Source organism: Phenylobacterium composti DSM 19425, assembly GCF_059568645.1.
In genome coordinates, this window is record NZ_JCANTT010000018.1 from 114,498 (window position 1) to 170,288 (window position 55,791).

The 55,791-nt window shown below is 70.4% G+C and carries 51 protein-coding genes (2 of these 51 running past the window's edge); 27 read left to right on the forward strand and 24 right to left on the reverse strand.

What is annotated here, in order from left to right:
• From BO64_RS14275 to BO64_RS14290, 4 genes are all read right to left on the reverse strand, one after another.
• Positions 1 to 71, reverse strand: partial view of an N-acetylmuramoyl-L-alanine amidase gene (locus tag BO64_RS14275; RefSeq protein ID WP_496403977.1) — the start only. The gene continues 652 nt to the left of window position 1, outside the view; 71 of the gene's 723 nt are visible here — the first part of the coding sequence; the start codon lies at positions 69 to 71; its stop codon lies off the left edge, out of view.
• Complete coding sequence (locus tag BO64_RS14280) at positions 68 to 961, reverse strand: DMT family transporter (RefSeq protein WP_496403978.1); 894 nt, start codon at positions 959 to 961, stop codon at positions 68 to 70. Before BO64_RS14280 ends, BO64_RS14275 begins: the two co-directional genes overlap by 4 nt.
• 236 nt (positions 962 to 1,197) lie before the next feature.
• Positions 1,198 to 2,340 (reverse strand): acyl-CoA dehydrogenase family protein, encoded by a 1,143-nt coding sequence (locus BO64_RS14285; RefSeq protein ID WP_496403979.1) that lies wholly within the window; start codon positions 2,338 to 2,340, stop codon positions 1,198 to 1,200.
• Positions 2,341 to 2,399: 59 nt separating this feature from the next.
• Positions 2,400 to 3,605: an acyl-CoA dehydrogenase family protein gene (locus tag BO64_RS14290; protein ID WP_496403980.1), complete on the reverse strand. Its 1,206-nt coding sequence runs from the start codon at positions 3,603 to 3,605 to the stop codon at positions 2,400 to 2,402.
• A 223-nt stretch (positions 3,606 to 3,828) separates the two neighbouring features.
• On the opposite strand from BO64_RS14290, the gene BO64_RS14295 reads away from it, so the two are divergent.
• Positions 3,829 to 4,560, forward strand: a complete 732-nt coding sequence (locus BO64_RS14295; protein ID WP_496403981.1) for an endonuclease/exonuclease/phosphatase family protein — start codon at positions 3,829 to 3,831, stop codon at positions 4,558 to 4,560.
• Here BO64_RS14295 and BO64_RS14300 read toward each other — a convergent pair.
• Together BO64_RS14300 and BO64_RS14305 are read right to left on the reverse strand one after the other, a co-directional pair.
• A complete protein-coding gene (locus BO64_RS14300; protein ID WP_496403982.1) occupies positions 4,557 to 6,029 on the reverse strand; it encodes a phospholipase D-like domain-containing protein in 1,473 nt (490 codons plus the stop codon). The genes BO64_RS14295 and BO64_RS14300 overlap by 4 nt on opposite strands.
• Positions 6,030 to 6,184: 155 nt before the next feature.
• The gene (locus BO64_RS14305; RefSeq protein ID WP_496403983.1) at positions 6,185 to 6,526 is read right to left on the reverse strand and encodes a hypothetical protein; all 342 of its coding nucleotides are present in this window, start codon (positions 6,524 to 6,526) and stop codon (positions 6,185 to 6,187) included.
• A 171-nt stretch (positions 6,527 to 6,697) separates the two neighbouring features.
• Here BO64_RS14305 and BO64_RS14310 point away from each other — a divergent pair, with 171 nt between their 5' ends.
• The 3 genes from BO64_RS14310 (at position 6,698) to BO64_RS14320 (ending at position 7,946) form a co-directional block, all read left to right on the forward strand.
• Positions 6,698 to 7,123 carry a PaaI family thioesterase gene (locus BO64_RS14310; RefSeq protein WP_496403984.1) on the forward strand — a complete coding sequence of 142 codons (426 nt, stop codon included), beginning with the start codon at positions 6,698 to 6,700 and terminating at the stop codon, positions 7,121 to 7,123.
• The gene (locus BO64_RS14315; RefSeq protein ID WP_496403985.1) at positions 7,120 to 7,326 is read left to right on the forward strand and encodes a DUF1289 domain-containing protein; all 207 of its coding nucleotides are present in this window, start codon (positions 7,120 to 7,122) and stop codon (positions 7,324 to 7,326) included. Before BO64_RS14310 ends, BO64_RS14315 begins: the two co-directional genes overlap by 4 nt.
• A 131-nt stretch (positions 7,327 to 7,457) precedes the next feature.
• A complete protein-coding gene (locus BO64_RS14320; RefSeq protein ID WP_496404030.1) occupies positions 7,458 to 7,946 on the forward strand; it encodes a TIGR02281 family clan AA aspartic protease in 489 nt (162 codons plus the stop codon).
• Here the strand turns inward: BO64_RS14320 and dusA are convergent.
• Both dusA and BO64_RS14330 read right to left on the reverse strand, forming a co-directional pair.
• A complete protein-coding gene (gene dusA, locus BO64_RS14325; RefSeq protein WP_496403986.1) occupies positions 7,890 to 8,915 on the reverse strand; it encodes a tRNA dihydrouridine(20/20a) synthase DusA in 1,026 nt (341 codons plus the stop codon). The genes BO64_RS14320 and dusA overlap by 57 nt on opposite strands.
• A 639-nt stretch (positions 8,916 to 9,554) precedes the next feature.
• Complete coding sequence (locus BO64_RS14330) at positions 9,555 to 11,675, reverse strand: EAL domain-containing protein (protein ID WP_496403987.1); 2,121 nt, start codon at positions 11,673 to 11,675, stop codon at positions 9,555 to 9,557.
• Between the two features lie 259 nt (positions 11,676 to 11,934).
• Here BO64_RS14330 and BO64_RS14335 point away from each other — a divergent pair, with 259 nt between their 5' ends.
• Positions 11,935 to 12,174 carry a DUF1153 domain-containing protein gene (locus BO64_RS14335; RefSeq protein WP_496403988.1) on the forward strand — a complete coding sequence of 80 codons (240 nt, stop codon included), beginning with the start codon at positions 11,935 to 11,937 and terminating at the stop codon, positions 12,172 to 12,174.
• Positions 12,175 to 12,256: 82 nt separating this feature from the next.
• Here the strand turns inward: BO64_RS14335 and BO64_RS14340 are convergent, their stop codons facing one another.
• Entirely contained in the window at positions 12,257 to 12,919 is a 663-nt protein-coding gene (locus BO64_RS14340) for an outer membrane protein (RefSeq protein WP_496403989.1), read from the reverse strand.
• A gap of 133 nt (positions 12,920 to 13,052) precedes the next feature.
• On the opposite strand from BO64_RS14340, the gene BO64_RS14345 reads away from it, so the two are divergent.
• A complete protein-coding gene (locus tag BO64_RS14345; RefSeq protein WP_496403990.1) occupies positions 13,053 to 14,816 on the forward strand; it encodes a DUF6065 family protein in 1,764 nt (587 codons plus the stop codon).
• A gap of 3 nt (positions 14,817 to 14,819) precedes the next feature.
• On the opposite strand, the gene BO64_RS14350 is transcribed toward BO64_RS14345, so the two are convergent.
• A complete protein-coding gene (locus BO64_RS14350; protein WP_496403991.1) occupies positions 14,820 to 15,593 on the reverse strand; it encodes a helix-turn-helix domain-containing protein in 774 nt (257 codons plus the stop codon).
• 387 nt (positions 15,594 to 15,980) lie between these two features.
• On the opposite strand from BO64_RS14350, the gene cpaB reads away from it, so the two are divergent.
• From cpaB to BO64_RS14405, 11 genes are all read left to right on the forward strand, one after another.
• Complete coding sequence (cpaB, locus tag BO64_RS14355) at positions 15,981 to 16,856, forward strand: Flp pilus assembly protein CpaB (RefSeq protein WP_496403992.1); 876 nt, start codon at positions 15,981 to 15,983, stop codon at positions 16,854 to 16,856.
• On the forward strand, positions 16,853 to 18,178 hold the full coding sequence (locus BO64_RS14360) for a type II and III secretion system protein family protein (RefSeq protein ID WP_496403993.1): 1,326 nt from the start codon (positions 16,853 to 16,855) through the stop codon (positions 18,176 to 18,178). The genes cpaB and BO64_RS14360 overlap by 4 nt, the downstream gene beginning before the upstream one ends.
• 7 nt (positions 18,179 to 18,185) lie before the next feature.
• Positions 18,186 to 19,370, forward strand: coding sequence for a CpaE/TadZ family protein (locus tag BO64_RS14365; RefSeq protein WP_496403994.1), 1,185 nt, complete (start codon positions 18,186 to 18,188; stop codon positions 19,368 to 19,370).
• Positions 19,367 to 20,686, forward strand: a complete 1,320-nt coding sequence (locus BO64_RS14370) for a TadA family conjugal transfer-associated ATPase (protein WP_496403995.1) — start codon at positions 19,367 to 19,369, stop codon at positions 20,684 to 20,686. Before BO64_RS14365 ends, BO64_RS14370 begins: the two co-directional genes overlap by 4 nt.
• Positions 20,683 to 21,609 (forward strand): type II secretion system F family protein, encoded by a 927-nt coding sequence (locus BO64_RS14375; protein ID WP_496403996.1) that lies wholly within the window; start codon positions 20,683 to 20,685, stop codon positions 21,607 to 21,609. The genes BO64_RS14370 and BO64_RS14375 overlap by 4 nt, the downstream gene beginning before the upstream one ends.
• The gene (locus BO64_RS14380; RefSeq protein WP_496403997.1) at positions 21,609 to 22,526 is read left to right on the forward strand and encodes a type II secretion system F family protein; all 918 of its coding nucleotides are present in this window, start codon (positions 21,609 to 21,611) and stop codon (positions 22,524 to 22,526) included. Before BO64_RS14375 ends, BO64_RS14380 begins: the two co-directional genes overlap by 1 nt.
• 22 nt (positions 22,527 to 22,548) lie before the next feature.
• On the forward strand, positions 22,549 to 22,791 hold the full coding sequence (locus BO64_RS14385) for a hypothetical protein (protein WP_496403998.1): 243 nt from the start codon (positions 22,549 to 22,551) through the stop codon (positions 22,789 to 22,791).
• Positions 22,788 to 24,590 (forward strand): pilus assembly protein TadG-related protein, encoded by a 1,803-nt coding sequence (locus tag BO64_RS14390; protein WP_496403999.1) that lies wholly within the window; start codon positions 22,788 to 22,790, stop codon positions 24,588 to 24,590. The genes BO64_RS14385 and BO64_RS14390 overlap by 4 nt, the downstream gene beginning before the upstream one ends.
• A 67-nt stretch (positions 24,591 to 24,657) precedes the next feature.
• Positions 24,658 to 24,840 (forward strand): Flp family type IVb pilin, encoded by a 183-nt coding sequence (locus tag BO64_RS14395; RefSeq protein ID WP_496404000.1) that lies wholly within the window; start codon positions 24,658 to 24,660, stop codon positions 24,838 to 24,840.
• A gap of 35 nt (positions 24,841 to 24,875) precedes the next feature.
• Entirely contained in the window at positions 24,876 to 25,340 is a 465-nt protein-coding gene (locus tag BO64_RS14400; RefSeq protein WP_496404001.1) for a TadE/TadG family type IV pilus assembly protein, read from the forward strand.
• The gene (locus BO64_RS14405; RefSeq protein WP_496404002.1) at positions 25,337 to 25,807 is read left to right on the forward strand and encodes a prepilin peptidase; all 471 of its coding nucleotides are present in this window, start codon (positions 25,337 to 25,339) and stop codon (positions 25,805 to 25,807) included. The genes BO64_RS14400 and BO64_RS14405 overlap by 4 nt, the downstream gene beginning before the upstream one ends.
• On the opposite strand, the gene BO64_RS14410 is transcribed toward BO64_RS14405, so the two are convergent.
• From BO64_RS14410 to BO64_RS14420, 3 genes are all read right to left on the reverse strand, one after another.
• Positions 25,780 to 26,463 (reverse strand): tetratricopeptide repeat protein, encoded by a 684-nt coding sequence (locus tag BO64_RS14410; RefSeq protein ID WP_496404003.1) that lies wholly within the window; start codon positions 26,461 to 26,463, stop codon positions 25,780 to 25,782. The two genes, BO64_RS14405 and BO64_RS14410, sit on opposite strands and share 28 nt — an antisense overlap.
• Before the next feature lie 49 nt (positions 26,464 to 26,512).
• Positions 26,513 to 28,210: a ShlB/FhaC/HecB family hemolysin secretion/activation protein gene (locus BO64_RS14415; protein ID WP_496404004.1), complete on the reverse strand. Its 1,698-nt coding sequence runs from the start codon at positions 28,208 to 28,210 to the stop codon at positions 26,513 to 26,515.
• A gap of 73 nt (positions 28,211 to 28,283) precedes the next feature.
• Positions 28,284 to 30,098 (reverse strand): hypothetical protein, encoded by a 1,815-nt coding sequence (locus BO64_RS14420; RefSeq protein WP_496404005.1) that lies wholly within the window; start codon positions 30,096 to 30,098, stop codon positions 28,284 to 28,286.
• Between the two features lie 805 nt (positions 30,099 to 30,903).
• On the opposite strand from BO64_RS14420, the gene BO64_RS14425 reads away from it, so the two are divergent.
• Positions 30,904 to 31,779 carry a hypothetical protein gene (locus BO64_RS14425; protein WP_496404006.1) on the forward strand — a complete coding sequence of 292 codons (876 nt, stop codon included), beginning with the start codon at positions 30,904 to 30,906 and terminating at the stop codon, positions 31,777 to 31,779.
• Between the two features lie 139 nt (positions 31,780 to 31,918).
• Positions 31,919 to 33,130, forward strand: a complete 1,212-nt coding sequence (locus BO64_RS14430; RefSeq protein WP_496404007.1) for a CaiB/BaiF CoA transferase family protein — start codon at positions 31,919 to 31,921, stop codon at positions 33,128 to 33,130.
• Here the strand turns inward: BO64_RS14430 and BO64_RS14435 are convergent.
• Positions 33,127 to 33,477 carry a c-type cytochrome gene (locus BO64_RS14435; RefSeq protein WP_496404008.1) on the reverse strand — a complete coding sequence of 117 codons (351 nt, stop codon included), beginning with the start codon at positions 33,475 to 33,477 and terminating at the stop codon, positions 33,127 to 33,129. The genes BO64_RS14430 and BO64_RS14435 overlap by 4 nt on opposite strands.
• A gap of 384 nt (positions 33,478 to 33,861) precedes the next feature.
• On the opposite strand from BO64_RS14435, the gene BO64_RS14440 reads away from it, so the two are divergent.
• From BO64_RS14440 to BO64_RS14455, 4 genes are all read left to right on the forward strand, one after another.
• On the forward strand, positions 33,862 to 35,709 hold the full coding sequence (locus BO64_RS14440; protein ID WP_496404009.1) for an acyltransferase family protein: 1,848 nt from the start codon (positions 33,862 to 33,864) through the stop codon (positions 35,707 to 35,709).
• A 146-nt stretch (positions 35,710 to 35,855) separates the two neighbouring features.
• The gene (gene mdoH / locus BO64_RS14445) at positions 35,856 to 37,739 is read left to right on the forward strand and encodes a glucans biosynthesis glucosyltransferase MdoH (protein WP_496404010.1); all 1,884 of its coding nucleotides are present in this window, start codon (positions 35,856 to 35,858) and stop codon (positions 37,737 to 37,739) included.
• A 129-nt stretch (positions 37,740 to 37,868) separates the two neighbouring features.
• Positions 37,869 to 38,255 carry a YbaN family protein gene (locus BO64_RS14450; protein ID WP_496404011.1) on the forward strand — a complete coding sequence of 129 codons (387 nt, stop codon included), beginning with the start codon at positions 37,869 to 37,871 and terminating at the stop codon, positions 38,253 to 38,255.
• Between the two features lie 114 nt (positions 38,256 to 38,369).
• Positions 38,370 to 39,707 (forward strand): dicarboxylate/amino acid:cation symporter, encoded by a 1,338-nt coding sequence (locus BO64_RS14455; protein WP_496404012.1) that lies wholly within the window; start codon positions 38,370 to 38,372, stop codon positions 39,705 to 39,707.
• On the opposite strand, the gene BO64_RS14460 is transcribed toward BO64_RS14455, so the two are convergent.
• The 3 genes from BO64_RS14460 to BO64_RS14470 all read right to left on the reverse strand — a co-directional run bounded on the left by BO64_RS14460 (position 39,704) and on the right by BO64_RS14470 (position 43,102).
• Positions 39,704 to 41,029 (reverse strand): FAD/NAD(P)-binding protein, encoded by a 1,326-nt coding sequence (locus BO64_RS14460; protein WP_496404013.1) that lies wholly within the window; start codon positions 41,027 to 41,029, stop codon positions 39,704 to 39,706. The two genes, BO64_RS14455 and BO64_RS14460, sit on opposite strands and share 4 nt — an antisense overlap.
• Before the next feature lie 110 nt (positions 41,030 to 41,139).
• The gene (locus BO64_RS14465; protein ID WP_496404014.1) at positions 41,140 to 42,186 is read right to left on the reverse strand and encodes a LacI family DNA-binding transcriptional regulator; all 1,047 of its coding nucleotides are present in this window, start codon (positions 42,184 to 42,186) and stop codon (positions 41,140 to 41,142) included.
• A 112-nt stretch (positions 42,187 to 42,298) separates the two neighbouring features.
• On the reverse strand, positions 42,299 to 43,102 hold the full coding sequence (locus BO64_RS14470; protein ID WP_496404015.1) for a potassium channel family protein: 804 nt from the start codon (positions 43,100 to 43,102) through the stop codon (positions 42,299 to 42,301).
• Positions 43,103 to 43,197: 95 nt separating this feature from the next.
• Here BO64_RS14470 and BO64_RS14475 point away from each other — a divergent pair, with 95 nt between their 5' ends.
• Both BO64_RS14475 and BO64_RS14480 read left to right on the forward strand, forming a co-directional pair.
• Positions 43,198 to 43,386 carry a DUF3008 family protein gene (locus BO64_RS14475; protein WP_496404016.1) on the forward strand — a complete coding sequence of 63 codons (189 nt, stop codon included), beginning with the start codon at positions 43,198 to 43,200 and terminating at the stop codon, positions 43,384 to 43,386.
• A gap of 105 nt (positions 43,387 to 43,491) precedes the next feature.
• A complete protein-coding gene (locus BO64_RS14480) occupies positions 43,492 to 44,973 on the forward strand; it encodes an amidase (RefSeq protein ID WP_496404017.1) in 1,482 nt (493 codons plus the stop codon).
• Here BO64_RS14480 and BO64_RS14485 read toward each other — a convergent pair.
• Positions 44,970 to 46,055, reverse strand: a complete 1,086-nt coding sequence (locus tag BO64_RS14485; protein WP_496404018.1) for an acyl-CoA dehydrogenase family protein — start codon at positions 46,053 to 46,055, stop codon at positions 44,970 to 44,972. The two genes, BO64_RS14480 and BO64_RS14485, sit on opposite strands and share 4 nt — an antisense overlap.
• Positions 46,056 to 46,059: 4 nt before the next feature.
• Complete coding sequence (locus BO64_RS14490) at positions 46,060 to 47,226, reverse strand: acyl-CoA dehydrogenase family protein (protein WP_496404019.1); 1,167 nt, start codon at positions 47,224 to 47,226, stop codon at positions 46,060 to 46,062.
• A 107-nt stretch (positions 47,227 to 47,333) separates the two neighbouring features.
• Here BO64_RS14490 and BO64_RS14495 point away from each other — a divergent pair, with 107 nt between their 5' ends.
• Entirely contained in the window at positions 47,334 to 48,698 is a 1,365-nt protein-coding gene (locus BO64_RS14495) for a PQQ-dependent sugar dehydrogenase (RefSeq protein WP_496404020.1), read from the forward strand.
• Here the strand turns inward: BO64_RS14495 and BO64_RS14500 are convergent.
• From BO64_RS14500 to BO64_RS14520, 5 genes are all read right to left on the reverse strand, one after another.
• Positions 48,685 to 49,056, reverse strand: a complete 372-nt coding sequence (locus tag BO64_RS14500) for a VOC family protein (RefSeq protein WP_496404021.1) — start codon at positions 49,054 to 49,056, stop codon at positions 48,685 to 48,687. The two genes, BO64_RS14495 and BO64_RS14500, sit on opposite strands and share 14 nt — an antisense overlap.
• 94 nt (positions 49,057 to 49,150) lie before the next feature.
• Positions 49,151 to 51,700, reverse strand: a complete 2,550-nt coding sequence (locus tag BO64_RS14505; RefSeq protein WP_496404022.1) for a TonB-dependent receptor — start codon at positions 51,698 to 51,700, stop codon at positions 49,151 to 49,153.
• A 93-nt stretch (positions 51,701 to 51,793) separates the two neighbouring features.
• Positions 51,794 to 52,474 carry an SDR family NAD(P)-dependent oxidoreductase gene (locus BO64_RS14510; protein ID WP_496404023.1) on the reverse strand — a complete coding sequence of 227 codons (681 nt, stop codon included), beginning with the start codon at positions 52,472 to 52,474 and terminating at the stop codon, positions 51,794 to 51,796.
• An 18-nt stretch (positions 52,475 to 52,492) separates the two neighbouring features.
• Complete coding sequence (locus BO64_RS14515) at positions 52,493 to 53,665, reverse strand: acetyl-CoA C-acetyltransferase (protein WP_496404024.1); 1,173 nt, start codon at positions 53,663 to 53,665, stop codon at positions 52,493 to 52,495.
• Between the two features lie 84 nt (positions 53,666 to 53,749).
• A complete protein-coding gene (locus BO64_RS14520; RefSeq protein WP_496404025.1) occupies positions 53,750 to 54,250 on the reverse strand; it encodes a GAF domain-containing protein in 501 nt (166 codons plus the stop codon).
• Positions 54,251 to 54,345: 95 nt separating this feature from the next.
• Between BO64_RS14520 and BO64_RS14525 the strand changes: the two genes are divergently transcribed.
• Positions 54,346 to 55,791, forward strand: partial view of a prolyl oligopeptidase family serine peptidase gene (locus BO64_RS14525; protein ID WP_496404026.1) — the 5' portion only. It continues 606 nt past the right edge of the window; the window shows 1,446 of its 2,052 coding nt (coding positions 1-1,446); its start codon is at positions 54,346 to 54,348; its stop codon lies off the right edge, out of view.

A 55,791-nucleotide genomic window follows, 5' to 3' on the forward strand; every position in this document is an offset into this window, starting at 1 on the left:
TGCAGGACCAGCGTATCCGGCGGGGCCGTACGGGGGCTGAAGTTCGGGGACGGCGCCTCGATGAAGGTCATTGCGAACGGTTCCAGAGGGCGAGCAGCAGCGGCATCACCTGGTTGCGGCGCAGGGCGATGATCAGCACCCCGGCCAGGGCAAGCGCCGTGCCCAGCACCATCCGCGGCCCGAACGGGTCGCCCAGCAGCGCCACGCCGAGCGCGATGGTGGCTAGCGGGGTCATGAGCGTCAACGGCGAGATCAGGGTCGCTTCATAGCGCTGGATCAGGCCGTAGTAGAGGGTGTGGGCGACCACCGAGACCACGAGCCCGGAATAAACCGCCGCCGCCCAGAACCGCCATTCGCCGAGCAGCCCCGCGTGGACCTGTCCTCGCTCAAGCCAAGCCGACAGCGCGATGAGCGGCAGCAGCGAGGAGAGCCCCACCCAGGCCTGGAACTGCAGCGGCTTGATCCCCTCCATCTGTTTCATCATCACCGCCCCCAGCGAGCCGGTGAAGGCGGCGGCCACCACGAACATCAGCCCGGGCGACAGGACGAAGCCGCCCGGGTCCCACATCACCGCCAGGGCGCCGGCCAGGGTCAGGGCCATGCCGATCCCCCGGCGCCAGCGGATCTGTTCGCCAAGCATGAACATCGACAGCAGGGTGGTGATCGGCACGCCGAGTTGGACCACCACCGCCACGGCGGAGGGCGTCGCTGTCTGCAGCCCAACGAACAGCAGGGCGAAGTTGCCGCCGCCCATCAGCAGGCCCACCAGCACCATGCGCCAGAGCGGCCGGGGCAGAGGGCGCAGCCAGGGGAAGACCGCCAGCACCACCACGGCGAAGCGCACGGCGGCGTAGAACAGCGGCGGTGCGCCCAGGTGGCTCACCGCAAACTTCGAGATGATGTTGTTGGAGGCCCAGATGAGGCAGACCAGCACCAGGAGCCCGAAGTCGCGGAGAGACATCGCCCCCGGTTAGGGCGCTGCGGCCCCGCCCGCAACCTCACGCACGGGCGCCGGGCCGTTGAAATCCCTCAGCCGGCGGCCGGCGGGCTCGCGGCGTCCCGCGCCGCCCGGCGCAGATGCTCGTGGAAGCGGAACAGGCGCCCTGGGCGACCGGCGTTTTTCGAGGCGCACAAATAGCAAGAGGCCCGCGGCGTCACCGCCGCGGGCCTCCCGATCCCCACGTCAGAAGCGGGCGGTTACGCCGCCTGGCCCAGGCTCAGCGCCTCGTAACGGGCCAGGTGGTGGTCCACCGAGCCGAAGGCGCTGGCGATCATGGTCGCCCGCTTGAAGTAGTGGCCGATGGCCATCTCGTCGGTCATGCCCATGCCGCCGTGCAGCTGGATGGCCTGTTCGCCCACGAACTTGCAGGCCTTGCCGATCTGCACCTTGGCGGCCGAAACCGCCTTGGCCCGCTCGGCGTCGTCGGTGACCTTGATGTTGGCCATGTAGGTCATCGAGATCGACTGCTCGAGGTTGATGAACATGTCGACCATCCGGTGCTGCAGCACCTGGAACGAGCTGATCGGCACGCCGAACTGCTTGCGCTGCTTGGTGTACTCGACCGTCCCTTCCTGCAGCCGGCGCAGCACGCCGCAGGCCTCGGCGCAGGTGGCGGCGATGGCCTCGTCGACCACCTTCTCCACCAGCGGCAGGCCGTGGTCGGCCGGGCCGATCAGGGCGTCGGCGCCGAGCGAGACGTTCTCGAAATAGACTTCCGAGGCCAGGAAGCCGTCCACGGTCGGATAGTCGCGGGTCGAGACGCCGGCCGCGCCGCGCTCGACGATGAACACCGACACGCCCTGGGCGTCGCGCTGACCGCCGGCGGTGCGGGCGGTGACGATGAAGTGGGTGGCGTAGGGCGCGCCGATGACCACCGCCTTGTGACCGTTCAGGACCCAGCCCGCGCCGTCCTTCTTCGCCGTCGTCGTCAGGTCGGCCATGTTGTAGCGGCCCTGCGGCTCGGCATAGGCGAAGGCGAAGATGTTCTGGCCGCCGATGATGCCGCCGATCAGGTCGGCCGCGCCCGCGTGGCCCGAGTGCTTCAGGAAGCCGCCGCCGATCACCACGGTCGGCAGGTAGGGCTCGACGACCAGCGCCTTACCCAGTTCTTCCATCACCACCATGTTCTCGATCGGGCCGCCGCCCAGGCCGCCCAGGTCTTCCGAGAACGGCGCGCCCAGAATGCCCAGCTCCTCCGCGAAGGCCTTCCAGACGTCCGGCCGCCAGCCCGGTTCCTTGGCGAGCGCCGCGCGGCGCTTATCGAAGTCGTAGTTGTCGGCCAGATAGCTCGCGACCGTGTCGCGGAGCATCGACTGTTCTTCGGTGAAGCTGAAATCCATCGGAGAGACGCTTCCTCAGAAAATTGATTGCAGTATGGGCTTTGGCGGATGGCTGGGCCTTAGAGGCCCAGGACCATCTTGGCGATGATGTTGCGCTGGATCTCGTTCGAACCGCCGTAGATCGAGGTCTTACGGCCGTTGAAGTATTCGCCCGCCACGCCCTCAGCATACTCGGGCCCCACAGCGATGTTCGAGCCCTTCAGGTCGCGCAGGAACGGCGCACCGTAGTGGCCCACCGCCTCCAGCGCCAGCTCCTGCAGGCGCTGCTGAATCTCGGTGCCCTTGATCTTGAGGATCGAGCTCTCCGGGCCCGGGCCCTTGCCGCTCGACTCGCCGGCCAGGGTGCGCAGCTCGGTGAACTCCAGGGCGGTGAGGTCGATCTCCAGCTCGGCCAGCTTGCGGCGGAAGAAGGCGTCGCCGATCAGCGAGCCGCCGGCGTCCGAACGTTCGGTGGCGGCGATCTTGCGCAGCTTCTCCAGATTGCGCTTCGAGCGCGCCACGCCGGCGATGCCCGTGCGCTCGTGCGCCAGCAGCGCCTTGGCGCAGGTCCAGCCCTGGTTCTCGTGGAAGATCCGGTTCTCGACCGGCACCTTCACATTGTCGAGGAAGACGTCGTTGACCTCGTGGCCGCCCTCCAGGGTGATGATCGGACGCACGGTGATGCCCGGCGTCTTCATGTCGATCAGCAGGAAGGAGATGCCCGACTGCGGCTTGGCGTCAGGGTCCGTGCGGACCAGGAAGAAGCCCCAGTCGGCGTGCTGGCCGAGGGTGGTCCAGGTCTTCTGGCCGTTGACGATGTAGTATTCCTTGCCGTCGTCGGCGGTGATCCGCTCGGCCCGGGTCTTCAGGTTGGCGAGGTCCGACCCCGCGCCCGGCTCGGAGTAGCCTTGGCACCACCAGACGTCGCCGTTGTAGATGCCCGGCAGGAAGCGCTTCTTCTGCTCGTCGGTGCCGAAGGTGTAAATCACCGGGGCCAGCATCGACAGGCCGAACGGCAGCAGCGGCAGGCAGTCGGCCTTCGCCGTCTCTTCCGACCAGATGTACTTTTGAGTCGGCGTCCAGCCCGTGCCGCCCAGCTCCTTCGGCCAACCCGGAGCCACCCAGCCCTTCTTGGCGAGCACCTTGTGCCACAGCAGGTACTCTTGCTTGGTGAGCGGTCGGCGCTCGTCCTGCGCCTTGCGCAGTTCGGCCGGATAATTGTCGCGGATGAAGGCGCGAACCTCTTCGCGGAAAGCGTTCTCTTCTGGCGTGAAGTCGAGGTTCATGGCCGTCTCCCTTACAAGCGTTTGAAGCCGCTTCGGCGACCCTATACGCGCGCGCCACCCGGCTGGAAAGATGACGCTAACGTCAACGTAAACCGTCGCCAAATTGAACCGGCGTTCCACGAGCGCAGGCTCAGCCCCCTGGATGGTCTGATCTGCAACCGAAGCCGGCTTTCGCGGTTGGCGACCTTGCCTTCGCCGCACTTCGCGGCCAGACCACGGTCACATGCCCCGGATCGTCACCTACAACGTCCATCGCTGCGTCGGGAACGACCGCCAGCTGGACGTGGGGCGCATCGCCGACATTCTCGCCCAGCTGAACCCCGACATCGTCGCCCTCCAGGAGCTCGACGTCGGCCGGCGACGGACCAACTACGCCGACCAGGCCCACGAGATCGCCGACCGGCTCAAGATGACAAGCCACTTCCACCCGGCCTTCGTGGTCGAGGAGGAGCGCTACGGCGACGCCATCCTTACCGCCTATCCGCACCGCCTCGTGAAGACCGGACCCCTGCCCGGCTACGACCGGATGAAGGCCCTGGAGCCCCGGGGAGCGCTGTGGGTCGAGGTGGAGATCGATGGGCGGTCGGTGCAGATCATCAACACCCATCTGGGGCTCGTGCCCAGGGAACAGCAGATCCAGGCCGCGCACCTGGCCGGCCCCGCCTGGCTCGACCATCCCGACTGCCACTGGCCGGCCATCCTCCTGGGCGACTTCAACGCCACCGCCACCTCGGTGGTCTACCGCACCCTCACCGCCCGACTGCAGCCGGCCCGCCGCCTGGCCCCGCGCAGGCAGCCCACCTCGACCTTCCCTTCGCCGCTGCCGGTGCTGCGCATCGATCACCTGTTCGTCAGCCCCGGCGTCGAGGTGCTGGACGTGTTCGCCCCCTTCGGTCCGCTGACCCGGGTGGCCTCCGACCATCTGCCCCTGGTGATGGACTTCGAGGTCGCCTAGCGGATCGCGCGCCCGCCGCCGCGCTCCAGGGCCTGGGCCCGCGCCTCGTCGAACAGCCGCTGACGCCGCCGCCCCAGGCGCCACGAATCGGACACCTCCGCGGGGTCGCCCACGTGGAACGCCGAGATGAACTCGGCCAGGTGTGAGCGGCGCGACAGGTCGATAGGGACCAGGCGCCCCTGACCGTTCAGGGCGTCGATGGCCGGCACCAGCCCGCCCAGGCTCGCTCGGGCCTTGGTCACGGCGTCGCCGGTGACGCCGAGGAAGTGGCCCACTAGGCGGTCACGCAGGGCCGCGACGCTCATCCGCGCCGTCTCCTCCTCGCAGGCCACCCCCAGTTCGATCTCGGTGTCGAAGCCGAACGAGCGGTTGTTGAGATTGGCCGATCCCACCCGCACCACGCGGTCGTCGAAGATGCTGACCTTCGAATGGACGATGATCTTCGAGCCGCCGGCGGTGGTGGGATAGAAGGCCCGGAAGCGCCCGAAGACGTCGGCGGCGCGCAGCCGCCAGATCATCGCCCCGCGGGCGTGGTCCATGGTCAGCTGGTCGAACCAGCTCGGCGATTTGCCTGTGGTGATCAGCACCACCTCCGGCCCGTCCGGCTCGCCCAGACGGGCGGCCAGCGCCTCGGTCACCAGCGGCGAGGTGAAGTACTGGTTCTCGAGATAGATGACGTCCCGGGCCTCGGCGATGCAGCGCAGGGTCAGCGCCTTGATCTCGGCCACGGTCCGCGGCTGCTTCCAGGCCGGCTCGGTGCGGGCGATGCCCACCTCGGCCCCGATGAGGTGCGGCGGCACATGGTCGGGCCAGGGGTCGCCCCCCGCGTCGGGCGGCGGCGCCAGCTCTTCCCTCTCCATCCGCCGCCACCGCGTGCGGAAGTGGTCGCCCAGGGCCCGGGCCGCCTCGCCGTCGACCATCATCATCACCTCGTGCCGGGGTGCGTGATAGTCCTGGTCGGGCATGATCCGGCGCGGGTCGTGCTCGAGATGGCCGGGCGTGTCCCAGCGATCGACGGCGATGTCGCCGCCGCCGCAGAACGCCAGCCGGTCGTCGATCACCAGCACCTTCTGGTGATGGCAGGCGCCGAAGGGCACCTGGTCGTCCAGCCGGAACTTGATCTTCGTTCCCTCGAACCACCGCCGGGCCTTGTGGGGGAAGAACTGCTGGCTGGCGCTCACCGGCAGGGCCGATTTCCAGATCAGCAGTCGGATGTCGAGTTCGGGCCTGGCCGCCGACAGGCGCAGCAGGATGCGCCCCACCTCGTCGGGATCGGCCGGACCGTCATAGCCGTCGGGGAACAGCCGCGTGCGCGGGTCGAAGCCCCAGCCCAGCAGCAGGATCGACCGCCGGGCCTTCTGCATGGCCTCGAAGGCGGCGGTGAAATAGGCCTCGTTGTCGATCAGGAAGGCTACGCGATCCGCGCCCGCCGTGCGCCAGCACGTGTCTCCGGGTGTGAAGATCGTCATCCTTGCCCCTGTCCCTGACGTCCGCCGAAGGTTCTGCAAGAAGCCCTACGGCTCAGGTGCGGTTCCAGCGCCGGATAAGCAAGACAAAAGCGCGCCGCCGGGGGTGACGGCGGCGCGCAAGGGACGGGCGGGCTTGGGGTCGGCCGAGAGGGACCTCAGCGCTTGGCCATGTCAGCCGGGGCGCCGAGATAGGCCTGGCAGCCGCCCGTCAGTTCCTGGGTCAGGCGCGCCTTGCGATCCTCGCTGCGGGCTTCGCGCTTGGCCTTCTGGAATTCGGCGTCGGCCCGCTCATAGACGGCCGGCTGGCGGGCGCCGCGGGCCGACTTCAGGTACTCGTCGATGGCGGCGGCGTCGACGACGCCGGTGATCGAGGCGGCCAGGCCCTTGCAGCGGCTGGCGCGCAGATAGTCCACATCCGAGACGCGCGGGGCGGCGACGGCGGCGGAGCCAGCGCTCACGAGGGCGACAGCGGTGATGGCGATGGCGGCGAACTTCATAAGATGTCTCCCTAGAAACTGCGATTAAACTGTCCTCCGCCGCGGATAAACTCAAATGAACAAGCTGCAATGAATACTATTCAATCATGAATATTTGGCAATGATACGTCATTGTTACCTGTTACGATAAACTTCTTGTAATGAAACGGCGTTCTGCTTCACCCTTCCCCCATGACCGCACCCGCGCCGAAACTCGACGCCGCCGGCGTCAACGCCCTTCTCGAGACTGCCTTTCCCGGGATCAGCCGGACCGGCCCACATGTGGTCGAGGTCGCGCCGGGCCGCGTGCGGATGGTGAGGCCGTACGGCGAGGGGCTGCTGCGCCCCGGCGGGGTAATCTCGGGGCCGACCCTGATGGCCCTGGCCGACAGCGCCGCCTACGCCCTGGTGCTGGCCCATGTGGGCGACCAGCTGATGGCGGTGACGTCCCAGCTCAACATGAGCTTCCTGCGCGGCGCCAGGCCCGGAGACCTGACCGCCGAGGCCGAGCTGCTGCGCCTGGGACGTCGCATGGCCGTGTGCGACGTGCGCCTCTGGACCGAAGGTCCCGAACGTCTGGCCGCCCAGGCCAATGTCACCTACGCTCTGCCCGCATGAACCAGCCGCCCGCCCCGATCCGGACCCCGTGCATCAAGGTGTGCGTCGTGGACGGCGAGAGCGGCCTTTGCCTGGGCTGCTTCCGCCGCCTCAACGAGGTGGCGACCTGGGCCCGGCTGAGCGAGACCGACCGCGAGCGGATCATGGCCGAACTGCCCTCGCGGCGCGCCCTCATCCGGCCCGAGAAGCTGGGCATGCTCTGAAAGGTCGCACCACCCGATTCACCGGTTGAAAAGGCTCCCGCCCTACGCTCCGCGGCCAGTGGAGGGCCGCTAGGCCGTCGTGAAGGTGCTTGGGGCGAGTGACGAGTCTGGCGCGATATTCCTTGGTGGCCATGATCGCCGGCGCATCCGCCTGCCTCAGCGCCGGGGCCATGCTGGCCTTCGCCCCCCAGCCTCTGCGCCTCGCCCGCCTCGAAGTCCCCGGCTTCCTTCCCGGCCCCGCACACGCCGCCCCGCCGGCGGCGGCCGTACTCAAGGCGGCCGACGGCCACTTCTGGGCCGAGGGGCGGGTCAACGGCCAGCCCGTCCGCTTTCTGGTGGACACCGGCGCGACCGCCGTGGCGCTCACCCCCGCCGACGCCGAGCGCCTGGGCTTCCGGCCCCAGGATCTGAACTACGCGCTCAGGGTGACCACCGCCGGCGGCCGCTCGCGGGCGGCGCCCGTCACGCTCTCGTCGGTGTCGGTCAATGGCGCGCGCCTGGACGACGTCCGGGCCCTGGTGATAGAGAAGGGGCTCGACACCTCGCTCCTGGGGATGACCTACCTAGGCCGCCTCGCCCGCTTCGAGGCCACCCGCGAGGCGCTCTTCCTTCAGCCGTGAGGCCTCGACGACCGCCGCCAAAGCCCGGTCGATGACCTCCAGCCCGGCCCCGGGGTTCACGCCCTCCACCGTCAGGATGCGGCGCCAGGCCCGCGCCCCCGGCACGCCGTGGAACAGGCCCAGCATGTGACGGGTCATGGCCGCCAGGTGGGTTCCCGCCGCCAGCTGCGCGGCCACATAGGGCCTGTAGGCCTCCACCGCCTCGAACGGCCCCATGCGCCGATCTTCGCCGAAGATTCGCGCATCCACCGCCCCCAGCAGGTCCGGCGTATGGTAGGCGGCGCGCCCCAGCATCACTCCGTCCACATGCGCCAGATGAGCCTCGGCCTCGTCCAGGGAGCCGACGCCGCCGTTGATGACGATGGTCAGGTCGGGCCGCTCGCGCTTCAGGCGGTAGACCAGCGGATAGTCCAGGGGCGGAATGTCCCGATTTTCCTTGGGCGAGAGCCCCTGAAGCCAGGCCTTGCGGGCATGGACGACAAAGCTTGTCACCCCGGCTTGGGCGCACAGGTCCACGAGAGTGAAGAGGCTCTGCTCGGGGTCCTGGTCGTCCACGCCGATCCGGCACTTCACCGTGGCCGGGACCTTCACCGCAGCCCGGATCGCGGCCATGCATTCGGCCACCAGCTCCGGCTCGCGCATGAGGCAGGCGCCGAACCGTCCCGACTGCACCCGGTCGGACGGGCAGCCCACGTTCAGGTTGATTTCGTCATAGCCCTCGGCCTCGCCGATCCGCGCGGCCGCCGCCAGCTCGGCGGGCTCCGAGCCGCCCAGCTGCAGGGCCACGGGATGCTCCGCCGGGCTGTAGGCCAGCAGCCGCTCACGATCGCCGTGCAGCACCGCGCCAGTGGTCAGCATCTCGGTGTAGAGCAAGGCGCGCGTCGACAGCGTCCGATGCAGGACCCGGCAATGCCGGTCGGTCCAGTCCATCATCGGGGCGACGGAAAAGCGGTGGGGCGCGATACTCATCGGCCCCCTCCCTAGCACCTGGCGATCGATTGTCGCGACGTCCACGCAGCCTGCTCCGGCGCCGGCGCGGCCCTATGCGCCGGCGAGGGCGCTATGTAGGCGAGAGCCCCGCCCAAGGCGAGGCGGCGCAACGCCGCCTCCGCCATTCGAAGTTCAGCTGTGCTGCAGAGGCTGTCCGGCAGCCACCCGCGGAGCCGCGGGACGGGGGCTGGCCGGCGCCGGCCGCAGGGGGACGATGGGTTCCGGGTCCCTTCCCGACAGGCCGCGGATCGCACGATCGAGTTCCTCAAGGCGGCTGCGGTAGAGCGCCGCCGTCTGTTCCCCGGCCTGCGAACGCTCGGCACGGGCCAGCCGGGCGATCAGCCTCGCCCGCACCTTGCGTGCTTCTTCCAGAAAACGGCTGTTCGCTCGCCGTCGAAGGACCATGGGAGGCTCCCCTATACGTACGCGCCACTGATGAAGTTGACTTCACTCAAGAAACTGAGTGGGCCGCAGGTCACAAGGAAAGCCGGTACCCAAATTGAGCCAAGGTCCATGCGCACGCAGGGTTGTGTTGTGGCCCAGGCACACCTGCATGTCGGATCACAAAACGCGGGTCTCTACTTTTCCGAGAGGGCAGGATATGGGAGCGCTATCAAGCTACTCGGCCGCCAGCGCGTTCAAGACTGCGACATTCTGCCCGACCGTTCCGATGAGCCGACTGCGGGCCGCCGCCAGCGCCTGGGTCAGGGGTTCTGGTCGGCCAATGCCGTAGCCCTGGAGATAGTCCACCCCGAGCGCCCGCAGCAGCTCCGCCGCCGCCGCATCCTCCACGAACTCGGCCACGGTCTGGGCGCCCAGCCGGTGGGCCAGGGTGTTCATCGTCTCGACGATGGCCAGGTCCTTGGGATCGGAGACGATGTTGCGCACGAAGCTGCCGTCAATCTTCACGCAGTCGACGGGGAAGGACTTCAGATAGGCGAACGAGCTCAGGCCAACGCCAAAATCGTCCAGGGCGATCCGGCAGCCGGCCTCCCGCAGCCGTTCCATGAAGCGGGCGGCCGCGCCCAGGTTGTTGAGGGCGGCGGTTTCGGTGACCTCGAAGGTCAGCCGTTCGCTCCGCACCGGGCTGCGAGCCACGGCATCCAGGATCCAGTCGAGGAGCGCCGGATCGTTCAGGGCGTTGCCCGAAAGGTTCAGGCCCAGGCGCAGCCCGTCCACCGCCGCGATCTCCGCGCCCCGGCGGATCAGCGCCTCCTCCACCACCCATCGGTCGATCTCGCCCATGAGATCGAAGCGTTCCGCCGCCGGGATGAAGGCGCCGGGCGGCACCAGCGCGCCGTCCTCCCCGATCATCCGCACCAGCAGCTCCACATAGCCCCCGGCCTCCTGTCCCCGGGCCGCGGCGATGGGCTGGGCGTGGAGGGTGAGGCGCCCCTGCCGGATCACCTCGCGCAGGCTGGCCGCCACCCCGATCTCCCGATGCCGGGCGGCCACCGAGGCCTCGTCGGCCCGATAGAGGGCGGTGCGGCCCCGCCCTTCGGCCTTGGCCGCATAGCAGGCCACGTCGGCCCGGCTCAGCAGTTCGGTCGGGGTGAGACCCGGCTCCCGGCGGGCGAGGCCGGCGCTGACGCCGGACGAGAACACCTGCCCTGCCCAGTGGAAGCGGAAGGCCGCCACGTCTTCCACGAGACGCCGGGCCCGGGCCTCGGCGGCGTCGAGATCGGCTTCGTGCATCACCCACGCGAACTCGTCCCCGCCCAGTCGGGCCAAGAGGTCGCCGGGCTCCAGGCGACGCTGGAACAGGGCGCCGACCTGGCGAAGGAACTCATCGCCCGCCGCGTGGCCGGCCGTATCGTTGATGATCTTGAACTGATCGATGTCGAGATAGCAGAGCACGCCGCCGCCCTCGGGACTGGCCGCCAGCCGTTCCTCGACCTGGGTGCGGTTGGGCAGCCCGGTCAGGGCGTCGTGCCGGGCGGCGTGGCGCAGCCGCCGCTCCAGAGCCCGCTGCTCGGTGACATCCCGCAGCACCAGGATGAGCCCCTGGACCTCGCCGCCCTGTCGACGCATGGGCGCCGCGGTGACCTCAACATCCCGCTCGGCGAGCCGGCCAGACCACGGGGCCGGCGGCGCACGGCCGGACCGCTGCACCGCGTCGAGGCGCACGCCGAGACCGGGGGAGCCGTCGAGCTCCAGAGGCAGGACCTCCTCCACCGGCCGGTCGACCGCCTCGCTTTCCGCACGCGCCAGCAACTTCACCGCCGCCGCATTCAGGAAGGCGACGCGACCATCCGCGGTGGTGGCGACGACGCCGTCGGCCACGGCGCCGAGCGTCGCTTGCAGCCGCTCGCGCTCATCATGCACGGCCTCGTCGAGTCGCTGGATCGCCGTCTCGTCCCAGCTGGCGCCCACGAGGCGCAGGGGCCGTCCGGCCGGGTCCCGCACGAGGTCGGCCGCACAGCGGATCCAGCGCCAGCCGCCGTCGGCCGCCCGCACGCGCACCCGCGTATCCAGGGCCGCGAGGCCCCGGGCGGCGTCATCCAGCTCGGCGGCGAAACGGGCGCGGTCCTCGGCCGCCAGCCTGCGGGTCAGGGCGGCGAGGTTGATCGGCTCGTCCGGCCGCAGATCAAAGAGCCCGCGCGCGAGGGCGTCGCAGGTGAAGGTCCCGCGATCCAGGCGCCATTCCCAGGCGCCGGCGCCGGTGACCCGGGCGGCCAGCGCCAGGCGTTCGGCAAGCCGCGCACGCCCGTCGGCGACGATGGGATCGGCCCTGCCCAAGTCCGCGCTCGTTGCCTTTCGCGCCAATGTTAACCGCCGCGAAAGCTTAGCTCCTCGGGGCGCGGATGCAACCGGCCAACCGAGGTCAAAGTCTCCCTCCGGCTCGCCCTTCACCGAACCCACGGGGGCACGATTTGCTTTTTTAGAAAGCAAATGTTGCTTTCTGCCGTGAATCCGACGAGGTAGGCCCAGATCGACACAAAGGGCATGGGCCATGCTCCAGGCGCCAATAGACTCCCCGACGCTCCTGCCGGAGCCGATGCGCGACCCGCGTGAGGAGAACGCCCGACTGACCGAGCTTCGGCCCGCCAGCGGCCGTTGGACGCCGGCCCGAAAGGCCCGCGTCGTCATGGCCATCGCCCTCGGCGCGGTCGGTCGCGACCGAGCCCTGGCCAGCCTGGATATCACCGAGGAAGAGCTCGCCAGCTGGGAACGCCGCTATGATCGGGCCGGCGCCTACGGCCTGCGCCTGACGCGCCTGCGGGAATATTCCGGCTGAAAAACAAAGCCCGCCGCACCGGAACCGGGCGGCGGGCCTGGCGGCCGAAGATCCGGCCGCGCCTCCCCTCTACTAACTCTTGCTAGAAGCCCCAGCGCAGACCGGCGGTCAGGGTGTGCACGCCGGTGGCCGCCTTGAAGCGGGCCTCGTAGGTCTGCCCCCCGATCGTCACGAGGTCGGTGCTTTCGTAGTCGGGCGAGCGCACGTAGCGATAACCGAGGTCCCAGGTCAGTTCCGACGTGGCCGGAATGGCGACGCCCGCTTTCAACTGCCAGAGCACGCCGCGAGACCGGCCAGGATCGCCCAGCACCTTGTATTCGGTCGTCCCCACGCCGAGGCCGGCCGCGACGTACGGAAACAGCGGGCTCTCGTTGACCATTTCGTACTTCACGTTCGCGAAGCCGCCCAAAATCTCGCTCTTCACCGAGAACGGGCTCTGCAACGCAATCTCCACGTGGTCGGTGTCGACCCGGTTGTGGAGATAAAGCCCCTCCAGTTCGAAGGCCACGCCGCTGGTATAGGCCGCCCCCACCAGGGCGCTGCCGGCGAAGCCCGCGTCCAGGTCGCTCTCCACCCGCGCGTCCAGCACGCCGGGCGTCCGCAGCTTCATGTCGGACTCGCCTGCGACGCCCGCGCCGAGGTTGAGCTGCACATAGCGCTGCTCGAGATACCCAAGGCCGTCAGCCGCCGCCGAACCAGCCGGAATCAGGGCCGCCCCGCAGATCGCAAAGATCAGGCCGCGCATCGTCCCTCCAACATCTCACAGCCCGCAGCCCTCAGGGCCGCAGGGTTCTCAGGAATGGTGGCGTGATTTCACTATTTAGGCAACATGTGCTTTTTGAGAGCTGCCGGCAGGACGGGTCCGCAGGGCGGCGAAGATGAGGAACGACGTGCAGGACGATCCGGTGAGCATCCAGACCGACAGCCGGACCGGCGAGGCGGCGGCCTGTCCCGTCGCACATGACGCCGCGCGTCCCGCTGCGCCGCCTGGGACGGCGCCGGACATCACCTGTTTCCTCTATCCGGGCTGGCGGCCGCACATCCGAGCCGCGGCGGCGGATCGTCCGTGGATGGACGCCGCCCCCGAGGCGTTCCCCTACCGCTGCCTACCCCTCAACATCGCCAACGCCCAGGGCTGGGAGGTGCTGTCGCCGGTCGCCTTCGAGGCTTGCTGGGCGGGCGGCGACCGGGTGGAGGACGTGCACATCCGGCTTCCCGACGGCGCTCCGCCCCACCTGGCGCCCGTGTCGATCTTCGGCCAGGGCGTGATCACCTTCCACATCATGGGCCTGTTCCGGACCTCGCCGGGCTGGAACCTCTGGGTCGGCGGCTCCCCCAACCGGCCGAAGGACGCCATCGCCGCCCTGTCCGGGATCGTGGAGACCGACTGGGCGCCGTTCACCTTCACCATGAACTGGCGCTTCACCCGGCCGAACACCTGGGTCCGCTTCGAGGAGGGCGAGCCGATCTGCTTCTTCTTCCCGATCCAGCGGACGCTGATGGAGCAGGTGCGCCCCCGCTTCGCCGACATCGAGACCGCCCCCGAACTCAAGGCCGAGTTCGAGCGCTGGAGCCGGCTGAGGGACGAATTCCAGGCCAAGGTGGCGGCCGAACCGCCGAGGCTGCCGTCCCAGAAGTGGCAGAAGCACTACTACCGGGGCGTCGACACCCAAGGCCGCGCCCATGTCGACGATCATCGGACGAAGGTTCGCCTCGCCGCCTTCGAACCGGCCGTGGAGCCGGCGCGCTGCACGACCCCCCTGCCCGCCACGCCGTCGGCGCCGCCCGTCACGGCCGAGGAGCGCCTCGCCCTGCGCCGCCGTGAATGGCTGCTCGACGTCATGGAGGCCCATCGGACGCTCTCGCCCAAGTCGGGAACCGTGGCCCGCTACGAGGGCATGACCCGCGAGGAGTTCCTGCACGACTTCTACGCCGCCGGTCGGCCGGTCGTGCTCGGCGGGGAGATGGACGACTGGCCCGCCCTGGAGCGCTGGACCCCCGAATATCTGGCCAAGGTCGTCGGGCCGAAGGTGATCGAGTTCCAGGGCGACCGCACGCCCGACGAGGCCTACGAGATTCACAAGGGCCGTTACCGGCGCGAGATGGCCTTCGACCGGTTCATCGAGATGATCACGGAGCAGCCGGGCAATCGCGCCTATCTCACCGCCTTCAACTCGGCGGCCAACCGCGACGCGCTGCGCCCGCTACAGGCCGACCTCGGCCGCCTGCCCAAGTACCTCACCACCGAAGGGCCTGAAGCCGAGGGGATGATGTGGATCGGCCCGGCGGGGACCTTCACGCCCCTGCACCATGACCTCACCAACAACCTCGTGGCCCAGGTGGTGGGCCGCAAGCGCATCCTCCTGATCCCGGCCAGCGACGTCAGCCGGCTCTACAATCGCCCGCACGTGTTCAGCGAGATCGCCGACCTTGAGGCGCCGCACGATCCGGCGGCCTATCCCCGGCTGGCTGAGGCGCGCATCTTCGACATCACCCTGGAGCCGGGCGACGCCCTTTTCATCCCGATCGGCTGGTGGCACCAGGTCCGGGCGCTCGATTTCAGCGTCACCCTGACCTACACGAACTTCCTCTGGCGCAACGACTGGTACGCCAGCTTCCCCACGGACGGCTCGGTCGCCTAGCGGCTAGAGCCGCTCGGCGAAGGTCTGGATCCGCGGCCAGACGGCCCCGTCGGTCACATAGCCCTTCGGGCCCGCGGCGAAGGTGACCTCCACATAGCCGCTGCGCCGGGCGCCATGCGCGGTGATCATCTCGGCCGGCAGTTCGAGGAAGTCGCACACCAGCGGCTCGCGCTGGACGATGGCGATCACGATCCGCTGCTCGTAGCCGTGGGGCACCTGGCACCGGTACTGACCGCCGTCCACTGGCTGGGCGACCGCCACATTGATCGAATAGTGCGCGCCCTTGATGATGGCGTAGAGGTCCACCGGCGCGAGGTCGCCGCGGCCGTCGTCGTCCGGGAAGGCTGGATGGCCGCCACACATCTGGATGAAACCGGCCACCACGTTCACCGCCCCATCGGCCTGGGCGTTGCGCAGGCGCCGTTCGCGCGGCTCCACCTCGCCCTGGACGCCCAGGGCCAGCCAAGCCTCGTCCACTTCAAGCAGCTTGGCAATGGTGGTGATCTTCTCGGGCCTCGGGCGCGAGACGCCGGTGAACCACTTGCTCACCGTCTCATTGCTGACATTGACGCCGTAGCGCTCCACGAGCTGGGCCCGCACCCAGGCCTGACGGCCGTGGTTGTAGGCCGGCACCCGGGGGTTGTCGTCACACGCCTTCTGGAGGCGAAGGGCGAAGGCCCGGTCCCGGCGAGGCGTCCCGCCCCGGCCGACCCGGCCCGTCGCCGACGGCTCGACTCCCGCAGCGATCCGGGGCGGTTTTTGCGAAGTGTTGGACACCTGTCCTCCGGCGAAACTCTTGAGGCCACCAAGGCGCTCGCCGCGCGCGATTTTAGCAGACCCCACTACTTAGCGCCGCCCTAGGCCAGCGTTACAGCGTCACGTCAAGTAGCATCAAATAACATGGTATTCCAAAATAACTTGCCTTTCTGTGGAAATTATAGCTGCCTTCGTTAACCGCTACGCAATATCGTTCAACTGAAATTCCACGACGAACCGCCATGCCCCTCCCGAATTCGCGTGAGGGTGGGCGAAAACCAGGGGGCAGCAGCAGCATGCTCGCTGCCGTTGAGGCGACAAAATGTTGCGCGAAAGCGGAATATGCCTAATTTCGCAGCTGAAATTTCCGAGCTGTGGAGGCAATTTCCATGCGCGGGAAGCTACTCCATGAAGGGTAAGTTCGCCGCGCGGGCGATGATGACCGCCGGGCTGGCGCTCGGCGCGGGGCTTGTCATCTACGGCGGATGGCGGCTCGCCGAGGGCGACCGCAAGCCTGCGGCTCAGACGCAGGCCGCCGCTCCTGCCCTTTCCGAGGCCGTGGTCGCCGCCCGTCCCATCAGCCGGGGGCAGCGGATCGCGGCCGAGGATCTCCGCACTATCCGGATCGCGGGGCCGGCGCCGGCCGGCGTGCTCAACGCCCCCACCGCGGCGGTGGGACGCATCGCCGCCGTCGACCACGCCGCCAACCAGTTCGTGCTGTCGGACAGTCTGACCGACGGTGGCGGCCAGGCCGGTCTTGCGACCCTGGTGCCCGCCGGCCACCGGGCCATCGGCATCGACGTCAACGAAGAGATCGCCGTCGCCCACCACCTCAAGCCGGGCGACCTCGTGGACGTCCAGGTGGTGCTGCCGGCCGGCGTCGTGCGCCCCACCGGAGACGGGCCGGACGCCAGCGAGTCCCGCACCCTGCTGCAGAACATCCGGATCCTGTCCATCACCAGCGGCCAGTCGGGCGACGACGCGACACCTGCGGGCGCACGCCCGGGCCGGACCCTGACCGTAGCCATGACGCCGGAGCAGGTTTCGACCTTCGCCCTGGCCCGCGCGGTCGGCCGCTACTACCTGGCCCTGCGCAACCCCACCGACCAGGCCGTCACGCCGGCAGCCCTGGCGCGGGTCTCGGACCTGCGGGGCGGCGCCCAGGCTCCGGCCACGGCATCCCAACGACCCGCGGCGGCGCCGAGGGCCCGCACCGCCCCGGCGCCCATCGAGCTCGTCGTCGGCGGACGACGCGAGTGGCTGCGGCCCGGAGGCGCGCCATGATCCGTCGTTCCACCCTGCTCGCCGCCGCGGCCGTCTTCTCGGCGTCTCTGGCCCAGGCTGCGCCCGTGTCGCTGGGCGTCGGCGAAACCCTTGAGCTGCCTGCTGACGGCGCCCTGCGCCAGGTGGTCGTGTCCAAGGAGGGCGTGGTCTCGGCCGCGGCGCCGTCCGACCGCCGCCTGCGCCTCACCGCCACCGCCCCTGGCCGCACCGACGTCACCCTCGTCACCAGCGCCGGACGGCGCACCTATGAGGTCGAGGTCACCCCCGTGGGCGCCGCCGCGGCCACGGCCCTCACCACGCGCCTTCAGGCCGAGGCCGGCCTCGCCGGTGTCTCCGCAGAGCCCGCCCCCTCGGGCCTCGTCGTGACCGGAACCGCCCGCGACCTCGCCGCCCAGGGGCGGGCCGGCGATCTGGCCCGGGCGGCCCATGGCGCCGAGACGACCAACCTCGTGGGCGTCGCCGCCGAGCAGGTGGTGGCCGTCGACGTCCGGTTCGTCGCCGTGTCCGACACCACCCTGAAGGCGCTCGGCTTCAACTTCGGCCGTTTCGGCCAGGGCTTCGAATGGGCCGTGGTCGGTCCCAACAGCCTCCAGGACTTCAGCTTCGGCAGAGACGGTCTGTCGATCGACACCACCGAGCCGCTTCAGAACGCCTTCAATATCCTGCTCAACGACCGCAAGGATGGCGTCCTCGGCATGCTGAGCGCGCTCTCCGACGCCGGGCTGTCGCAGGTCCTGGCCCAGCCGACCCTTCTGGTGCGCTCGGGCGAGCAGGCCGAGTTCCTGGCCGGCGGCGACGTCCCCGTGCCCGTGCCCCAGGCCGGCGGCGGCGGCACGACCATCACCGTCGACTATCGCCCTTACGGCGTGCGTCTGGCGGTGGAGCCCTATGTGCTGTCCCAGGACCGCATCGTCCTGAAGCTGGCCCCCGAGGTCAGCGAGCTCGACTACGCCAACGGCGTCCTGCTGCAGGGGTTCAACATCCCGGGCTTCCGGCGCCGCTCCGCCAGCACCACGGTCGAGCTGGGCGACGGCCAGAGCCTGGTGATCGCGGGCCTCACCTACGCCACCACCAACAGCCGCGAGCAGCGCATCCCGGGCATCGGCCACCTGCCGGTGATCGGCACGCTCTTCAAGCGCGCCCAGAACAGCCAGGAAAAGCTGGAGCTGATCATCGTCGCCACCCCGCGGCTTGTGGCGCCGCTGGAGGCCGGGGCCCTGGCCGATGTCGGCGCCGCGCCTACCTCGCCGTCATTCACCGACACCCTGCTGAACATCGACACGGTGGAGCGGCGAGCGGCCCGCGTCGGTCTTTCGAGGTGATGGCCTGATGGCGACGTCGAGCGTGGCTCTCATCAGCGCCGACCCGGACCTTCGGGAGCGCCTTGCCGAGGCCTTCGGCCCACGGGCCACCGTCACCCGGTTGCCGGATCGGGAGGAACTGCTTCGCGAACTGGCGGTGCTCAAGCCCTCGCTGGTGCTGGTGGATGTGGGCGGCCAGCAACCCACCGAGGCGATCCGCAAGGCCGCCGACGCCGCCCAGGCCGCCGACGCCGGCCTGGAGGTGGTGGCCCTCGGCGACGCCTCCAACGCCAATCTCGTGATCACCGCCCTGCGGGCCGGGGCGGTGGACTTCGTCGACCGCAGCGGCGAGCCGGCCCAGTTGCGGGAACAGGTTCTTCAGCGCGTAGCCACCGTGCCCCTGCCCGAGCGAGGCGCCCCAGGCGACTTCACCGTGGTGCTGGGCGCCGGCGCCTCCGCCACGGCCGGGCTGTTCGCCACCAATCTCGCGGTGCTGCGGGCCAAGGCGGCAGGCGAGGGCCTGCTCATCGACTGCGCCATGCCCCAGCCCGAGGCCGACGCCGCCCTCGATCTGTCGCCAGCCTATGGCCTGGCCGACGCCGTCCGTGACCTGGACCGCCTGGACCGCACCCTGCTGGGCTCGGCGCTCGCCGTGCACGAGGCGTCGGGCCTGCGCCTCATGCCCCTGGCCGGTCGCCCGGACGACGAGACCTCGCTCTCGCCCGAGCATGTCCTCGACGCCCTCCGGACCGTCCGTCCGCTGTTCCGCGAGACCGTCCTCTACCTGGGCGGCGTGCGGCATCCGCAGATTCTCGCCGCCGTGGCGGCGGCCGCTACCCGTCTCTGCCTCGTCGCGCCGCAGACCTACACGGCGGTGCGGGACGCCAAGGCGCTGCTGGATGCGATCCCCACGGACCTCGGCGCGCGCGCGCGCACCGTGCTGGTCGTGGAGGAATATTCCGACGACATCGCGCTCACCGACGTCCAGATGCGCCAGACGCTGGGGCTTGCGAGCTCGGTGCGCTTGCCGGCGGCGCGGGCCGAGCTGCTCAACAGTTTGAACGTGGGCCGACCGCTGGTGCTCGATGCGCCCGCCTGCGCCTACGCCCGGGCCCTGCAATCCCTGGCCGACGTCCAGCCGCCCTCAGAACGCCGGCCGTTCTGGGCCAGGCTGAAGGAGGGCCTGCTTAGCCGGAAGGAGGCGCGCGCATGAACGCGGGCCTCACCGGCGGCCTGAGGATCGCCAACCGGCCGGCGGATGCGGCGGCCGCCGACCTCTGCCTCTCCGACTTCTACCAGACCACCAAGTTCCAGATCTTCGAGGCGGTCCTGGAACTGCTGGACGATGTGGATCCCGAGGCCGCCGCCTCGCCCCGGGCGGTCCGCGCCGCCGTCCAGGAGGCGATCCAGCGCCACGCCGCCCGCGAGGGCCTGCCGTTGAATTCGGCCGAGCGCCTGCGCCTCGCCGACGACCTGCAGCAGGAGGTCCTTGGCCTTGGTCCGCTGGAGCCGTTGCTCAAGGACCCAACGGTCGACGACATCATCGTCAATGGCTGCCGTCAGATCTATGTGGAACGGGGCGGCCGCCTGATGGGCGTCCCCGTGCGCTTCCGCGACGATGCGCACCTGATGAACATCATCCACCGGATCGTCGGCCCCCTGGGCCGGCGGATCGACGAGGCCAGCCCTTACGTCGATGCCCGCCTGCCCGACGGCTCCCGGGTGAACGTGATCATCCCGCCCGTCGCCCTCGACGGGCCGATGCTGTCGATCCGCAAGTTCCGCGCCCAGCCGATGACCGGCGAAGCCTATGTGCGCAGCGGCTCCATGAGCGCGGAGATGCTGGCCTATCTGTCGGCCGCGGTGCGGGGCCGGCTGAATATCCTAGTCTGCGGCGGCACGGGCTCGGGCAAGACCACCCTGCTCAACATGCTGAGCAGCTACATCGGAGACGGCGAGCGGCTGATCACCATCGAGGATGCCGCCGAGCTCCAGCTCCGTCAGGCGCATGTCGGCCGTCTTGAGACGCGCCCCGCCAACGCCGAGGGCGCGCCGGAAGTGAGCGCCCGCGACCTCTTGCGCAACGCCCTGCGGATGCGCCCTGACCGCATCATTCTGGGCGAGGTGCGCGGCGGCGAGGCCGTCGAGATGCTGCAGGCCATGAGCACCGGCCACGACGGCTCGATGGCCACCATGCACGCCAACGGCTGCCGCGACGCCTTCGCCCGCCTGGAGATGCTCCTGGGCTTCGGCGGCATGACCGGCGACGTCACCTCCATCCGGCGCTACATCGCCAGCAGCATCCAGCTCGTGGTGCACGTCCAGCGGACCGCCAGCGGCGCTCGCCGTGTGATGTCGGTGACCGAGGTCACCGGGCTCGAGGGCGACGCCTACAGCCTGAACGAGGTCTTCGTCTTCGCCGAAACCCCGCCCATGAGCGGACAAGGCGAATTCCGCACGCTCACGCCGCGGCCGTACTTCGCCGAACGCCTGGGCCTGGTCCGCAACGGCCCGCGGGGGCTGGTGTGATCGGCCTCATCGCCCTGCTGGCGGGCCTCGCGGCCCTCGGCGTGGCGGGCGCCGCGGCCACCCGCGACTGGCGGCGACGACGCGCGACCGAAGCCGTCCTGGCCCGCCGCCTGGACGGGCTGAAGTCCGAGCCCGACGCCGAGGCGGACGCCACGCCCGGCTTCGTGCAGGCGCTCGTGGATCGCAGCCCCGCCGCGCTCCGGATCTGGATCGCCCGCGCCGGCGGCCCGCCGCCGATCCGGCGCGCAGCCGCCTTCACCGCCATCGCCGCAGCGGCAGTCGCCCTGACCGCGCAGATCTTCGGCATGGGGCCGGCCCTGCTGCTGTTCGCCACGGTCATCGCCGCGCCGCTCACCCTCCTGCAGATCGTGGCCAGCCGCCGGGCCAATGCCTTTGTCGACGCCTTGCCGCATTTCCTGGACGGCGTGCGCCAACTGCTGGTCACCGGCCAGTCCTTCCAGACCGCCTTTCTCCAGGCGTCCGAGGACGCTGCCCCAGCCATCCGCCTCTATCTCGAACCGGCCGCCCGGCGGGTGCGCAACGGGGGCCATGTAGCGGACGCCCTGGCCCTGGCCGCCGATCGCGTCGCCATCCCCGAGCTGCATATGCTCGCCGCGTCGGTGCGGCTGAACCTGCGTTTCGGCGGCGCCCTGGGCCCGGTGCTCGGCGAGTTGGCCAGCACGCTCCGCAATCGCGCCCGGATCATGCGCGAGGTCGCCGCGGCCACGGCTGAGACCCGCACCAGCGCCGCCATCCTCGGCGCCCTCCCGCTCGCGGGCATCGGACTGCTGCTGGTGGTCCAGCCCGCCTACGTCCGCTTCCTCTGGGAGACCGACACCGGCCGCCAGATGCTCTTCGTAGCCGCCACGCTGCAGGCCATCGGCATGGTCGTCCTGCGCCGGCTGATGCGGGTCGAGTTCTGATGCGCCTCCTGTTCGACCTGCTGCTGATCGCCGTGGGGGCCGCGCTCGCCATCGCCGTGCTGCGGCGCGCCCTGCGCCAGCATGCGCAAGAGACCCGGATCGGCGCCCGCCTCGCCACCCTCGCGGGCCCGACGGGAGGCGCCGTCGACGAAGCCGCCGCCGCGGCGCCGGCCTCCCAACGCGCGCGGCTCGCCGCCGTCCTCCTGGGCTCGGGCAAGGAACGCGAGGAGGTCGAGGCTCTGCTCGAAGCCGCCGGCTGGCGCGGGCCCGACGCCCTGCTTGTCTTCGCCTTGCTCCGCCTAGGCGCGCCCCTCGCCTGCGCCGGCGTCGCCTATCTTCTCGGACCGGAGGGCCCGGCCCGCCCGTTCCTGGCGCTCAGCGCCGCCGCCGCCGCTTTCCTGGCGCCCAAGCAGATTTTGCGGTTCCGGGCCGCCGCGCGCACGCGCCGAATCCGCAGCGAACTGCCCTTCACCCTCGACCTTCTGGTGATGATGCTGGAGAGCGGCGTCGGCATCGATCAGGCTTTCCGCACCTTCGCCCAGTCCGAAGGCCGCGCCGCGCCCCTCACCCAGGCCGCCACCCAGCTTCTGGTCCGCGACCTCGACCTGGGCGCTCCTTACGAATTCGCCCTGGAACGCTGGGCCGAACGCCTCGGCACGCCGGGCGCGCAAGAGGTCGCCAAGGTCATCGCCCGCGCCATGCGCCACGGCGCCTCGCTGGGCCCGGTGCTGAAGGCCTTCGCCCGCGAGTTCGGCGAACTGCGCGTGGCTCAGGCGCGCGAAGCCGTCGGCCGCACCTCCGCGAAAATGACCCTCGCCATGCTCGTCCTGATCATGCCGGCGCTGTTCATCGTCCTGGCAGGCCCGGCCGTGGCCACCCTCGGCAAATCCATCCGCGCCCTGGCGGGCGCCTCCTGAGCCCGAGACCGGAGACCTGACCATGCTGCTGACCATGCTTCTCGCGCCCGTCGCCCCGGCCGTCATCGTCGTCATGCCGACCAACGAGAACGCCCCCACCGCCCGGGCCGTGGTCGAACGCCAGCTCACCGCCAGACCGCGCCCGGCTCCGCCGGTGCAGTCGGCCGCCGAGGCCGAGCGGATTCGCACGCGCTATCTTGAGCGCATCGGCGAGAAGCTGGAGCCGCGCGCGGCCGCCCAGGACGAGGGTTCCGGCCGCCGATGATCCGCTGGCCGTCGCCATCCCGGGAATCTGAAGCCGGCGCCATCGCGCCGGCGGCCGCCGTCATGCTCGCGGTGCTGATCGGCTTCGTCGGGCTGGTGACGGACACGAGCCTGTGGTTCGCCCAGCGGCGCGACCTGCAGGCGGTCACCGACGCGGCCGCCCTGGCCGCGGCCCGCTTCGCCGGCTCCCCCGAACTCGCCCGCCAGCAGGGCGAGGCGATCCTGACGGCCAACGGCTATCCCGCAACGGCGATCCAGCGGCTGGAGACCGGCTGGTACTGCCCGAAAGCCGCCACGCCGGGCCAGCGCTTCCAGTCCCGCGCCTGCGACGGCTATCCGAATCTCGCCCCCAACGCCGTACGGCTCTCGACCGCCCACGACACGCCCATCCTGCTCTCGGCCGTCGCAAACTGGTCGACGAGCACCCGGCAGATGGTGTCCCTGAGCGCCACGGCGGCGCAGGTCGATCAGGCCGGTCTCGAGGCCGGCGCGGGCGTGCTGCAGCTGAACGCCGGCCTGATCAACGGCCTGCTCTCGGCCCTCACGGGCAGCACCGTCAACCTGACCCTCGCCGACTACCAGGGCCTGGCCTCCACCGAGATCGACGCCCTCGCCCTCCTCGACGCCCTGGCGATCGACCTTGGCCTCGGGGCCGGCACCTACGGCCAGTTGCTCGACACCGAGGTCGGCGTGGGCCAGCTCCTGGACGCCGCCATCGGCGTGCTTGATCAATACCGGAACCTCGCGGGCGTCTCCGCCGCCTTGAGCGGGCTCCAGCGGCTTGAGGCGGCCGTGCCGGCGCCGCAGCGCATCAAGCTTGGTCAGCTCTTCGACCTTGGCCTGTGGGAGAACACCCGCGTGGGGGCTGGCGACAGCCGCACCGCCCTCGACGCGGGCGTCAACCTCTTCCAGCTGGCCTCCTTCTCCCTGCAGCTCTCCAACGGCGGCCACGCGGCCACCATTCCGGGGGCCACCATCGGCGTTCCCGGCCTTGCGGCGCTCAAGGTGGAAGCCACGGTGATCGAGCCGCCGCAGGGAGCCTTCTTCGCCTTCGGCCCCGAGGGCACGCAGGTGCACACCGCCGCGGTCCGGCTGAAGCTCGGGCTGGAGATCCCCCTCCTCGGCACGAACCTGCCGCTCTATGTGGAGGCGGGCGGCGGCGATGCGAAGATCGCGGAAATCAGCTGCCGGGGCGATCCGTCGCGGGACGCCCGTGTGCTGGTGGATGGCCGCAGCAGCGTCGCCGACGTCTATGTCGGCGCGCCGCGCCTGGACGTCATGCGCAATGTTAGCCGGCCGGTCACCTATGCCGACATCCAGCCCGCGAACGTCATCGACATAAATCTTCTGGGCCTCGGCCTCATCGAGATCAGCACCGGCCTGCGCGGCCATGTGGCCGTTGGCGATACGTCGGAAGGCGCGAGGCGCCTCGAGTTCGTGCAGCCGACCGCGCCAGACGCCACGCCCACCCGCGACCGCGGCATCATCGGACGCCCGGTGGGCGGGAGCCTGTCGCCAATCGCGCCGACACCTGCGCGCGTCGGCGCCGACCAGGTGCTCGGCAGCCTTTCCCAGCTTGCGGAGTCGCTGGAGCTGAGCCTGCGCCTTTGTCCCCTGCTCTGCATCGTCGAGACCCGCAGGGGCATCCAGCTGGGTTCGATCTTCACCATTCTCGATCCGATCTTCACCGCCCTCGACGCGCCGCTCGTCGGCCTGCTGCGGGCGCTGGGCGTGGAGCTTGGATACACCGATGTCTTCGTGACCGGCGTGCGGTGCGGCGTGCCCGTCCTCATCGCTTGATCCCGTTCCCCGCCGTCCCCGGGGGCCGGGACGAGCGGGTTTCCCAAGGCCCCGAAGGAGTTGAGACATGAACAAGATCCGTCACTTCGTTCGGACCTTCATCCAGGACGAAAGCGGCGTCACCGCCATCGAGTACGGCGTTCTGGCGGTGCTCGTGGTCGGCGCCATCGCCGCCGCCATGACCAGCTTCAAGGACGACCTGGGCGTCGCCTTCACCAACATCGGCACGAAGCTGAAGACCGCGCCTTGATCCGCGTCTTCCGCGCATCCGGCGGCCGGCGACGTATGTCCGTCGCTGGCGGCGGTGGGTGGGCGCAGGGAGCAGCGGCGAACGAGGCCGGGGTCATCGCCCTGGAGTTCGCCCTGCTCGCCCCGGTCTTCCTGCTCCTGCTCTTCGGGACGATGGTCTTCGCCCTGTATTTCGCCGTGACCGTGGCGGTGACCCAGGGCGCCGCCGAGGGCGGCCGCGCCTCCATCGCCGGCCTGACCGACGCCGAACGCGCAGCCTTCGCCAGTCAGCGGGTGCGCCAGGTCTTCGAAGGCTATGCCCCGCTCCTCGACCCTGACGCCGTGACCGTGCGGGCGGTCCCCGCGACCTCCAGCACCTTTACGGTGGAGGTGACCTATCCGCTCGACACCATCGCCACGGGACCACTCTACAGCCTTCTGTCCCTGGTGACCGGCGCGAGCCAGACAGCGCCGGCCACGGTCCGTCACGCGGTGACGGTGGCCAACGGGGGCTATTCGTGAGCGGCGTCGAACTTATTGGCGCGGGCGTCCTCGTCCTGCTCCTGACGCCCATCGTGGCCAGCGACCTTGCGGCCCGGCGCATCCCCAACGGCTGGAACCTCGCGCTCGGCCTGAGCGGCCTTGGCCTCCAGCTCGTCCAGCAGCCGGCTTGGCGCACCCTTGGGCACGCCGTCGCCGCCGCCCTCGCCGCAGCGGCGCTGCTCTACGGACTGATCTGGACGCTCAAGGCCCTGAAGCGGCCGGCCGGCCTGGGCCTCGGAGACGTGAAGTTCCTCATCGCGGCCAGCCAGTGGGTGGGCTTCGTGGGCGTCGCCTGGGTGTTCGTGGCCGCCAGTCTGCTGGCCATTGTCGCTGCGCTCGTGGTTGCGCCCTGGCGCGGCCTCGATCTCAAGCGGCAGATGCCATTCGCGCCCGCCCTCGCCGCGGCGCTTCTCGGCGCCTATGGCGCGCCGCTGCTGTTCGGCTGAAACCCCGACGCGCGCAGCGCCTCCCGCGCCTCCTCCAGCGCCTTGCGATCCGCCGGATCCCGCACCTGGTCCAACAGCCGCCGCGCCGCCTCATGCTGGCCTGCGGCCTCCAGCGCCAGGATCAGGTTGTTGCGCACCCGCGCATCGCCCGGGGCCAGCTCCGCCGCCTGCCTCAGACGGAACACTGCGCCGGCCGCGTCGCCCGCCCGCAGAAGGGCGTAACCCAGATCCCCGAGATGACGGGCCGAGATCGGGGCCCGCTTCACGGCCTCGCCGAACTGCGTCGCCGCCTCGCTCCAACGCCCCTGCAGCCCGGCCACGCGGCCAAGGCCCGCATAGGCGTCCGCCGCCTGCTGCGTGCGGAGCAGGCGCCGATAGGTCTTTTCCGCTCCGGCGTAGTCGCCGATGTCGGCGAGGCAATCCCCCCGCAACAGGCCGGCGCGCGCATCGCGCGGATGTTCACGCTCATAGGCGTCCAGGTGGGCGAGCGCGGCATGGGCGCGGCCCGACTCCCGCAGCTGGCTGATGAGCTGCAGGTGCAGGTCCCGGGAGGGCTTGGCCGCCGGATCAAGGGTGACCGGCGCCGCGCCGGTCGCCGCGCCCTCGGGCGGCGCGGCGGCCGCAACCGTTCCCCAGGCCAGCGCGAGGCCGAGCACGGCCGTCAGTCGCCTCGTCCACCCTGCCCGCGCCACCCGCACCTCTCCGTCAGAAGATCGAGCGCCAGCCGAACAGCAGACGCCACGCCTCGTTCTCAGGATACGGATTCTCCAGCGAAGTCGCGCCCTCGACGTTGAAGATGGTCTTGCGCTTCCAGTTGAGCCGCACGCCCACGCCGGCCGACGCAAGATCGCGTGTGGCGGACGGGATCAGGCCGTCGAAACGGCTGCGCATGCGCGCCTCGCCCCAGTCGGCGAAACCATAGAGCTCGGAGCCCGCCAGGGACTTCGGCCACAGGTTCTGCGAAATCCAGGCCAGCTCGCCCGACACCGCCATGCCGCTGTCGCCCGCCAGATAGGCGCTGGAGAACGCCCGACCGAACGGCTCGCCGCCGAGGACGAACTGCTCCGCGCTCGGCAGGCGTCCGTCGCTGAGCTGCGCCGTCGCCCGCAGCCGGGCCACGAAGCTCTGAGAAAGCTGCTGGTTGCGGGCCAAGTGCAGGTTGAGCTTGCGATAGTCGACGTCGGTGAGGCGCGCGTCGGTCTCGGCCGACAGGATGTCCAGCCCCTGGCTCACCGTGGCGGCGATCTGGGTCACGCTGCGCGCTTCCGCCTTGCTCCAGGACATGCCCAGACGAAGGGTCCGCGTATGGTCGCTGGAGATCGTGCGGCCGAAGACGGCGTTGTCGCTGTCCTGCCCGTCGAGACCGGCGGTCAGATAGAGGTTCTCGCGGAAGCCACGGATCAGCGGATAGGTGAAGGTGACGCCGGCTGTGACCGCCTCGCCCTCGAGCGGCTGGTCCTTCGGCCGGGTGGACATGTAGCCGACGTTGGCGGTGACGGTGAGTCCCTCCGTGCCGATGGGCATGCTGTGCGCCACCGCCACATACTGGAACGGGTCCCACTCGGTTGGCGCCGCCAGGGTCAGCCGGGTGGAATCGCCCTGTTGAAGCAGGCTGTTGATGATCACCGAGCCCTGCAGCTGAACGCGACCAAGCCGCGGCGTCCCGCGGTCGTGCACCGAGAACTCCGGCTTCACCTGCCGGCGCTTGATGTCGAGGGTCAGGACATAGACGCCCGGCAGCGAACTGGGCTGCAGCTTGGGCTCCACGGTCAGGCCGGGGATGTCACGGGTCAGCGACAGGTAGCGCTCAAGGGTGCGCCGGTGCAGCGGGCGCTCTTCGGCGATCTTGGCGGCATAGCGCTTCAGAAGACGCAGGTGCTTGGTCTGGACATCGCCGGTGATGGCCACCTGGCCGACGGCGCCCTCGGTGACAACCACATTGACGACGCCGTCCTGGAAGGTCTGGGCCGGAATGCCCACAGTCGGGAGGGCGATGTCGGACTCGGCGTAGGCCCGCGTCAGGGCGTTGGCCAGGGCCTGAAGGTTGGCCTGGGTGAGCGCCTGCCCCACGAAGGGCTCCCAGATCGGGCGCAGCTCGGTATCGGGAAGGGACGCGCCCTGCAGGGCGATGGCGCGGATCGTGGCGGCGGCCTGGGCGGCCGGAGCCGCGGGCGCCGGGGCGACCTGGGCGGCCGGCGGCGTGATCTGGGGGCGCGACGTAGCCGGCGCGGCGGGCAGACGGTCGGCGCGCTGCTGGTCGATGATGAGCGAGCCGGTGGGGCCAGCCGGTTCTTCCAGGGGGCTGGCGGGCGGGGGCGGCGGCGACGCGTTCTGCGCCGCCGCGGTCGCGCCCGAGGCCAGCGTCGCGATGATCGCCATCGCGAAAGAGGTCTTGAAGGTCATGCTCTGATCCAAAGACATGCGGGCGGACGGTCTTTCGCCGTCCGCCCGCCGTTGATCACGGTTTCAGGTTCGATCAGTTGCGCAGCAGGCCGCCGAGCAGGCCGCCCGACGTGGAGCCCGAGGTCGTGCCGCCGGTGAGGCCGCCGAGCAGACCGCCGACCAGACCCGGATTGCTCGGGGACGTGCCGAGCAGGCCGCCGACGAGACCGCCGACCAGACCGGGCTGGGCGCCGCCCGCGGAACCGCCCGTCGCGCCTCCGGAGGCGCCGCCGGTCGCACCGGTCACGCCGCCGAGCAGACCGCCCACAAGGCCGCCCTGACCGCCGGCGTCGGCGCCGGTCAGGCCGCCCACGAGACCGTCAACCAGGCCGGTCACCGGGGCCAGCAGGCCGCCGCCCGCGTCAGCGCCGCCGGTAAGGCCGCCCACCAGGCCGCCGACCGTGCCGGTGACCGGCGTCAGCAGGCCGCCGCCCACATCGCCGCCGCCGGTGAGGCCGCCGACCAGACCGGTGACCGTGCCGGTCACGGGCGTCAGCAGGCCGCCGCCAGCGTCACCGCCGCCCACAAGGCCGCCCACGACGCCGGTGACCGGAGCGAGGAGACCGCCGCCCGCGTCGGCGCCTCCGCCGAGACCGCCCACGAGCCCGCCGACAACGCCGGTGACGGGCGTCAGGAGACCGCCGCCGGCGTCACCGCCGCCCACGAGGCCGCCGACCAGACCGGTGACCGTGCCGGTGACCGGAGCCAGGAGGCTGGCGTCGGCAGCCGGGCCGCCGACCAGGACGCCGGTCAGGCCGCCCACCAGATTGTCGGCAAGGGTGGTGACCGGGGCCAGCGGAGCCCCGGCGCCCGACAGGTCGTTCACCGGCCCCGCGAGGGTGCCGGTAAGGCCGCCAACCAGGCCGCCCACCGGGGTCAGCACGCCCCCGAGGGTCGTGTTGAGCTGATCCGCCAGTTGTCCGACCGCACCGCCGTCAGCGCCGCCCAGACCGTTGATGCTCAGCAGCTTGCCGCCGGAGAGAACATCCACCGCAAGCGTCGTGCCTTCCGAGCCGTTGGGCGACAGCAGGGCCACGCCGATGGCCGGCTTGGCGGGCGCGCCGCCGACCAGATCCGCGCCGCCGGCGTTGACGCCCAGCAGCGTGGAGCCGCCGAGCAAGCCGCTCGTGGCCTCTCCGACTGCAGAGCTCACCTGATTCAGCGTGCCGCCCAGGCCCGTGTCGGCCACGGTCTGCACGAGACCGCCGACGGTCGGCGACAGCGCGCCCTGGACATCCTCCACCACCGGATTGGGCGGAGCGCCCTGGCCGTTGACCGCCTGCACGTCCACCAGGCGGCCGCCGGAAGCGAGGTTGACGCTCGCCAGTTGGCCGGAAGCGGGCTGTTCGGCCCCGGCGCCCACGCCAAGGAGCTGACCGTTGGCGTCACCGCCGCCCGGCAGGCTTTCATCCACGACCACGACCTTGGCCACGTTGCCCAGGACGTCCAGCAGCGAAGCCGAGGAGGTGGGCGTCGGCGTGGGGGTCGGAGTCGGAGTGGGGGTCGGAGTGGGGGTCGGAGTCGGAGTGGGGGTCGGAGTGGGGGTCGGAGTCGGCGTCGGCGTCGGAGTCGGCGTCGGGGTCGGCGTCGGGGTCGGGGTCGGGGTCCCCGGCTGCGTCGGCGTCGGGGTCGGCGTACCCGGTTGGGTCGGGGTCGGCGTCGGGGTCCCCGGCTGCGTAGGCGTCGGGGTCGGCGTGCCCGGTTGGGTCGGAGTCGGCGTCGGGGTCGGGGACCCGGGCTGGGTCGGCGTCAGGCTGAAGCTGTGGCCGTTGGTGCCGCAGGCGCCAAGCGTGAGGGCCAGCAGGGATGCGCCGGTAAGCGCGACGAAAGTGCGGGTGCGGGTAGCCATTGGAATCAGAACCCCCAGGTTTGGCGCTGTCTGCGCCGACTAAGGCATTTGTTGCTTTTGAGTTCAATATACGACCCCGGACTTTTTCGCCAGGGCCTCCAATGGCGTCCGCCGAAAATGACAACGCCCCGCACGTGGCCGTGCGGGGCGTCTGATGCAAAAATATTGCTTTTGCCTCATATTGTCGCCCGTCGACCACGGGCTGGCGAGGCTAGATCCTTGAGTGTCGGACGGCGGCTTCGACTTCGGAGAGCTGCTGACGATAGGTTTCGCTCAGGCGCGCACAGGCCGCGCTACGCCAAGTTCGAGTTTCCAGGCGCTCCAGGCGGTGAGCCAGGCGATCGCGCAACTGAAGCGCCGCCTGGACGTAACGTGCGTTCGTCCGCGAGATCAGATCCCCCGCCATCCCCGATACCTCCGTTTCCTGCTCCTGGGGGGCATGCTAACGATGAAATCGTAGATTTCGCAACATTTGCTTTTTTTGGGCTTAACCAAGTTGGCTGGGGCCGCGTTCCAGGAACGGCGCCCTCCGACCTCAGGCCGCATGAGAAACCGCGTTTCCGCGCGCAATTCTTGCTTTTTCGGCATTGTCACCCCCTACAGTCGCGATATGGTCGAGTCGCTCGTCGCGCTCGGGCTCCGACACGGCCCGGCCCCCTCCCAACGGACGGCGCGACGGGTAGTCCGCGGGGCCATCCCCCCGGTCATCGCGGTGACGGCCGCCGGCGGCTCCGGCCTCCGGCGGCCGCCAATTCCCCCCGCGAAGAAGCCGAGGCTATCGGGCGGCGCGAGGGGGCAGACCAGGATGGAAACGGACATCGCACGCCGGGCGCTGGAGACCACGGCGCCGTTCCTCCTGAGCCAGGCGCAGCTGGGCCGCTACATCTGGCCGGTGGACAATGCGCTGCTCGTCATCGCGATCACCCACGCCAACATCGAACCCATACTGCGCAGTCCGGAGCTGAACCTGGCCTACGCGACCTATGACCATCCGCCCCCGGACGATCTGCGGCGCCCCATCAGCGTGAACGCCCTGGCGCAGTCCCTGGGCCTTCCGTTCGAAACCATCCGCCGCCAGGCCGGACGCCTTTGCAGGCTCGGCGTGTGCCGCACCACGCCCCGGGGCCTCATCATTCCCCAGTGGCTGCTGAACATCCCGCCTTATCGCTTGGCCTGCGAAGCCACCTATGCCGGCCTCGGCGAGCTGTATGACCGCCTGACAGCTATCGGCGCGATCGACGCGCCCGACTTCCGGCAGGCCTGGCCCCACAAGCCGCCGCTTCGCGCGGCGGGCCGGGCCTCGGTGGACTACCTGTTGCGGATGGTCGAAAGCGCGGCCGGCAGCCTCGGCGATCCGCTCGGCAGCCTCGCCTGGCTACAGGTCCTGGCGCTCAGCCGCGCCGACGCGGAAGGCGGCCCGCTTACGCCCGTACGGCTCGCGCGCGTCTCCAAGGCCCTGGGCTCTCCGCAGGAGACCGTGCGCCGGCGACTCAACCACCTCGTCGACATCGGCGTCTGCAGCTGGACGCGCGAAGGCCTAGTGATCTCCCAGGCTCATCTGGACAGACCGGAAATCGCGCGTCTCGCCGACCGCAACCTGGTCCATGTCAGGCGGCTGTACGCCGGGCTCGCCCAGCTCTGCCCCCAGATCCCCGCCGCCGACGCCGCCTCCGCGGCTTGAAGTCCACCCCGCCGCGCAGCCGCGCTTGCCCGTGGCTGTCGGCTCCCCACAGGCACGCCGCCTCGCCCACCCCGATCTCGGCTTGTTTGACGGCAGGTAGGTCGGCGCTAGGGTCCGCCAAGTTCGCAAGGGGAGCGTCATGACCGAGCAAACCGCCTTCACCGGCCGGAATGGCCCCTTGGAGGGCCTCGTCGTCGTCGAGGCCGGTCAGCTCATCGCTGGTCCCTTCTGCGGTCAGCTCCTCGGCGACATGGGCGCCACGGTGATCAAGCTGGAGCCTCCAGGCGCGGGCGATCCCATGCGCCAGTGGGGCCAGGGCGCGCCCGTGTGGTGGGAGGTGATCGCCCGCAACAAGAAGTCGGTGTCGCTGAACCTGCGCAAGCCCGAGGGGCAGGAGATCGCCCGCAAGCTGATCGCCGGCGCTGACATCTTCATCGAGAACTTCCGGCCCGGCACCGTCGAGGGCTGGGGCCTCGGTCCCGACCGGCTGCACGCCCTCAATCCACGGCTGATCATGGTGCGCATGTCGGGCTACGGCCAGAACGGCCCCTACGCCCAGCGGGCCGGCTTCGGCGGCATCGGCGAGGCCATGGGCGGCTGGCGCGCCATCGTCGGCGAGCCCGATCGTCCACCGTCACGGATGGGCGTCTCCATCGGCGACACCCTGGCGGCCACCTACGGCTGCATGGGGGCCTTGGCGGCCCTCCGCGCCCGCGACCTCGTCGGCAAGGGGCAGGTGGTGGATTCGGCGCTCTACGAGGCGGTGCTTCAGGCCATGGAAAGCCTCATTCCCGAGTACGTCGTCACCGGTCAGGCCCGGAAGCGCAGCGGCGCCATCCTCCCCGGCATCGCCCCCTCCAACGTCTATCCCTGCCGCGACGGCGAATATCTGATCGGCGCCAACGGCGACCGGGTTTTCCGCCGTCTGTGCGAGGCCATGGGCCGCCCGGCCCTCGCCGACGATCCCCGCTACGCCACCCACGCCGCCCGGGGCGAGCGCCAGACCGAACTGGACGAGCTGATCGCCGACTGGACCCGCACCCTGACGGTGGACGAACTGGAAGCCCTGATGCTGGAGCACGGCGTCCCCGCCGGTCGCATCTACGGGCCGGCCGACATGTTGCAGGACCCGCACTTCGCCGCGCGGGAGGCCATCGTCTCCTTCCCCGACCACCCCCGCTGGCCCGGCCTGAAGATGCAGGGCGCGTTCCCCAAGTTCTCCCAGACGCCGGGCGGCGCCCGCTCGCACGCCCCGCAGACGGTTGGCGAGCACAACGCCGAAATCCTGGGCGGCCGCCTGGGCCTCGACGCCGCGGCCCTGGAGAAGCTCTCCGCCGCGGGCGTGATTTAGCGCCGAAGTGTCTCGAAATAGGCCAGCAGGTCTTCGGCCTCGACGCGGCTGATCTCGATGGGCGGCATCTCGCCCGAGCCGTGCTGCGATACCTCGGCGAAGCGCTTCTGCAGCGCTAGAGCGTTGTAGCGCCGCTCAAGCCTCCAGAACGGCGGACCGCTGGCGGCCGGGCTCGCATCCAGGCCCACCGCATGACAGCCGCCGCAGCGCCGCATGGCGAAAGCCTCGCCCCGGGCCGCGGCGGGGCTCAGGGCCACTCCAGCCGCAGTCGCCGGCCCGGCGTTCATGCCGGCGCAGCCCGACACCAGCACCCCGGCGATGAGCAGCAGAAGGGCCGGACGCAGCATGATCATTTCCCCTGATCGTAAGCCTCGGCGCGGCGCGGCCGCCCCGCCTTATGCTTCGTACGGCGACTTCAGGCCGGCGCGAAGGGGAGAAGAGGCCGCCGCCATGGACTAGGGAGCCTCGACGGCGGCCTCCGGATCATCGGGCGCGCTCCGCATTGCCAACGACCGACGACCTCGCCTCCATGCCACCGGCGGCCCGCCCCCGCTTGGCTTGGCTGCGACCGTTGCGACATTTCCGCCGGGGGCGCCCGGCCCGCAGGCGCCGCGTCCTACCTATGATCGGTTCTCGGGCGCCGCCGCAGGCGGGCGAAACGCCCCGCCACGTCGCTTTACCGTTGCACACAAACGCGTGATGAGGTTCCTGCCGGGGTGTCGGGAGTACCCATGAGTCTGACCGCCGCTCCAGCCTCCGCCCGCGTCTCCGTCCAGGAGCGCGAAGGCGCCGGGTCCGCCAGCGTCCCCGCGGCGCCACGCGAGCGCCGGGCCGACCTCGACTGGATCCGCGTCGGCGCGTTCGGCCTGCTGATCCTGTTCCACGTGGCCCTCGTCTACGGGCCCTACGACTGGCACATCCGCAGCACGCACCGCTTCGACTGGATCCGCGAGGCGATCCTGCTCACCGGCCCCTGGCGTCTGACCCTGCTGTTCCTGGTGGCGGGCTCGGCGCTCAGCCTCATGGCCTCCCGCCGCACTGTCGTCCAGGTCGCCCGGAGCCGCCTCTCGCGCCTCCTGCCGCCGCTGCTGTTCGGCGTGGTGGCCCTGGTGCCGCTGCAGTCCTGGATCGAGGCCATGGACAAGGGCTACTGGAACCAGGGGCTGCTGCCCTGGATGATCCGGGAGTTCAGCCCCAGCGGAATCGCCAACGGCGTGCCGGTGAACCACCTCTGGTTCCTCGTCTACCTCACCACCTACACGATCGCGATTCTGCCCCTGATGGCGCGGCCCGACCTGCGCGACCGCCTGGGCGCGTTCCTCGAGCGGGCGCTGTCCGGCTGGCGGGTGCTGTGGGCGCCGGCCGCCTACCTGATCCTCATCCGCCTGACCCTCTTCCCGCTATTCGGGATCACCAACCGGCTGTCGGTGGACTGGTACAACCACGCCCTGTCGTTCGGGGCCTTCCTTTTCGGCTTCACCGCCGTACACCGCGAGGGGCTGTGGCGTGAACTGGAGCAGCGCCGCTGGCTCTTCCTCGCCCTGTCCGCCGCCAGCCTCTCGCTGGCCATGGTCCAGGTCTGGCATCCGGGCGGCGGCGCCTACTACGGCATCCCGCGCAACGTGGTGTTCGCCATCGCCCAGTGGACCACGATCGCCGCCATCCTCGGCCTGGGCAGCCGCTACCTGCGCCGGGCCAACTCCCCCGTCCTGCGCTACCTGAACGACGGCATTTTCCCCTGCTACCTTGCCCACCAGACGATCCTGGTGGCGGCGGTGTGGGTGGTGAAGCCCATGGGCATACCGGCCCTGCCCGAGGCGCTGCTGATGATCGGCGTCACCTTCGGCGGCAGCCTGCTGATCTATGAGATCGTCCGTCGCATTCCGTGGATGCGGCCGCTCTGGGGTCTGAAGCCGCTGGCGGACTCGCCGCCCATCTCCCGCGAGGCGGCCGGCCGCGCCCTTCTGAAGCTCGGCGTCTTCGCCCCGGCCTTCGCGGCCTTTGCGGTGGTCGCCGCCACCCTGGCCTATCCGGGCTTCAATCACGCCAAGCAGTATCTCAGCGAGTTGGGCGGGGCGCAGGCGCCGCTGCCCCACATCTTCAACCTCGGCGTTCTCACCGCCGGCCTGATGGCGGGCCTGGCCGGGATCGGCTTCGGCCTCGCCGTCACCCGGATCACCGGCGCGCGGTTCGCGGGCGCCCTCATCGCCGTGGTCTTCATCCTGGCCGGCTATGGCCTGGCGGCGGCGGCCATCTTCCCCTGGCCCGATCCGCGGCACATGGCGATCAACCTCGCCCTGGGCATCCAGCTGGCGCCGCTGCTGCTCCTGTGGTCGCTGCGCGGCGCGCCCCGCCTTCGCGGCCTGAAGCTGTTCCTCCTGGCCGCCTTCGTGGCCATGGGGCTCCTTACCGTCATCACTAAACATTTGGTGATGCCGGGCCTGGTGAACGACGCCAATGTCGGCTGGTGGGAACGCAGCTACGCCGTGATCCTTGTCGGCTGGGTCGCGGTGGCGGCTTGGCTGCTCGATCGCCGTCTCCACGACCCCGCCGAGCGCGCCGAACCCGCGGCTCCCTGAGGCAAATTGCGCCAAAAGCGCGATCACGCGCTTGTTAGACTGGCAATCATCACGAGTCCGTGATTGAAAGGAGCATCTAGCCGAGGCTAGGTGGGCGACGGTCCCGCGAGGGTCGCGCCGCCGGGCGAAGTTTCGGGGGCGAGCGAATGAACAGCGTTGCGAGTCTCTTCCAGCCCGTCGCGCCCTGGCGCCAGGACGAGTCGACCAGCTCGCCGTGGATGCCGGACGAGGCGCCGCTGGCCATGCCGCGTCAGCCCTTGGGCCGCGGCGACCAGGCCGAACTCGCGCCGCCGCCGCCGACCTCTCCCCGCAACATCGTCGAGCGCCGCGTCATCCTGTTCGGCGGCGCGCTGATCCTCACCGCCCTGCTGCTGTGGGGCCCCTTTGTGCTCTACGCTCGCCGCGGCTGGGAGCCTCTGGAAGTCCTGGGCTTCGGCGTCTTCGTCCTGCTGGGCACGGCCATGTGCCTGTGGTTCTGCAACGCCATCGCCGGCCTCTACGTCCTCACCACCGGCCGCGAGCAGGAGGATCTGGCGTTCTCGCCGCATCCCAAGGCGCCGACCACGCGCACGGCGCTGCTGATGCCGCTCTATCACGAGGACGCCCACGCCGCCCTGGCGCGCCTGGACGCCCTGGACGCAGCCCTCGGGCGGCTGGGCGTCAGCAAGGCCTTCGACATCTTTGTGCTCAGCGATTCGCGCCGCGAGGACATCGCCGCCGAGGAACGCGCGGCCTATGTGGCCCTGCGCAGCCACGCCAACTGCAACGTCTATCTGCGTCGCCGCACCGACAACGCCGAGCGCAAGGCCGGCAACATCGGCGACTGGGTCCGCCGCTACGGCGGGGCCTATGACTTCATGATCGTCCTCGACGCCGACAGCACCATGGCCGGCGAGACGGTCCTGCGCCTCGTGGACGCCATGGAGCGCAATCCCCGCGTCGGCCTCATCCAGACCACCCCGGCGATCGTCGGCGCCCAGACGCTCTTCGCCCGGCTCTCGCAGTTCGGGGTCCAGATGTACGGTCGTGTGGCCGCCGCGGGCCTGGCCTGGTGGACGGGCGCGGAGTCCAGCTACTGGGGCCACAACGCCATCGTGCGCGTGCGGGCCTTCGCCGAGAGCTCGGGCCTGCCGATCCTGCCGGGCGCCCGGCCCTTCGGCGGCCACATCCTCAGCCACGACGTCGTGGAAGGCGCCCTCCTGCGCCGCAACGGCTGGGCGGTGCACCTGACCGCCGCCCTGGACGGCAGCTGCGAGCAGACGCCGCCGACCATCTTCGACTTCATGCGCCGCGATCAGCGCTGGTGCCAGGGCAACCTGCAGCACCTCGGCCTGCTAATGGCGCCGGGCCTGCACCCGATCAGCCGCCTGCAGCTGTTCTTTGGCTGCCTAGCCTACATCGCTTCGCCGCTGTGGTTCGCCGCCCTGCTCATCGGGCTCGCCATGCAGCTGAAGCACCCGGTGGACTGGAACTCGTTCCTCTATCTGCTGAACCCCGAGTTCTCGCCCTTCATGCTCACCACCCTGCTGTCGGCCACCCTGCTGGTCGGGCCGAAGGTGATGGGGGCCCTGCTGGTGCTGAGCCGGCCTCGCGAGCGTCGCGCCTTCGGCGGCGCCGGCGCCATCCTGAAGAACGTCGGGTTCGAGATCGTCCTCGCCGCCATCCTTGCGCCCATCCAGATGGTGGCCAACACCCACTCGGTCATGCAGACCTTCCGCGGCCATGACGCCGGCTGGCTGCCCCAGCAGCGCGACGCCGAGGACCTGCCCTGGGACGTCGCCTTCAAGGCCATGCACTGGCAGATGATCACCGGCCTCGTCTTCCTCGCCGGCCTGTGCTTCCGCCCGGACCTGTCGCTGTGCTTCGCGCCGGTGGTGCTGCCCCTGCTGTTCGCCGCCCCGCTGGCGGTCTGGACGTCGCGCCGCGCCAACCGCCGCCGGGCGCTGTTCGCCACGCCCGAGCAGCAGCTGGTGAGCGCCACCCTCGCTGTCCTGGTGGCCCAGAACCGCGCCCAGCCGATCGCCCGCTGACCGCTGCCTCGGGCGTCCCTGGCGCCGCCCGACCGCCGGTGTCAGGTCCTGAGAATTGCGCGCAGGCCGGTTGCGCCCGGCTGCATTTCCTCCGATCACTTGGGCGATGCAGTTCGCGAGCCCGCGCCGATGACGCCGCCGCCCAGCGAGCGCCCGCGCCGGCGCCAGCTGATCTACCGGGGCCTGGGCCTTGTCGCCCTGGGCCTGGCCGCCATCGGCGCCGTCCTGCCGGTTATGCCCACCACCGTCTTCCTGCTCATCGCCCTCTGGGCCTTCGCCCGCGGCTCGCCTGAATGGGCCGAACGCCTGCGTCGCCATCCCACCTACGGCGAGTTCATCCGCAATTGGGAAGAGCGCGGCGCCATCCCCACCCGGGCCAAGATCCTGGCGGTGACCATGATGGCCGCCAGCCTCGGCGTCCTGGCCGCCGTAACCCGCAACGCCTGGATCGTCGGCGGGGTCGGCCTCGTGCTCGTCGGCGTCAGCGCCTATGTGGTGAGCCGCCCGGCCGCCTGATGGGGCTGGCTCTCAGCCGTTCTGAATCGCCGAATAGAATTTCCGCCGCGCAGCAATTCCTATCGCCGTACTAGAGATGCCTCCGAGGATCGGGGGCAAGGCTAAGGACGACCCATGGCGGCGACGCGCTCGCGTTTCATCGGCAGCTTTGGTTTGCAGGTGCTGGCCGGCATGGTGCTCGGCCTCGTCCTGGGACTCATGGCCCGCAGCCTCGGCGCGGACGAAGGCCAGGCCGGCCACGCCCTCGCCGAAGCCCTGCGCATCACGGGCGCGACCTTCATCCAGCTGCTCCGGGCGCTGGTGCCGCCGCTGGTGTTCACCGCCATCGTCGCCAGCATCGCCCGCCTCGGCGAATTGCAGAACGCGGCCGCGCTCGCCTGGCGCACCCTCCTCTGGTTCGCCATCACCGCCCTGATCGCGGTGGTCATCGGCATCACCCTCGGCCTCGTGCTGGAGCCGGGCCTGCATACCGGCGTGGCCGCCGAGGCCGCCAGGGCGCCGTCCAGCAAGGGCACATGGCTCGACTTCCTGATCGGCCTGGTTCCCGCCAATATCCTGGGCCTCAGCGCCTCCACCCGCGTCGCCGACGGCCTGGCGACGACAAGCCTCAGCTTCAACGTCCTGCAGATCCTGGTGATCTCGCTGGTGGTGGGCTTCGCCGCCCTCAAGGCGGGCGCGGCTGGCCGGCCCTTCCTGGCGTTCAACGCCTCGGCCCTGGCCGTGGTCCGCAAGGTGCTGTGGTGGGTGATCCGCCTGACGCCCATCGGCACCGTAGGCCTGCTGGGCAACGCCGTCGCCAAGTACGGCTGGGAGGCCCTGTCTCAGCTCGGGCAGTTCGCGGCTGCCGTCTACATCGGCCTCGCCGTCGTCCTGTTCGTGGTCTACCCGGCCCTGCTCGCCGCCCACGGCCTGAAGCCCTCGCGCTTCTTCCGCGCCGCTTGGCCGGCCATCCAGCTAGGCTTCGTCTCGCGCTCGTCCATCGGGACCCTGCCGCTCACCGAGAGCGTCACCGCCGGCCGCCTGGGCGTGCCCCAGGCCTACGCCGCTTTCGCCGTGCCCCTCGGCGCCACCACCAAGATGGACGGCTGCGCGGCGATCTATCCGGCCATCTCGGCGATCTTCGTGGCCCAGTTCTATGGCGTGCCCCTGCACCTTCAGGACTATCTGCTGATCGTCTTCGTCTCGGTGCTCGGCTCGGCGGCCACCGCCGGACTCACCGGCGCCACGGTCATGCTGACCCTCACGCTCTCGACCCTCGGCCTGCCGCTCGAGGGGGCCGGCCTGCTCCTGGCCATCGACCCGATCCTGGACATGGGGCGCACCGCCGTGAACGTCGCCGGCCAGGCCCTCGTGCCCACTCTCGTCGCCAAGGAGCAGGGCGTGCTGGACCTGGAGGCTTACGACGGCGCCTGGATCGAGCAGGCCCCCGAGGCCAGCCTCGCCGGCGCCTAGGCGCCTGCAAGCCCGAGGTCGGCCAGGACCGTCGCCGCCGTCTCCGCCGTTTGCGTCCTCAGGTCCGGGACCGCCACCGTCTCCCACCGCGCCCATCGCGCCAGCGGCCCCACGGCATAGAGCCTTGGCGAGGCCCGGAAGGCGTCATCGACCTCCAGGCCCAGTTTCAGCGGGTCGGCGCGCGCCAGTCCCCGGGCCACAAGGTCGTTCAGCAGCGGGCTCCCGCTCAGGTCCCCGGAGAGCCCGGTGCAATTCACCACCGCCGCAAAGGTCAGCGTTTCAGCCTCGGCGGCGCCCTTGCGCCGCAGGCGGACGCTCACGCCCTCGCCCTGCGGCGCCAGTCGCTCGATCCGGGCCGCGGAAATCTCAAGCCGGCCGGCTTTCTGCAACCCGCCGATCCGGGCTGCGATCTGCGGCGCCATGCGGTGACGATGCACATCCCACCAGGCGCGGCCATGGCGCAGGAACCGGCGCCGCTCAGCCAGGCCCCAGCTGCGCCATATGGCGGGCGTGATCGGTCGCACGGCGTCCACGGCCGATCGCCATCCGGCCTCCCGCGCCAACCGGCGCAGGGACCGCAGCGCCTGGGCTGGCGTGTCCAGCGGCCCGTCAGGCAACTGCACCGGCGCTGTGGGCGCATGGCTGCGGGGCGCAAGGCCCCGGCGGGAGACGGCCAGGAACCGCCGGTCAGGTCGATCCAGCGACAGCACCGTATCCACCATGGTCAGGCCCGCCCCCACCAGGAGGATGTCGCCCGCCGGGAAGACCGCAGGATCGATGCGCCAGGGATCGGCGGCGTAGGCCGGACAGGTCTCCAGTTCGGGCGCGGCGCCCGGCGGCGGCTTCGGCGGACCGAGCCCGACGGCGAGGACAATGGCGTCCGCATGAATGGTCCGGCCCATGGCCATGCGGATCTCGAACCGCCCGTCCCGGGGCGCAGCGCCCACCGCCTCATCCTGCTCCAGCAGCAGGCGCCCGGGCGCGCCCTCGCCCACGGCCTCGCGAAGCAGGCCCTGCAGATATTCGCCATACAGCGCCCGGCTGGCGAAGGCGTCGCCGCCGCCGGCCACGCCCCGCCCCGCCAGCCAGTCCGCAAAGTGATCGGACCGGTCGGGGAAGGCGCTCATGTTGGACGCCCGCACATTGAGCAGGTGATCGGGATTGGCCGCCGCATAGGCCCGGCCGACGCCCAGCCGCTCGGCGCGCTCGATCAAGCGCACCGCGATGCGGTCGCTGCGGCCCAGAAGATGGATCGCGGTCAGGAGGCCGGAGAAGCCGCCGCCGACCACGGCGACGACCGGCCCCCGTCCTGGAGAATCCATAGTCATCCAGGGGTGATACCCTAGAGCTTCGATGGGAATAAGGCCGACGACGACTAAAGCCGCCGCTGCGCCCTTGGCCGGTCATATGCTTGAGCTCTCAGCCTAGGCCGTCAGTCGGCCTTCGGTGGCCCGTCCGAGTGGCGGCGAATGAGGGCGAAGGCCTGCAGGGCGTGCTGGTGCTGAGCTTCCTGGCCCGACCGGCGGCTGCGGATATCTTCGGCCAGGAGCGTCACCGCCTGACGTGACATGTCGGCGATCGGCTGGCGGATGGTGGTCAGCTCCGGCCAGATGGTGGTGGCCAGCGCGCTGTCGTCATAGCCCACCACCGTGAGGTCGCCCGGCACGTCCAGACCGCGCCGATGGGCCACCGCCACCGTGGCCGCGGCCATGTCGTCGTTGCTGGCGAAGATCGCCGTCGGCGGCTCCGCCCGGGCGAGCAGGCGTTCAGCCGCCTCCAGCCCGGAGCGGTAGGTGAAGTAGCCCTGCTCGATCAGCGCCTCGTCCGCCGCGATCCCGGCTTCCGACAGCCCCGCCAGGTAGCCCTCGAGCCGCAGGCCGCTCGCGGTCTGGTTGGGATGCCCCTTGATGAAGCCGATCCGGCGATGCCCCAGGCCAGCCAGGTGGCGGGTCATCTCATGGGCGGCCCCAAAGTCGTCGATCCGCACCGCCGAAACGTCGGCGGGGGGGCGGCCGGTGGCTACGGCCACCCCCGGCGTCCGGCTGGCCGCCAGGGCCTGGATCACCTCAGGCGCGTCACACAGCGGCGGCGGCAGGATAATCCCGTCCACGCCCGAGTTCACCAGCCGCCTGGCCGCGGCCTCGGCCTGTTCTTCGTCGCACTGCTCGACGATCAGCTGGATGTTGCTGCGTCTGCACTGGTCGAGGCTGCCCACCAGGAACTCGCTGAGATAGGCCGCCGATGGATTGGAATAGAGCAGGCCGATGCGGATCAGGTCGGCGCCGGCGAGGCTGCGGGCCGCCGGGTTCGGCTGGTAGTTCAGGTCGCGGATCGCGGCGTTCACCGCCTTGCGGGTGGACTCGCGGACATTCTTCTCACCGTTGATCACGCGCGAGACCGTCATCGGCGAGACGCCGGCGTAGCGGGCGACGTCATGGATCGTCACCGCGCTCTTCTGACGGCGGGCGGGCTTCGGCATCCATCCTCCTGGCGAACGAGCGATCTCTGGCGCCGGCACAAGCGGGCTACAAGCCCTACGCCCGGGCGGCGATGTGCAGTTCGGCGGCGCGCGTGAGGAAGGGCGTTCGCCCTCACATCTCGTCGTTGGGGATGTTCAGGAGCCGGCCGCAGGCCTTGCAGTGCACCGCATCGGCGTCGTGACGCATGAGGCCGCAGCTCGGACAGGTGAAGCGCACCTTGAAGGGCCGGATCAGCGCCTGCGCGAGCCGCACGAACAGGGTGATGCCGCAGACCATGATGATGATTGTCAGCAGCTTGCCCCAGGCGCCCGGCAGGGTGATGTCGCCGAAGCCGGTTGTCGTCAGCGCCGTCATGGTGAAGTAGAGCGCGTCCAGATAGCCCTGAATGCCGGGGTGTGATCGGGCGAAGCTCGCATAGACGAAGCCCGTGGCCACGAAGACGAAGGTCACCAGGGTGGCGACGGTCTTGACGACCTCCTCCCAGCGGGTGTCGTCGTAGCGCCGCCCCACGGTCTCCCAGAAGAAGCTCGAGTGGAAAAGCGACCACAGTCGCATCACCCGCAGGAAGCCGAGGTTGAACAGCCAGAGCGGAAACAGCAGCGTGACCAGGACGAACAGGTCCACCCAGACGGTGGGCGCGCGCAGCCAGGCTTTAAGGCTGACGTGGGCCAGGGCCCGGGCGGTCAGGTCGATGGCCAGGATCAGCGCAACGCCATAGTCGATGACCAGATAGACCGGCGACTCCCGCAGGAACGGCGCGGCCACGAAGAAGCCGATCAGCAGGAAATCCAGGCCGATGACGCTGAGCCGGAAGCGGACCGCCCGGGGCGACCTGCCGTGATACAGCTCCCGCAGCCGCACCCGGAGCCTGGGCAGCCGTCGCCGCAACGCCGCATCCGGAATCTGATCCGCCAAGCCCGATCTCCCGTCGCGCCTCTGAACCCGATCGCCGGTCGAGGGTTCATCCCGCGCCACGCGAAGGTCGCGCGGTCAACCGCCGAGGACAAGCCATGCCCGCCAAATCCGCCGCTCAGCAGAAGGCCGCCGGCGCGGCCCTGTCGGCCAAGCGAGGCGACACCCCCAAGAGCAAGCTCAAGGGCGCCTCCAAGTCGATGGCCGACTCCATGTCCGAAAAGGAGCTGGAGAAGATGGCCTCCACCAAGCGCAAGGGTAAGCCGGAGCACGTCTCCAAGACCTGAGGCTTCGGCCTGCCGCGGCGGGGCTTGGCGCCTCCGCTGCGCTTGGGCCAAGCTCGCCTCCCAAGCCGGCGCACGCAATGACCGGCGGAACGAGGGGGGCGAAACATGATCGATCTCACGCGCCGGGCCGTCGCCGCCGCGCCCTTGGCCCTGGCCGCCTGCGCCACGGTTCCCGCGTCCGGAGCTGGCGCCTCGGCATGGCCGGACGCCACCGAGATGGCCGCCCGCATCCGGGCCCGGGAGCTTACGCCGCTGGAGGCCGTCCGCACGGCCATCGATAGGGCTGTGGCGCTGCAACCAGAGCTGAACTTCCTGGTCCATTCCGATTTCGAACGCGCCCTTGCCCGGGCCGCCCAGGCGCCGCCGTCCGGCCCCTTCGCCGGCGTACCGTTCCTTGTGAAGGACCTGGACGACTACGCCGGCCTTCCCACCCGCCACGGATCGCGGGCCCATCTCGCCGATCCGCCCGCCCGGGAGAGCGCGCCCCTGGTGGCCGCCTATGAACGGGCCGGGGTGATCGTCATCGGCAAGTCCTCTACCCCCGAATACGGCTTCCTGCCCACCACCGAGCCCGCCGCCTTCGGGCCGACCCGCAATCCGTGGGATCCGGAGCGTTCCAGCGGCGGCTCGTCCGGCGGCGCAGCGGCGGCCGTGGCCGCCGGGGTCGTGCCTTTCGCCCACGCCAGCGACGGCGGCGGCTCCATCCGCATTCCCGCCTCATGCTGCGGCCTGTTCGGCCTCAAGCCCTCTCGCGGCCGGATGGTCGGCGCCCGCGACCTCACCAAGATCACCGACCTGTCGGCCGAGCACGTCCTCACCCGCAGCGTCCGCGACAGCGCCGCGATGTTCGCTGCCTGCGAGGACAGCGGCGACGGCGCCCAGTTCCCGCCGGTCGGCATGGTCTCGACGCCGCTCCGCCGCCGCCTGCGGATCGGCCTGGTCATGCCCGGCATGGCGGGCTTGGAGCCGTCGCCAGAGGTACGCGACGCCACCCTCTCCACAGCCCGTCTTCTGGAGGAGCTCGGCCACACCGTCGTCGAAACCCGCTGGCCCACCGGCCCGGAGTTCATCAACGACTTCCTGCTGCTGTGGGCCTCGGGCGCCGCGCAGCTCGCGGGCGAGGTCGGCAAGGCGCTTGGCCGCGCGCCCGACGAGAGGGTGCTCGAACCCTTCAGCCTGGGCATGGCTGAGATGTTCCTGAAGGCGCCGCAGGACGCACTCGACGCCGCGCTCCAACGCCTGCACGCCGCAGCCATGGCCTATGATCCCTGGTTCGTGGCCGGCGGCTTCGACGTCGTCCTGTCGCCAGTGCTCTCGGCCCCGCCGCCCCCGCTCGGCTTTGTCGGCCCCGATACGCCCTTCGACACCCTGGTCGCCCGGCTGATCGAGTATGTGGGCTACACCACCTACCACAACGTCGTCGGGGCGCCGGCCATGAGCGTCCCGCTCAACTGGACCCCTGCGGGCTTGCCGGTCGGAAGCCAGTTCGCCGCGCGTGTCGGGCAGGAGGGCCTCCTGTTCCAGCTCGCCTATCAGCTGGAGGCGGCGCGCCCGTGGGCCGGGCGCATCCCGCCGGTGCACGCCTAGGCGGCCAGGCCCTGCAGGCGGGCGGCGATCTCCCGCACCCGCTCGGGTCCGCCCAGCAGCTGCCTGTTCAGGCCGATGCGCTTGAACCAGTAGTGCAGGCCCAGAAGGTCGGTGATGCCGATGCCGCCGTGCACCTCGGTGGAGGTGCGCGCCACGAACCGGCCGATCTCGCTGGTGTGGGCCTTGGCATGGGCGGCCATCAGCGAGGCCTCTTCGGGCGCCCGGTCGAACGCATAGGCCGCGTACCAGACCAGGGCGCGGGCCGGCTCGATCTCCGCCGCCATCTCGGCGCACAGGTGCTTCACCGCCTGGAACGAGCCGATCACCCGCCCGAACTGGCGGCGCTCCTTGGCGTAGGCCACCGCCTTGTCCAGCATCGCCTGGGCCGCGCCCAGGGTGTCGGCGGCGAGCACGGTCCAGGCCGCGTCGCGCAGGCGGGCCAGTGCGACGCCAGGCGCCGCCTCGGCCGCCAGCGGCTCGGCCCGGGTGTCCCGGAAGGTGATCTCGGTGAGGCGTCGCGTGGCGTCGATGGTCGGCATCAGGTCCACCGCCTCGGCCTGCTCCGCGAGGTGCAGTCCGCCGGCCATGTCGGCGACGATCAGCAGGTCAGCCCCCGAAGCTCCGAAGGCGAACAGGCTGCGACCATTGAGCCGTCCGCCGCCGGCGGTCACCCCGGCGCCGTCGCGGGCCCCGGCGATGGGTTCGGCGATGGCCACGCCCGCCGTCACCTGCCCGGCCGCAAGCCTGGGCAGCCAGTAGGCCTGCTGCTCGGGGGAGCCCGCGCTCATCAAGGCCAGCGGCGCCAACACGGCCGAGCCCAGGAACGGCGTCGGGGCCACGCTGCGGCCGAGCGCCTCGGCGGCCAGCGACGCCTCGAGCAGGCCAAGGGCAAGGCCGCCATGCTGCTCCGGGATTAGCAAGCCCGGCAGGCCAAGCTCGGTGAGCCCTGCCCAGATGTCGGGAGCCGAGGCTTCCTCCTGGTCGGCGAAACGGCGCACGCGCTCCAGCGGGGCCAGTTGCTCCAGCGCCTTGGTCAGGCTGTCCTGCAGCAGCACCTGGTCTTCGGAAAGCGCGAATCGCATGGCCTCACGCCCCCGCCAGCTTCGGCTCGCGGGGCATCCCAAGGCCCCGCTCGGCGATGATGTTCTTCTGGATCTGGGCCGTGCCGCCGCCAATGATCAGGCCCAGGTCGAACATGTAGTTGCGCTGCCACGAGCCCTTCGCCCGCAGGTGCGGCCCGTCGTGGTACAGCACCCCGAGCTCGCCCAGGGCGTCGATGGCCAGGGCCGCCACCTGATGGTTCAATTCGCAGCCCTGGAGCTTGACCACCAGCCGCGCCAGGCCCGCCGTTTCATCGGTCATAGTCCGCAGGCCGTTGAACTTCATGGCCAGCACGCGGGCCTGGAGCTGCATCAGACGGTCGCGGAAGACCGGGTTCTCGATGATCGGCCGCCCGTCCACGGTCTCGGTCCTCATCAGCTCGATCAGAGCCTGCAGCCGGGCCTCGGTGGCGTTCGGGTCGCCCAGCATGCCCCGCTCATGCTTCAGCGTGGTGTTGGCCACCTGCCACCCGCGTCCGCGCCCGCCCACCACATTGGCCTGCGGCACGCGCACGTCGGTGAAGAACACCTCGTTGAACTCCGCATGGCCGGTCATGGTCTTGAGCGGCCGCACCTCGATCCCGGGCGCGTCCATGGGGATCAGGACATAGGAGACGCCCTCGTGCTTCGGCGCATCGGGTTCGGTCCGCACGAGGCAGAACATCATGTCCGCCAGGTGCGCCGTCGACGTCCAGATCTTGCTGCCCGAGATGACGAAGTCGTCGCCGTCCTCCACCGCCCGGGTCTGCAGGGCGGCCAGGTCCGACCCGGCGCCCGGCTCGGAATAGCCCTGGCACCAGATCACCTCGCCCCGAAGGGTCGGCGGAATCCACCGGCGCTTCTGTTCCTCCGTCCCCACTTCCAGCAGGGTCGGCGCCAGCATGGAGACGCCCTGGTTGGCGATCCCCCGCGGCGCGCCGGCGGCGATGAAAGCCTCGGCGATGATCCGCGCCTTCAGCATGTCAGGCTCGGCGCCGTAGCCGCCGTATTCCCGGGGGATCGTCCGCGCGGCGTAGCCGTTCTCGATCAGTAGCCGCTGCCAGGCCAGGGCGTCCTTCGGCTGGCCGGCTTCATATTCAGAGCGGTGCGCCTCCAGGAATGCGCGCACCTCCTCCCGGAACGCCTCCAGTTCAGGCGTCAGCGTAAGGTCCATCGGCTCCTCCCCAGGCGCTCGGGCCTGGGCGTAATCGGAGCCGCTTTCCCGCGCCCGCGCAACGGCGCCCCGACGTAAGCTATGATGCGGAAAAACGGAGGAAACCCATGTCCCGCCCCCGGTCTGTCGCCGGCCGCACCGGCGCCCCCGCCGCCCTGGCCATAGCCCTGGCCCTGACCGCCTGTTCCAGCGAAGGGGGCTCGCCCGACCCGTGGGTGGGCTTCGGCCCGAACCCTGACCTGCCCGCCCCGCGCAAAGGGCTGTTGCCCACGGTGAACATCGCCGAGGTGAAGGGCTGGGCTGCCGGTGAGACGCCCATTGCGCCGCCGGGCTTCACAGTCACCCGTTTCGCCGACGGCTTCGATCACCCGCGCTGGCTGCTCGTCCTGCCGAACGGCGACGTGCTGGTGGCCGAGTCCTCGTCGGAGACCCAGCCGGCCAAGGGCGTGCGCGGCTTCTTCCAGAACCTGCTGATGAAGAAGTCCGGCGGCGCCCAGACCAAGAGCCCCGACCGCATCATGTTGCTCCGCGACGCCGACGGCGACGGCGTGGCCGAATTCAAGACCGTCTTCGCCGCCGACATCCGCCGGCCGTTCGGCATGGCCCTGGTGGGCCAGACCCTCTACATCGCCCGGGACGACGGCGTGGTCCGCTTCGCCTATACGCCTGGCCAGACGCAGGTGGAGGGGCCGGGCGAGCCGGTCTTCGACCTCCCGGCGGGCCGCAACCATCACTGGACCAAGAGCCTGATCGCCAGCCCGGACGGGGCCAAGCTCTACGCCACCGTCGGCTCCAACTCGAACGTCGCCGAGAACGGCATGGAGGAGGAGGTCGGGCGCGCGGCCATCCACGAGTACGACATCGCCTCCGGCCGGCTGCGCCTGTTCGCCACCGGTCTGCGCAATCCCAACGGCCTGGCCTGGGAGCCCGTCACCGGGCAGCTCTGGACCACCGTCAACGAGCGCGACGAAATCGGCGACGATCTCGTCCCCGACTACATGACCCGCGTGCAGGACGGCGGCTTCTATGGCTGGCCCTACAGCTACTTCGGTGGTCGGGTGGACGAGCGGGTGAAGCCCCAGCGGCCTGACCTCGTCGCCAAGGCCATCGTGCCGGACTACGCCCTTGGCCCGCACACCGCCTCGCTGGGCCTGACCTTCTACACCGCCGACGCCTTCCCGGCGGCCTACCGCGGGGGTGCGTTCGTGGGCCAGCACGGCTCCTGGAACCGCAAGCCTCTGAACGGCTATCGGGTGGTGTTCGTGCCCTTCTCGGGCGGTCGGCCGCAGATGCCGCCTCAGGCCTTCCTCACCGGCTTCGTCGCTGAAGACGGCAAGGTGCGCGGACGGCCGGTGGGCGTGGCGGTGGACGCCCGCGGCGGCCTGCTGGTGGCCGACGACGTGGGCGAGGTGGTCTGGCGAGTGGCCCCGGCGACGCCTGTCGCCGGGGCCGCGCCCGTCAGCCCATCTTGAAGACGCAGATCTTGTTGCCGTCGAGATCGCGGAAATAGGCGCCATAGAAGGTCTCGGTCCGCGGACCGGGCGGGCCTTCGCACTGGCCGCCGGCGGCCATGGCGGCGGCATAGGCGGCCTCCACCGCCTCCTTGGTCGCGGCCGGCAGGCCGAACATCGTGCCGTTGCCGGCGGTGGCGGGCTGGCCGTCATAGGGCTTGCAGATCGCCACCATGCCCGGGCTGTCCTTACTGCCGTAGAACTGCATCCGGTCGCCCATGGTGAAGGTCCGCCGGCCGCCCAGGGCGGCGAACACCTGGTCGTAGAAGGCGGTGGCGCGTTCGAGGTCGTTGGCGCCGATGGTGGCGTAACCGATCATGCAATAGCTCCCCTGAAACTCTGTCCGACGGATAGCGCGCTGACGCACGGGGCGCCTAGGCTGGCGGCGAGTCGGCCGCCGCCAGCGTTTGGATTCAGTAGCGCCAGGTGAGGCCCACGCCCACCATCCGCGGCGTCCCCGCGATGAACGTCGGCAAGCCCAGGCTGTCGCCGGTGTTGCCGGCGTCGATGATGTAGGCCTTGTCCAGGATGTTGGTGGCGAAGGCCTCCAGCGTCAGCGGCCGCGTCCCCGAGGTCCAGGCGAGGCGCAGGTTCAGGAGCCCGTAGGCCTTCTGGAACTCGTCCTGCACATTGTCGGCCACGAAGGCGTTGGGGGGCTGCTGCAGTTCAGGCCGGTCGTTGTTGTTCTCGAAGAAGACCTTCGACTGCCAAGTGTAGCTGGGGCGCACCTCCAGCTTGCCGCCCCGCAGCGCCACACGATAGCTCGCCGCCAGCGAGGCCGAATGGTCCGGCGCCAAGCGGAAGCGGTTGCCGTCATAGGCGCCGGCGCTGAACCGGGCGTGGTTGTAGGCGTAGGTGGCGAGCACGCTGAAGCTCGGCGTCACCGCGAGATCGGCCTGGGTCTCGAAGCCGTACGCCCGGGCCTCGCCGGCGTTGGTGATCACGAACAGCGTGCCGCGCTGCTCCACCGTCTGGAAGTTGTCGTAGTCGTAGCGATAGGCGGCCGTGTCCAGGCGCAGGCGATGGTCCAGCAGGGCCAGCTTCGCCCCCACCTCGTAGCTGTCCACCGTCTCGGCCTCCACGACGCCGAACCGGGCCGGGGTTCCCGGGGTGCTCGGCGCGGACGCGGCCAGCACCTTCGGCAGCCGCCCCCGGGCGTAGGAGGCGTAGAGGTTGGCGTCTTCCGAAAGGCCGTAGCGCGCCACGAGCCGCCAGGTGAGCGCATCGTCCTCCAGGCTGGCCCTGGCGGCTTCGCCATTGCCGGTGGTGGGCTGGAAGGTCAGGCCGAAGAGCGGCAGCACGCCGTCCGGGATCTGCTGGACCAGCGGCTGGGCCAGGGCGCCGACAAGAGCCTGCGCCTGAGCGAGGCCCTGAGGCGCGCCGTCGGCGGCCAACTGGGCCGCGGCGATGGCGCCGCCGAGCACGCTGCGGCCGCCCACGACCCGCGAGCTGAAGCTGGTGGTCTTCTCGTCATGAGTGAAGCGCAGGCCTGCCGAGACCTCCAGGCGGTCGGTGAGGTCGAAGCTGACGTCCGCGAACAGGTCAATGGATTCCAGGTCCGACCGACCGCCGCCCTCCTCCACGTGGTTGGGCCGCAGGTTCGCAGCGATAGCGGCGGCCTGGGCCGGCGTGAGGACCAGGCGGTTATCGCTCAGGCTCGCCACCACCCCGCGCAACAGGGCGCCGGTGAAGGCCGTGGAGGCGAAGGTCGCCGCGGGGGCCGGCGTGGTGACCGGCAGGCCCGAGCCCGCCGCGCCCGCGTGCAGTTGGCCGGCCACCACCGCGAGGGTCATCCGCTCGTCGAACTGCAGGGGTCGGGCCTGGTAGTCCTTCGACTTGAAGAAGCTCGCGCCCACGAAGCCCTGCATCCGGCCGCCGGCGTCGTAGTTCAGCCGCAGCTCCTGGCTCCACTGCTTCCCATAGGCGTCGTTCAGGCTGGTCAGGATCGGCAGGGACAGGCCGTCCGGATCGAACAGCTCCTCGCTGTCATAGTCCCGGTAGGCGCTGATCGAGCTCAGTGTCAGGACGTCGGTCAGCTCCACCGTGGTGAGGCCGGTGAGGCTCCGCACCTCTCGGATCAGGCCCATCTCCCGGCCGCCCTGGAAGCCAGGGCCCGCGGCGAGGGCGGCGGCGCTGTGCGGGCTGCGGTCGGCCAGCACCCGTCCCGTGGCAGGATCGGTGGGGGAAAAGCCGTTGGACTTGAAGGCCGTACTGGTGGGTGCGTCCTTCTGGTAGTTGGCGATCAGGTCCACCGTGGCCTGCTCGGTGGGCTCCAGGCGCAGGCTGACGCGGAAGGCGCCGCTGTCGATGGACTGGAAGGCGTCGCCGCCCAGGGCGTTGTCCACATAGCCGTGGCGGCTGCGCAGGCGGCCCGCCATCCGCAGCGCCACGCGCTCGGTGATAGGCAGGTTCACCGCCGCCTCGCCAAGCCAGGCGTTGTGGCTCCCCGCCTCGACCTTGGCGTAGCCCTCGAAGCCGTCGGTGGAGGCCTTGGCCTGGATCAGGTTCACGCCCCCGATCAGCGCGCCCCGGCCGAACAGCGTGGACTGCGGCCCCTTGGCCACCTCCACCCGCTCCAGGTCGAACAGCTCCACATAGGCCGCCTGGGCCTTCGAGATGGAGACGCCGTCCTGGAACACCGAGACCCGCGCCTCGGCATAGGCCTCGGTGGAGTCGGAGGTGATCCCGCGCATCACGAAGCCCGCGTTGTTGGGCGACTGGGCCCGCACCTCGAAGCCGGGGGTGAACAGCGACAGGTCCGCGAAGTCCTGCACCCCAAGGTCCTCGAGCCGCCTCGCGCCAAAGGCCGTCAGCGCGATGGGAACATCGATGGCCTGCTGCTGTTGCTTCTGGGCGGTGACGACGATCTCCTGGACCGCCGTGGACTCCTGGGCCCCGGCTGCACCGGCCGAGAGCACGAAAACGCTCGCCGCGGCGAGGAGCCGCGTGCGTGACCTGAACATGAAACTATCCCCTACGCAGTGCGTGCGCAGGGCGTTAGCGGCTATTCCATAACGACTCGTGACGCCCCGACGCCGCCGATATCGGACGCGCGATCAGACCCGGCCGGTCACCGGCGCCAGGGCCCCGGTCACGGCCCCGGCCGCCTCGGAGGCGAGAAACAGGATCACCGAGGCCAGGTGCTCAGGCGCCACCCAGGCCGAGAAGTCGGCGTCGGGCATGTCCTTGCGATTGGTGGGCGTATCAATGATCGACGGCAGCACCGCGTTCACCGTGACGCCATCGCCCTTCAGTTCCTCGGCCAGGGCCTGGGTCAGGGCGTGGACCCCCGCCTTCGAGGCCGCATAGGCGCCCATGCCCAGCCCCGCCTTCAGCGCGGCGGCCGAGCCCACATTGACGATCCGACCGGCTGCGCTGCGCTTCAGGTGCGGGATGGCCGCCCGGCTGGCGTTGGTCGCGGTCAGGACGTTCAGCCGGAAAAGATGCGGCCAGGTCTCGGGATCGCCGCCCTCCACGGGCTCCCACCGGAAGCCTCCGGCGATGTTCAGCAGCACGTCCAGGCCGCCCAGTTGCTCGGCCACGGCATCGATGGCCGCCCCCGCCTGGACCGGATCGGTGAGGTCGACGCCCGTCTGGATGAAAGCGCCCTCCGGCCCCGGGCAATGCTGGGCGTGGTCGATGAGGGCGAGCTGAACGGGAAGCTCCGCCGCAGCCTTCGCCACGGCGGAGCCCAGGACGCCTGCGGCGCCCGTGATTGCGATGATGCGGCCAGCCATGCCGCCGCTATAGCGCGACTAGAGCGCCTCGACGATGGTGACGTTGGCCATGCCGCCGCCTTCGCACATCGTCTGCAGCCCCCACTTCTTGCCGCGCGCCTTCAGCGCGTAGATCAGGGTCGTCATCAGCTTGGTGCCCGAGGCGCCGAGCGGGTGACCGAGGGCGATGGCGCCGCCATTCACGTTCAGCTTGTCCGGATCGGCGCCCAGCTTCTGCAGCCACGCCACCGGCACCGAGGCGAAGGCCTCGTTGACCTCGAACAGGTCGATGTCGTCGATCGACATGCCGGCCTTCTTCAGGGCGCGCTCCGTCGCCGGGATCGGCGCTTCCAGCATGATCACCGGGTCGTGGCCGAGCAGCGACAGGTGATGGATGCGGGCCATCGGCGTGAGGTTGTGCTCCTTCAGCGCCTTTTCCGAGACGATCATCACGCCAGAGGCGCCGTCGCAGATCTGGCTGGAGGTGGCGGCGGTGATCTTGCCGCCCTCGCGCAGGAGCTTCACGCCCTTGATGCCTTCCAGGCTGACGTCGAAGCGGATGCCCTCGTCCACGTCGTGGCGGACGGTGTTGCCCTCGGCGTCCAGGCCGTCGATGGCCAGGATCTCATCCTTGAAGGCGCCGGCCTGGGTCGCCGCGATGGCGCGCTGGTGCGACTGGTAGCCGAACTCGTCCAGCTGGTCCTTGGTCAGGCCGTACTTCTCGGCCACCATTTCGGCGCCCATGAACTGGCTGAACTGGATGTTCGGATAGCGCTCCTCCTGGCGGGGGCTCTTCGGATGGCCGAAGCCTTCCTTGAAGGCCAGCGAGACCGACAGGCCCATGGGCACGCGGGTCATGCTCTCGACGCCGGCGGCGATCACGATGTCCTGCGTGCCGCTCATCACGCCCTGGGCGGCGAAGTGCAGGGCCTGTTGCGAGGAGCCGCACTGACGGTCGACCGAGGTGGCCGGCACGCTTTCCGGCAGCTTCGAGGCCAGGACCGCGCCGCGGGCGATGTTGGTGGACTGCTCGCCCACCTGCATGACGCAGCCCATGACCACGTCCTCGACGGCGTCCGGCGCAACGCCCGCGCGGTTCACCAGCTCGTTCAGGACCTCCGCGCCAAGGTCGGCCGGATGCCAGCCGCGCACGCGGCCGCCCTTGCGCCCGCCCGCGGTCCGCGTCGCGGCAACGATATAGGCTTCGCCCATCTCAACAGCTCCGTTCGTTCGGTTGCGCCCACCGCTCCGGGCGCCTCGATGCTGATGTAACCGGGGCGACGCAGCGTAAGACAATCACCCTCGGCTGAACGTTTCCGCGAGGATGCGCTCCAGCCATTCCTGGTCCGTGGCGTCGAAGGCGGCCGGCTGTTCGGAATCGACGTCGAGCACCGCGATCAGCGCGCCCGCCGCATCCAGCACGGGCACGACGATCTCGCTGGCCGAGCGGCTGTCGCAGGCGATGTGGCCGGGGAAGGCGTGGACGTCCGCCACGAGCTGGGTCTGGCGCGCGGCCGCCGCAGTCCCGCAGACGCCCCGGCCGAAGGCGATCCTCAGGCAGCCCAGGGTGCCCTGATAGGGCCCGACCACCAGTTCGTCGCCCTTGTCGGGATCGACCACATAGAAGCCGGTCCAGAAATAATGCTCGAAGCTGTTCGCCAGCATCGAGGCCACCGTCGCCATGCGCGCGGTAAGGTTCGGTTCGCCGTCGAGCACGGCGGCGATCTCCTGAGCCACGGCGGCGTAGCGTTCCGCCTTGGCGTTGGGCAGGGCGAGTTCGTTGAAGGCTTCGGCCATGCGATCGCATGTAGCGATCCGGCGCGGCTGGACAAAGCCTTCCGCTCAGCTTTCTCTGCCGCACGTTTCGCGTTCCGGCTGGGGGCTTTCATCTCATGCGTGCAGCAGTTCTAGCGGCCGTTCTGGCGCTTGCGGTCACCACGACCACCACTCCGTCGGTCTACGCCCAGGTGGTGGAGGGCCCGTCCCGCACCTTCACGGCCCGCGACCTCTTCGGCCTGCAGCAGGTGTCCGATCCCCAGGTGCGGCCGGACGGCGGCGCCGTGGCCTATGTCCGGGTCCGCAACGACATCATGACCGACCGGGCCCAGCGCTCGATCTGGCTGGCCGACCTCGCCACCGGCGCACAGTCGCCGCTGGTCGTCGAAGAGGGCGCGAGCTTCGCGCCCCGCTGGTCCCCGGACGGCACGCGCCTGGCCTATGTGGCCGCCCAGCCGGGACAGTCGCCGCAACTCTATGTCCGATGGGTGGCCACGGGGCGCTCGGCCAAGGTCGCCACCCTTGAGCAGGCGCCCAACGACATCGCCTGGTCGCCCGACGGCAAGACCCTCGCCTTCACCATGCTCGAGCTGGACGAGCCCAAGCCGCTCGGGGCGCCGCTCAAGAAGCCCGAGGGGGCCAGGTGGGCCGAACCGCTCAAGGTGATCGACCGGGTTAACTATCGTTTCGACGGGCAAGGGTTCCTCAAGCCGGGCTTCCGGCAGGTGTTCGTGGTTCCCGCCGACGGCGGCCAGCCGCGCCAGCTCACCTTCGGCCGCTTCGACGGCGACGGCCCCATCAGCTTCACCGCCGACGGCCGCGGCGTGCTGTTCAGCTCCAACCGCAATCCTGACTGGGAGCGGGAGCCCAACGAGAGCGACATCTGGCGGGTGGATGTGGCCAGCGGCCAGCTCACCCGGCTGACCACGCGGGTCGGCCCCGACGCCGCCCCGGTCCCCTCGCCCGACGGCTCCAAGATCGCCTACATCGGCAACGACGACCGTGGCCTCAGCCACGAGGACGCCAAGCTCTATGTGATGGACGCCGACGGCCGGAACGTTCGTCAGCTGGCCGCCGGCCTCGACCGCGCCGTGGGTGTTCCCCAGTGGTCGCCGGACGGCCGCGCCATCTACTTCGACTATGTGGACAAGGGCGTCACCAAGGTCGGGCGCGCCACCCTGGACGGCCGCTTCGAGACGGTGCTCAGCGGCCTGGCCGGGGGCGGCTTCGACCGCCCCTACGCCGGCGGCGAATTCTCCGTCGGGCGCGGCGGGGTGATCGCCTACACCCTGGGCGCGCCCGAGCATCCGGCTGATCTCGCGGTCCTGCGTGGCGGCAAGACCACCCGCCTGACCCGGCTGAACGATGCCCTGCTGGCCGGCAAGGCCCTGGCCAAGGTGGAGCACCTGCCGGTGACCTCGTCCTATGACGGCAAGCCCATCGACGCCTGGATCGCCACCCCGCCCGACTTCAATCCGACGAAGAAGTACCCGCTGATCCTGGAGATCCATGGCGGCCCGCACCAGGCCTACGGCCCGGCCTTCGCCACCGACGTCCAGCTC

Bases quoted from the DNA above. Each gene is read 5' to 3' on its own strand.
- BO64_RS14280 (WP_496403978.1), bottom strand. From the start codon at position 961: ATGTCTCTCCGCGACTTCGGGCTCCTGGTGCTGGTCTGCCTCATCTGG.
- BO64_RS14285 (WP_496403979.1), bottom strand. From the start codon at position 2,340: ATGGATTTCAGCTTCACCGAAGAACAGTCGATGCTCCGCGACACGGTC.
- BO64_RS14290 (WP_496403980.1), bottom strand. From the start codon at position 3,605: ATGAACCTCGACTTCACGCCAGAAGAGAACGCTTTCCGCGAAGAGGTT.
- BO64_RS14295 (WP_496403981.1), top strand. From the start codon at position 3,829: ATGCCCCGGATCGTCACCTACAACGTCCATCGCTGCGTCGGGAACGAC.
- BO64_RS14300 (WP_496403982.1), bottom strand. From the start codon at position 6,029: ATGACGATCTTCACACCCGGAGACACGTGCTGGCGCACGGCGGGCGCG.
- BO64_RS14305 (WP_496403983.1), bottom strand. From the start codon at position 6,526: ATGAAGTTCGCCGCCATCGCCATCACCGCTGTCGCCCTCGTGAGCGCT.
- BO64_RS14310 (WP_496403984.1), top strand. From the start codon at position 6,698: ATGACCGCACCCGCGCCGAAACTCGACGCCGCCGGCGTCAACGCCCTT.
- BO64_RS14315 (WP_496403985.1), top strand. From the start codon at position 7,120: ATGAACCAGCCGCCCGCCCCGATCCGGACCCCGTGCATCAAGGTGTGC.
- BO64_RS14320 (WP_496404030.1), top strand. From the start codon at position 7,458: ATGATCGCCGGCGCATCCGCCTGCCTCAGCGCCGGGGCCATGCTGGCC.
- dusA (WP_496403986.1), bottom strand. From the start codon at position 8,915: ATGAGTATCGCGCCCCACCGCTTTTCCGTCGCCCCGATGATGGACTGG.
- BO64_RS14335 (WP_496403988.1), top strand. From the start codon at position 11,935: ATGCGCGACCCGCGTGAGGAGAACGCCCGACTGACCGAGCTTCGGCCC.
- BO64_RS14340 (WP_496403989.1), bottom strand. From the start codon at position 12,919: ATGCGCGGCCTGATCTTTGCGATCTGCGGGGCGGCCCTGATTCCGGCT.
- BO64_RS14345 (WP_496403990.1), top strand. From the start codon at position 13,053: ATGAGGAACGACGTGCAGGACGATCCGGTGAGCATCCAGACCGACAGC.
- cpaB (WP_496403992.1), top strand. From the start codon at position 15,981: ATGAAGGGTAAGTTCGCCGCGCGGGCGATGATGACCGCCGGGCTGGCG.
- BO64_RS14360 (WP_496403993.1), top strand. From the start codon at position 16,853: ATGATCCGTCGTTCCACCCTGCTCGCCGCCGCGGCCGTCTTCTCGGCG.
- BO64_RS14365 (WP_496403994.1), top strand. From the start codon at position 18,186: ATGGCGACGTCGAGCGTGGCTCTCATCAGCGCCGACCCGGACCTTCGG.
- BO64_RS14370 (WP_496403995.1), top strand. From the start codon at position 19,367: ATGAACGCGGGCCTCACCGGCGGCCTGAGGATCGCCAACCGGCCGGCG.
- BO64_RS14380 (WP_496403997.1), top strand. From the start codon at position 21,609: ATGCGCCTCCTGTTCGACCTGCTGCTGATCGCCGTGGGGGCCGCGCTC.
- BO64_RS14385 (WP_496403998.1), top strand. From the start codon at position 22,549: ATGCTGCTGACCATGCTTCTCGCGCCCGTCGCCCCGGCCGTCATCGTC.
- BO64_RS14390 (WP_496403999.1), top strand. From the start codon at position 22,788: ATGATCCGCTGGCCGTCGCCATCCCGGGAATCTGAAGCCGGCGCCATC.
- BO64_RS14395 (WP_496404000.1), top strand. From the start codon at position 24,658: ATGAACAAGATCCGTCACTTCGTTCGGACCTTCATCCAGGACGAAAGC.
- BO64_RS14400 (WP_496404001.1), top strand. From the start codon at position 24,876: ATGTCCGTCGCTGGCGGCGGTGGGTGGGCGCAGGGAGCAGCGGCGAAC.
- BO64_RS14415 (WP_496404004.1), bottom strand. From the start codon at position 28,210: ATGACCTTCAAGACCTCTTTCGCGATGGCGATCATCGCGACGCTGGCC.
- BO64_RS14420 (WP_496404005.1), bottom strand. From the start codon at position 30,098: ATGGCTACCCGCACCCGCACTTTCGTCGCGCTTACCGGCGCATCCCTG.
- BO64_RS14425 (WP_496404006.1), top strand. From the start codon at position 30,904: ATGGAAACGGACATCGCACGCCGGGCGCTGGAGACCACGGCGCCGTTC.
- BO64_RS14430 (WP_496404007.1), top strand. From the start codon at position 31,919: ATGACCGAGCAAACCGCCTTCACCGGCCGGAATGGCCCCTTGGAGGGC.
- BO64_RS14435 (WP_496404008.1), bottom strand. From the start codon at position 33,477: ATGCTGCGTCCGGCCCTTCTGCTGCTCATCGCCGGGGTGCTGGTGTCG.
- BO64_RS14440 (WP_496404009.1), top strand. From the start codon at position 33,862: ATGAGTCTGACCGCCGCTCCAGCCTCCGCCCGCGTCTCCGTCCAGGAG.
- mdoH (WP_496404010.1), top strand. From the start codon at position 35,856: ATGAACAGCGTTGCGAGTCTCTTCCAGCCCGTCGCGCCCTGGCGCCAG.
- BO64_RS14450 (WP_496404011.1), top strand. From the start codon at position 37,869: ATGACGCCGCCGCCCAGCGAGCGCCCGCGCCGGCGCCAGCTGATCTAC.
- BO64_RS14455 (WP_496404012.1), top strand. From the start codon at position 38,370: ATGGCGGCGACGCGCTCGCGTTTCATCGGCAGCTTTGGTTTGCAGGTG.
- BO64_RS14460 (WP_496404013.1), bottom strand. From the start codon at position 41,029: ATGGATTCTCCAGGACGGGGGCCGGTCGTCGCCGTGGTCGGCGGCGGC.
- BO64_RS14465 (WP_496404014.1), bottom strand. From the start codon at position 42,186: ATGCCGAAGCCCGCCCGCCGTCAGAAGAGCGCGGTGACGATCCATGAC.
- BO64_RS14475 (WP_496404016.1), top strand. From the start codon at position 43,198: ATGCCCGCCAAATCCGCCGCTCAGCAGAAGGCCGCCGGCGCGGCCCTG.
- BO64_RS14480 (WP_496404017.1), top strand. From the start codon at position 43,492: ATGATCGATCTCACGCGCCGGGCCGTCGCCGCCGCGCCCTTGGCCCTG.
- BO64_RS14485 (WP_496404018.1), bottom strand. From the start codon at position 46,055: ATGCGATTCGCGCTTTCCGAAGACCAGGTGCTGCTGCAGGACAGCCTG.
- BO64_RS14490 (WP_496404019.1), bottom strand. From the start codon at position 47,226: ATGGACCTTACGCTGACGCCTGAACTGGAGGCGTTCCGGGAGGAGGTG.
- BO64_RS14495 (WP_496404020.1), top strand. From the start codon at position 47,334: ATGTCCCGCCCCCGGTCTGTCGCCGGCCGCACCGGCGCCCCCGCCGCC.
- BO64_RS14500 (WP_496404021.1), bottom strand. From the start codon at position 49,056: ATGATCGGTTACGCCACCATCGGCGCCAACGACCTCGAACGCGCCACC.
- BO64_RS14505 (WP_496404022.1), bottom strand. From the start codon at position 51,700: ATGTTCAGGTCACGCACGCGGCTCCTCGCCGCGGCGAGCGTTTTCGTG.
- BO64_RS14510 (WP_496404023.1), bottom strand. From the start codon at position 52,474: ATGGCTGGCCGCATCATCGCAATCACGGGCGCCGCAGGCGTCCTGGGC.
- BO64_RS14515 (WP_496404024.1), bottom strand. From the start codon at position 53,665: ATGGGCGAAGCCTATATCGTTGCCGCGACGCGGACCGCGGGCGGGCGC.
- BO64_RS14520 (WP_496404025.1), bottom strand. From the start codon at position 54,250: ATGGCCGAAGCCTTCAACGAACTCGCCCTGCCCAACGCCAAGGCGGAA.